Source organism: Bacteroidota bacterium, from assembly GCA_037133915.1.
GTDB lineage: Bacteria > Bacteroidota > Bacteroidia > Bacteroidales > CAIWKO01 > JBAXND01.
In genome coordinates, this window is sequence record JBAXND010000029.1 from 1 (window position 1) to 54,340 (window position 54,340).

At 43.2% G+C, this 54,340-nt stretch carries 51 protein-coding genes; 28 read left to right on the forward strand and 23 right to left on the reverse strand.

Features of this window, described 5'->3' with window-relative positions:
* The coding region (locus tag WCM76_10515) for a hypothetical protein (GenBank protein MEI6766066.1) at positions 1-612 on the reverse strand (612 nt) is incomplete at its 3' end.
* A gap of 35 nt (positions 613-647) precedes the next feature.
* On the reverse strand, positions 648-1,892 hold the full coding sequence (locus WCM76_10520; protein ID MEI6766067.1) for a site-specific integrase: 1,245 nt from the start codon (positions 1,890-1,892) through the stop codon (positions 648-650).
* A gap of 860 nt (positions 1,893-2,752) precedes the next feature.
* On the opposite strand from WCM76_10520, the gene WCM76_10525 reads away from it, so the two are divergent.
* On the forward strand, positions 2,753-3,466 hold the full coding sequence (locus WCM76_10525) for a hypothetical protein (protein ID MEI6766068.1): 714 nt from the start codon (positions 2,753-2,755) through the stop codon (positions 3,464-3,466).
* 216 nt (positions 3,467-3,682) lie between these two features.
* Here the strand turns inward: WCM76_10525 and WCM76_10530 are convergent, their stop codons facing one another.
* The 5 genes from WCM76_10530 to WCM76_10550 form a co-directional block, all read right to left on the reverse strand.
* Positions 3,683-5,308, reverse strand: coding sequence for a choice-of-anchor J domain-containing protein (locus WCM76_10530; protein MEI6766069.1), 1,626 nt, complete (start codon positions 5,306-5,308; stop codon positions 3,683-3,685).
* Positions 5,309-5,666: 358 nt separating this feature from the next.
* Entirely contained in the window at positions 5,667-7,007 is a 1,341-nt protein-coding gene (locus tag WCM76_10535) for a TolC family protein (GenBank protein MEI6766070.1), read from the reverse strand.
* The gene (locus WCM76_10540) at positions 7,004-8,515 is read right to left on the reverse strand and encodes a DHA2 family efflux MFS transporter permease subunit (protein MEI6766071.1); all 1,512 of its coding nucleotides are present in this window, start codon (positions 8,513-8,515) and stop codon (positions 7,004-7,006) included. The genes WCM76_10535 and WCM76_10540 overlap by 4 nt, the downstream gene beginning before the upstream one ends.
* A gap of 110 nt (positions 8,516-8,625) precedes the next feature.
* A complete protein-coding gene (locus WCM76_10545) occupies positions 8,626-9,648 on the reverse strand; it encodes an HlyD family secretion protein (protein ID MEI6766072.1) in 1,023 nt (340 codons plus the stop codon).
* A 32-nt stretch (positions 9,649-9,680) separates the two neighbouring features.
* On the reverse strand, positions 9,681-10,127 hold the full coding sequence (locus tag WCM76_10550; GenBank protein ID MEI6766073.1) for a MarR family transcriptional regulator: 447 nt from the start codon (positions 10,125-10,127) through the stop codon (positions 9,681-9,683).
* A gap of 219 nt (positions 10,128-10,346) precedes the next feature.
* Between WCM76_10550 and WCM76_10555 the strand changes: the two genes are divergently transcribed.
* Both WCM76_10555 and WCM76_10560 read left to right on the forward strand, forming a co-directional pair.
* Positions 10,347-11,846: a glycine-rich protein gene (locus WCM76_10555; protein ID MEI6766074.1), complete on the forward strand. Its 1,500-nt coding sequence runs from the start codon at positions 10,347-10,349 to the stop codon at positions 11,844-11,846.
* Positions 11,847-12,104: 258 nt separating this feature from the next.
* On the forward strand, positions 12,105-12,908 hold the full coding sequence (locus tag WCM76_10560; protein ID MEI6766075.1) for an enoyl-ACP reductase: 804 nt from the start codon (positions 12,105-12,107) through the stop codon (positions 12,906-12,908).
* Positions 12,909-12,962: 54 nt separating this feature from the next.
* On the opposite strand, the gene WCM76_10565 is transcribed toward WCM76_10560, so the two are convergent.
* Genes WCM76_10565 through WCM76_10580 form a run of 4 tightly spaced genes read right to left on the reverse strand, consistent with a single transcriptional unit; the run spans position 12,963 to position 19,178 of the window.
* Entirely contained in the window at positions 12,963-16,118 is a 3,156-nt protein-coding gene (locus WCM76_10565; GenBank protein MEI6766076.1) for an efflux RND transporter permease subunit, read from the reverse strand.
* A 10-nt stretch (positions 16,119-16,128) separates the two neighbouring features.
* Complete coding sequence (locus WCM76_10570) at positions 16,129-17,190, reverse strand: efflux RND transporter periplasmic adaptor subunit (GenBank protein ID MEI6766077.1); 1,062 nt, start codon at positions 17,188-17,190, stop codon at positions 16,129-16,131.
* Between the two features lie 6 nt (positions 17,191-17,196).
* Complete coding sequence (locus WCM76_10575) at positions 17,197-18,537, reverse strand: TolC family protein (protein ID MEI6766078.1); 1,341 nt, start codon at positions 18,535-18,537, stop codon at positions 17,197-17,199.
* 38 nt (positions 18,538-18,575) lie between these two features.
* Entirely contained in the window at positions 18,576-19,178 is a 603-nt protein-coding gene (locus WCM76_10580) for a TetR/AcrR family transcriptional regulator (GenBank protein ID MEI6766079.1), read from the reverse strand.
* A gap of 323 nt (positions 19,179-19,501) precedes the next feature.
* On the opposite strand from WCM76_10580, the gene WCM76_10585 reads away from it, so the two are divergent.
* From WCM76_10585 to WCM76_10630, 10 genes are all read left to right on the forward strand, one after another.
* The gene (locus WCM76_10585) at positions 19,502-20,098 is read left to right on the forward strand and encodes an LEA type 2 family protein (GenBank protein MEI6766080.1); all 597 of its coding nucleotides are present in this window, start codon (positions 19,502-19,504) and stop codon (positions 20,096-20,098) included.
* Positions 20,099-20,252: 154 nt separating this feature from the next.
* Positions 20,253-20,930, forward strand: a complete 678-nt coding sequence (locus tag WCM76_10590) for an isoprenylcysteine carboxylmethyltransferase family protein (GenBank protein MEI6766081.1) — start codon at positions 20,253-20,255, stop codon at positions 20,928-20,930.
* Positions 20,931-20,992: 62 nt separating this feature from the next.
* On the forward strand, positions 20,993-21,499 hold the full coding sequence (locus WCM76_10595) for a VOC family protein (protein ID MEI6766082.1): 507 nt from the start codon (positions 20,993-20,995) through the stop codon (positions 21,497-21,499).
* Between the two features lie 137 nt (positions 21,500-21,636).
* Entirely contained in the window at positions 21,637-22,080 is a 444-nt protein-coding gene (locus WCM76_10600; protein MEI6766083.1) for a VOC family protein, read from the forward strand.
* A 19-nt stretch (positions 22,081-22,099) separates the two neighbouring features.
* Positions 22,100-22,531, forward strand: coding sequence for an SRPBCC domain-containing protein (locus WCM76_10605; protein ID MEI6766084.1), 432 nt, complete (start codon positions 22,100-22,102; stop codon positions 22,529-22,531).
* A gap of 2 nt (positions 22,532-22,533) precedes the next feature.
* Positions 22,534-23,004: a VOC family protein gene (locus WCM76_10610; protein MEI6766085.1), complete on the forward strand. Its 471-nt coding sequence runs from the start codon at positions 22,534-22,536 to the stop codon at positions 23,002-23,004.
* A gap of 2 nt (positions 23,005-23,006) precedes the next feature.
* Positions 23,007-23,507 (forward strand): GyrI-like domain-containing protein, encoded by a 501-nt coding sequence (locus WCM76_10615; GenBank protein MEI6766086.1) that lies wholly within the window; start codon positions 23,007-23,009, stop codon positions 23,505-23,507.
* Positions 23,508-23,579: 72 nt separating this feature from the next.
* Positions 23,580-24,014: an OsmC family protein gene (locus WCM76_10620; protein MEI6766087.1), complete on the forward strand. Its 435-nt coding sequence runs from the start codon at positions 23,580-23,582 to the stop codon at positions 24,012-24,014.
* Complete coding sequence (locus tag WCM76_10625; protein MEI6766088.1) at positions 24,011-25,228, forward strand: tetratricopeptide repeat protein; 1,218 nt, start codon at positions 24,011-24,013, stop codon at positions 25,226-25,228. Before WCM76_10620 ends, WCM76_10625 begins: the two co-directional genes overlap by 4 nt.
* A 5-nt stretch (positions 25,229-25,233) precedes the next feature.
* Positions 25,234-25,776, forward strand: a complete 543-nt coding sequence (locus tag WCM76_10630) for a DUF1697 domain-containing protein (protein ID MEI6766089.1) — start codon at positions 25,234-25,236, stop codon at positions 25,774-25,776.
* Positions 25,777-25,802: 26 nt separating this feature from the next.
* Here the strand turns inward: WCM76_10630 and WCM76_10635 are convergent, their stop codons facing one another.
* From WCM76_10635 to WCM76_10680, 10 genes are all read right to left on the reverse strand, one after another.
* The gene (locus tag WCM76_10635) at positions 25,803-26,375 is read right to left on the reverse strand and encodes a DNA-3-methyladenine glycosylase I (protein ID MEI6766090.1); all 573 of its coding nucleotides are present in this window, start codon (positions 26,373-26,375) and stop codon (positions 25,803-25,805) included.
* A gap of 5 nt (positions 26,376-26,380) precedes the next feature.
* Positions 26,381-27,589 carry a bifunctional 3,4-dihydroxy-2-butanone-4-phosphate synthase/GTP cyclohydrolase II gene (locus tag WCM76_10640; protein ID MEI6766091.1) on the reverse strand — a complete coding sequence of 403 codons (1,209 nt, stop codon included), beginning with the start codon at positions 27,587-27,589 and terminating at the stop codon, positions 26,381-26,383.
* A 49-nt stretch (positions 27,590-27,638) separates the two neighbouring features.
* The gene (locus tag WCM76_10645; GenBank protein MEI6766092.1) at positions 27,639-28,478 is read right to left on the reverse strand and encodes a CPBP family glutamic-type intramembrane protease; all 840 of its coding nucleotides are present in this window, start codon (positions 28,476-28,478) and stop codon (positions 27,639-27,641) included.
* Positions 28,479-28,544: 66 nt separating this feature from the next.
* A complete protein-coding gene (locus WCM76_10650) occupies positions 28,545-29,213 on the reverse strand; it encodes a hypothetical protein (GenBank protein ID MEI6766093.1) in 669 nt (222 codons plus the stop codon).
* Between the two features lie 134 nt (positions 29,214-29,347).
* A complete protein-coding gene (locus WCM76_10655; protein ID MEI6766094.1) occupies positions 29,348-29,941 on the reverse strand; it encodes a hypothetical protein in 594 nt (197 codons plus the stop codon).
* A 61-nt stretch (positions 29,942-30,002) separates the two neighbouring features.
* Positions 30,003-30,587, reverse strand: coding sequence for a hypothetical protein (locus WCM76_10660; GenBank protein MEI6766095.1), 585 nt, complete (start codon positions 30,585-30,587; stop codon positions 30,003-30,005).
* 114 nt (positions 30,588-30,701) lie between these two features.
* A complete protein-coding gene (locus tag WCM76_10665; protein MEI6766096.1) occupies positions 30,702-31,328 on the reverse strand; it encodes a hypothetical protein in 627 nt (208 codons plus the stop codon).
* 125 nt (positions 31,329-31,453) lie between these two features.
* Positions 31,454-32,926 carry a WD40 repeat domain-containing protein gene (locus tag WCM76_10670; GenBank protein MEI6766097.1) on the reverse strand — a complete coding sequence of 491 codons (1,473 nt, stop codon included), beginning with the start codon at positions 32,924-32,926 and terminating at the stop codon, positions 31,454-31,456.
* A gap of 36 nt (positions 32,927-32,962) precedes the next feature.
* Positions 32,963-33,628, reverse strand: coding sequence for a hypothetical protein (locus WCM76_10675; protein ID MEI6766098.1), 666 nt, complete (start codon positions 33,626-33,628; stop codon positions 32,963-32,965).
* A gap of 60 nt (positions 33,629-33,688) precedes the next feature.
* Entirely contained in the window at positions 33,689-34,270 is a 582-nt protein-coding gene (locus WCM76_10680) for an acyl carrier protein phosphodiesterase (protein ID MEI6766099.1), read from the reverse strand.
* Between the two features lie 134 nt (positions 34,271-34,404).
* On the opposite strand from WCM76_10680, the gene WCM76_10685 reads away from it, so the two are divergent.
* From WCM76_10685 to WCM76_10715, 7 genes are all read left to right on the forward strand, one after another.
* Positions 34,405-36,003 carry a thiamine pyrophosphate-dependent enzyme gene (locus WCM76_10685; protein ID MEI6766100.1) on the forward strand — a complete coding sequence of 533 codons (1,599 nt, stop codon included), beginning with the start codon at positions 34,405-34,407 and terminating at the stop codon, positions 36,001-36,003.
* 4 nt (positions 36,004-36,007) lie between these two features.
* The gene (locus WCM76_10690) at positions 36,008-36,592 is read left to right on the forward strand and encodes an indolepyruvate oxidoreductase subunit beta (protein MEI6766101.1); all 585 of its coding nucleotides are present in this window, start codon (positions 36,008-36,010) and stop codon (positions 36,590-36,592) included.
* A gap of 150 nt (positions 36,593-36,742) precedes the next feature.
* Positions 36,743-37,936 (forward strand): isocitrate/isopropylmalate family dehydrogenase, encoded by a 1,194-nt coding sequence (locus WCM76_10695; GenBank protein ID MEI6766102.1) that lies wholly within the window; start codon positions 36,743-36,745, stop codon positions 37,934-37,936.
* A gap of 81 nt (positions 37,937-38,017) precedes the next feature.
* On the forward strand, positions 38,018-38,587 hold the full coding sequence (locus tag WCM76_10700; protein MEI6766103.1) for an HDIG domain-containing metalloprotein: 570 nt from the start codon (positions 38,018-38,020) through the stop codon (positions 38,585-38,587).
* A gap of 36 nt (positions 38,588-38,623) precedes the next feature.
* Entirely contained in the window at positions 38,624-38,983 is a 360-nt protein-coding gene (locus WCM76_10705; GenBank protein MEI6766104.1) for a four helix bundle protein, read from the forward strand.
* Positions 38,984-39,038: 55 nt separating this feature from the next.
* The gene (locus WCM76_10710; GenBank protein ID MEI6766105.1) at positions 39,039-40,844 is read left to right on the forward strand and encodes an aconitase/3-isopropylmalate dehydratase large subunit family protein; all 1,806 of its coding nucleotides are present in this window, start codon (positions 39,039-39,041) and stop codon (positions 40,842-40,844) included.
* 185 nt (positions 40,845-41,029) lie between these two features.
* On the forward strand, positions 41,030-43,528 hold the full coding sequence (locus tag WCM76_10715) for an outer membrane beta-barrel family protein (protein ID MEI6766106.1): 2,499 nt from the start codon (positions 41,030-41,032) through the stop codon (positions 43,526-43,528).
* Here WCM76_10715 and WCM76_10720 read toward each other — a convergent pair.
* Both WCM76_10720 and WCM76_10725 read right to left on the reverse strand, forming a co-directional pair.
* Positions 43,525-44,244, reverse strand: a complete 720-nt coding sequence (locus tag WCM76_10720) for a TerB family tellurite resistance protein (protein ID MEI6766107.1) — start codon at positions 44,242-44,244, stop codon at positions 43,525-43,527. The two genes, WCM76_10715 and WCM76_10720, sit on opposite strands and share 4 nt — an antisense overlap.
* 21 nt (positions 44,245-44,265) lie before the next feature.
* Complete coding sequence (locus WCM76_10725; protein MEI6766108.1) at positions 44,266-45,600, reverse strand: saccharopine dehydrogenase C-terminal domain-containing protein; 1,335 nt, start codon at positions 45,598-45,600, stop codon at positions 44,266-44,268.
* Between the two features lie 246 nt (positions 45,601-45,846).
* On the opposite strand from WCM76_10725, the gene WCM76_10730 reads away from it, so the two are divergent.
* From WCM76_10730 to WCM76_10765, 8 genes are all read left to right on the forward strand, one after another.
* Positions 45,847-46,338: a hypothetical protein gene (locus tag WCM76_10730; GenBank protein MEI6766109.1), complete on the forward strand. Its 492-nt coding sequence runs from the start codon at positions 45,847-45,849 to the stop codon at positions 46,336-46,338.
* Between the two features lie 6 nt (positions 46,339-46,344).
* Positions 46,345-47,532, forward strand: a complete 1,188-nt coding sequence (locus WCM76_10735; GenBank protein ID MEI6766110.1) for an MFS transporter — start codon at positions 46,345-46,347, stop codon at positions 47,530-47,532.
* A gap of 115 nt (positions 47,533-47,647) precedes the next feature.
* Entirely contained in the window at positions 47,648-48,415 is a 768-nt protein-coding gene (locus WCM76_10740) for a patatin-like phospholipase family protein (GenBank protein ID MEI6766111.1), read from the forward strand.
* 159 nt (positions 48,416-48,574) lie between these two features.
* Positions 48,575-50,128, forward strand: coding sequence for a PCMD domain-containing protein (locus WCM76_10745; protein MEI6766112.1), 1,554 nt, complete (start codon positions 48,575-48,577; stop codon positions 50,126-50,128).
* Positions 50,129-50,287: 159 nt separating this feature from the next.
* Positions 50,288-50,515, forward strand: coding sequence for a hypothetical protein (locus WCM76_10750; GenBank protein MEI6766113.1), 228 nt, complete (start codon positions 50,288-50,290; stop codon positions 50,513-50,515).
* Between the two features lie 97 nt (positions 50,516-50,612).
* On the forward strand, positions 50,613-52,535 hold the full coding sequence (gene pepF / locus WCM76_10755; GenBank protein MEI6766114.1) for an oligoendopeptidase F: 1,923 nt from the start codon (positions 50,613-50,615) through the stop codon (positions 52,533-52,535).
* Between the two features lie 199 nt (positions 52,536-52,734).
* Entirely contained in the window at positions 52,735-53,520 is a 786-nt protein-coding gene (locus tag WCM76_10760) for an MBL fold metallo-hydrolase (GenBank protein ID MEI6766115.1), read from the forward strand.
* 81 nt (positions 53,521-53,601) lie between these two features.
* Positions 53,602-54,340: hypothetical protein (locus WCM76_10765; GenBank protein MEI6766116.1), on the forward strand; the 739-nt coding region annotated here is incomplete at its 3' end.

The following is a 54,340-nucleotide window of genomic DNA, read 5'->3' on the forward strand; positions in this document are numbered from 1 at the left end:
TTGGTGGACCAGTTTGCCGCGGAATGAGTGGACTACTATGTGCGGAATATCCAGAACCTCGTTATTTGTCAATATTAATTTCCTTGATTTGTTTGGTAATTGAAAGTCTGTAAGCTGCATGAAGTATGCTTCTAATTCTTCCTTACTTAGTTTACCTGTGATCCTATCGTCAGTCTTATCGCGTTTGTCGAGGAATAGACAGAATTCTTTATAAGCCCTGTGCTTTGCACAAAGGTTTGCCCAATCAACTTCTTTGGAAGTATTTATGTATTCTGGCTCAAAGTCTGATTTTATTTTCGCTTCCAAATGCCTCTTTTGAATTTCCTTTATCTCAATAACAAAATCTGTAAAACTAGGAGTAATCGCCTTTCTAAAAAAGTACTCATCAAAATCATGTATCATTTCTCTTTTAAAATAGTTGATTGCGATTAGGTCTCCAAATTCGCCCTCATAAAGTCCAATCAGTTTTTGGCTCATCAGTTGTTTATAATGGGAGACCAGCCAATCCGCTTTGGCCGTTTTCAGATCCTCGTTGAAATCGTTTTTTATATCATTAAACTCAGCATTGAAAGTATTTTCAAAGACTTTGTTACTTTTATTCGCATCAGCCATGATAATGTAATTTAAGTTCTTGCTTGTTTTTGTTATTAAATCAGGTTTTGATTTGCGGCATCTATCACTGAATTATCAAAGCTATCAAGATAGATGTGCGTTGTCTTTTCACTCGTGTGTCCCATTCCTTCGCTAATAACCGCGACCGGGACACCGCTTCTTTTAAGGACTGTTGCAAAGGTATGACGTGCAACATAAGTAGTCAAATTTATTTCAATTCCGGCATCTTTTGCAATTGTTTTTAAATCCTTATCTGTTTGCCCGATCACTTTATGCACACGGTTTTGAATTCTTATTGAAGTATCATGGAAATCAGATAGAATAGGGAAAATATAATCTCCGCCATTTTGGTAAATGACCTTTTTATAATGATTAAGAATTTCTTGCGCCGGAGATAACAGACCAACATCGTATGATTTGTTTGTTTTTGTACGAATATATTTTAGCCGCCCATTATTGATATCGCTCCATTTCAACTTTGCCATGTCTACGAAATTCATGCCCATAGTATAGTAGCTAAAAAGAAAATAATTTTTGGAATGGAATAATCGTGAGCCCTCGACATAATCAAGGTCAATTATTTTTTTAATTTCTGCTTTTGTTATAGCACGCTTTACCGTTTTTGTACTTAATGAGGATATTTTGTAATCATTGAACGGATAAATACTCTTATCACAATGGCCTTCTGAAATTGCTCTGTTTATAACAGATCGCAATGTTCGCATGTAATAGGAAATTGAAATTTCCTTTGCACCGTTTACTCTGAAAAAATTCTCATACCTCTTAATAAAAGAAACCGTGATATCCGTGAAATACAACATTTCCTTCCGTGTGAATTTTTTCAACATACTCTTTGTTTGTGAGTATACCCCGGCGTTTCCTACTTTATCCGCTTTTTTTTCTTCTTTTACTATCTTGTCTATGAAACTGTATAGGTCAATATTAGTGCTTTTTGATTTGATTCTTCTCGTCACGGTTTCAGCAGAAAAACTCTCTGACTTATCTTCGAATTCCAGCAAGGTCTTTTGAACCTCATTAATTTTACGACCTATATATATATCCAACCTTAATTTATTGGGGTGTGTTTTCTTTGGTCGTTCTGCTGTAAAGTCCCACAGTTGCTTATCACAGGAGTATCCGATTGAGACATATTTAGGTTTGCGATTTTTAATAATGCGCAACATAATCGGACTTTCACCGTTTTTTAGTACCTTCGATGTGTACAACAAAACCTTAATTGATGAATTGGCGCTCATTTTAGTAATTTCTGGTTTAAACATGGTTTAAACATTTGTACAAAAATAGCCTAAATAAGCATAGTAAATACATAATCATAAAATTTTATATTACTGATTTACTAACATTTACTAACAATTACTAAGATACGCTAAGATATAACCAACAGCCTTCTAAGCTGTGGGTCGCGCGTTCGAATCGCGCCGGAATCACAGGGTCGTCTCGCCAGAGGCGAGACCGGAATCACTCTCCCACTCTTGATGAATTTATTGCGCGATGAGAAGTTTATCCGCCGACCGGCGGAAATCGCGCCGGAATCACAGGGTCGTCTCGCCAGAGGCGAGACCGGAATCACAGGGTCGTCTCGCCAGAGGCGAGACCGGAATCACCCCCCCATTTTCCTCACTCACTCCGCACACGGGCTTGTGCAAAGACTGCACGAGCTTGAAAAAACGCTGCACGACCTTCTGCAAAAGACGCACAGGCTTCTGCAAATGACGCACGGGCTTCTGCAAAAGACGCAGGGGCTTCTGCAAATGACGCACGGGCTTCTGTAAATGACGCACGGGCTTCTGCAAATGACACAGGGGCTTCTGTAAATAACGCACGGGCCTGTGTAAAAAACGCAGGGGCTTCTGCAAAAGACGCACAGGCTTGTGCAAAAAAAAACTAACCCCAAGCACCTCTTAACGTGCCTTGACGGGTACTATTTTGGGAAAGCGTATTCCCAAAAATGGAAATAAATGGGGCTTTCATGGCATGCCAGCGCCCTCCTGCAGCTTCTCAAACTGCTTAATAATAAACAATATAAGATAATATTTAAAATTTCAGGGGTGTTTTGTACAAAATTTGAAAGTCTAAGTGCAATTCAGAAAAAATCAAATAAATCAAAAAACATAAAACTATGACAGCAAACACCGCCAAATCGTTCGGAGCACAGCTTCTTAAAGGTCAGAGTCTCGTAACGTATATCAACGGCTTCACCAATTTCAATCCGCCCCGCGTTGAGGAGAGTGTGGGAGAAATGACCACTCTGGTAAACAAAATTTATGCAGCAAACGCCTCGGAGATAGTGAGGCTGGAGAACTACCTGCAGGCGACAGAGGCGCGGGCCGCCGCCTTCCGAAAGAAGGACGGTTCCGTTGAACGGCTGATTCCCGCGATAAGGGGAGCCGTAGAATCTCAATACGGAAAACCCTCCCGTGAACTTTCAACCCTCGACATTATCATCCGCCGGATGAGACCTCTCAGACACACGGCTCCGGTATCTGACCCCGCGAATACCGATGCCTCAAAAACCATCAGCCAGTCGGAACGCTCATACGGTTCCGTTACCCAGTTCTTCAATGATATCATCAATTGCCTGTCGCAGTTCACAGGATACGTTCCCGCGAACGATGCCCTCAAGGTAGCATCACTTCAGGCACATGCACAGCTGCTCGGTACTCTGAATAATAATGTTTCGCTGGCCATACAGCTCCTGCAGACCGAACGGCTGCAACGCATCGCGCTGTATAAAGAACTCGATGAACGGGTGAAACGGATCAAGGCATATGTGAAATCGGAGTATGGTCTTCAATCCAGCGAAGCACAACTCATCGCCCGGCTCAAATACTAATACGTATACCGAAGTGACATGCAACAGCTCAATATGATACAGTAATCAGAACGGAACGTTGCCGTTCTCATGTCATTTCTATGCCCTTGCTCCTGCCCCGACAACAAATCTCACGAAAGTGGAATTATATGGCTGTTGCGGCTTTGTCGGAATATCCTGATAAAAATAATGGCAGTACCTCCTTAACAGATACTGCCATTATTCGTAATGCCTGTATTATTGTTTGATGAAATGCGATGAAATGAATTGTCCGTTCAACATTCCTTTCAGCAGATAAACTCCATTTTCTTCGTTTGAAAGATCAATCATTACCGGATTGGTGATTTCATCCGTACATGAGAAAACGAGTCTTCCGTTAATGTCTGTAATGCGAATATTTGTCAGCGTTTGTCCGTGACCGGGTATCAGATTAAACTGTCCGTTGCCGGGATTAGGATAAACACTGAAGTTTACTCCGGCAACATCATCAATTCCGGTGCATGCATCAACAGTAATATTTTCAATGGCAGTGGCCGAACAAGTTCCATCGGAATAGGTATAGGTAATCGGAAATGTTCCCAGACCCGCGGTTGCCGGGTCGAATATGTTGGTATTAACACCTGTTCCCGAATAAGTTCCTCCTGCCGGCGAGCCACCCGAAAGCATGAAGGGTGCGCCCGTTATGCAGATTGTACTTAACGGAGCCTGAGTAACTACCGGGGCAGTATTAACTGTAATATTTGCATTGGTGGTATAATAGCAGGCATAGGCATCCGTATATTCATAGGTTATTAGTTGCGATCCCACAGCCGGATTGAAGGTGTTGCCTGTGACACCTGTCCCGAAATAATTACCACCGGCGGGTAATCCCTCGGTAAGCGTGATGGGGGAATCATTTGAGCACAGCGCCGGTAAACCGTTTAACGAAGTTGGATTTGGGCCGCAGACAATAGTAAGGCTATATGATTGTGATCCCGTACACCCGCTCATATCACTTACGGTAACCGTGAAATTAAATGTTCCGGTTGCAGTTGGTGTTCCGGTAATGCTTCCGTCTGTAGCCAGAATTAAGCCCGGAGGAAGGGCGCCTGCCGTTATTGTAAACGTCGGGGTGCCCAATGCGCCGGTTTGAGTGATGGCCCCATTATAAGCAACGCCGGCTGCTCCGCCTGTTAACGAACCTCCGCTTGTTAAGGTGAAGGCAGGACACACATAAGGGGTATAAACTACATTATCTAACCCAATAAAATCTGAATTAGAGCCAGAACTACCTCCTGAAGTTACAAAGTAGCGAAATGCCAAACGACCTGAGGTTGGCGCAGATAAGCCGGAAACAGTAACGGTGAATTGCGTCCATGTTGTGGGGTAAACACCCAGCACCAGCGTTGGATTAACACTTAAAAGCAAGGTTGAGAAATCACCGACAGTAAGACCAGTACCAACATCAGTGCTTGCTCCGTTTGCACTCATTCTTATTTCCAGACGATCAGCATAAGAATCCGGACTTGGCTTGCGGGTATAAAAGGTTAATACGTCACCATTCTTCAGGGTCAGGTTTGGTGTAAGCAGCCAGGTACTGATGGTTCCGGTTGTTCCGGTACTGTTATAATTTGCACTGATATAAGCATCGGCAGCGCCGTTATAAGCGTCAAACGGGCCACCACCTGATACGCTCGGGCCTTGTGACCATGTGGTAGTTCCAACAGGAACGCTTGCATTGACCATGGCCCATCCGCCGACAGTCAGATTACTGATTGCGTCAAAATTTTCTGTAAAGCCCTGGGCTTTTACCTGTGTTAAATTGAACATTGCCATAATTATCATGGCCATTACAAGGCTGAGACGTGTTTTCTTAGTTTTCATTTTGCTGTTTGTTTGTGAGAATCATTTTTTTCAATAAACAATGTGATGTTGCTACACTTGAAATTTAAGTTGTGTAAATTGAGCAACAATAATTATGTACAAATATAAAAATTAACAGTCGCGAAAATAATTTAAATTATCGAAGTTCACATCAAATACCTAAATCGCTTAAAACGGGAAATCGGGCATTTGAAATTTTGGTTTTTAGCAATTATAATCAAGAGGTGGGGGTTCACAATGCCTGCGGCACAAATATAAAAAATTACTTCTTACATCCCCCTTATGAGAGGTAAAGGAAGGAGTCATTGTCAGCGAAATGTCAGGAATAACAATTGCAATCGGGTTGCCCGGTGTTTCCTTAGTAAAGCTTATCACCCAGTGCATATTTAAGTTTATAGACGTTCATGATACCGTCTATTCTTGCCTTGAGCAGCAGGAGGCGGCTTTCGGCAACCTGAGTGCTCGCATCGAGCAGGTCGAGGTTGGTAATGGCTCCGGCAGCATAATTAATCTGCGCCAGCGAATACGCCTGCTCTGCCTGTTTAAGCTGCATTTCAAACTGCGATATTTTCCTGTTCGATGCAGCAAGATTATTTTTGTTCTCAATGACCTCACCCGCAATTGCTCTGCCTTGAATCTCTTTGTCAAGCCTGCTTGTAGTTATGGAAGACCCGGCAAGTTTAATATTATTGAGGGTTCTTGATCCGTCGAACAAAGGAATGTTCAGCCCGACGCCGGCAACATAGTTGAACGTCCATTTATTCATGTCGGGGATGTATCCGTTTTTGCCGCCTCCCGAAGCATACAGACTGATGACGGGATAGTATTTTGTACGTTCAATTTTATAATGAAGCTCGGCCAGCGTGATTTTCTCAGAAGCATTCCTCATTTCATTCCTGCGATTGAGCGCAAAGGCCACCATGGAATCGGGATTCACGGTGTATTCCTTAATGTTCAAATCCGGTTTCACGGCGCAGGCAGTATTTTCAGGCAATCCCAGCAGGCTGTTCATCACGGCATGCTGATTGCTGACGGCTATTTCAATATCTGTAAGCTGGCTCTGCACGGCCGAAATTTTCACTTCGGTAGTCAAGATTTCATATTTGGTCGATGAACCGGTTTCATTTTTTTTATTGATGAAATCAAGATGTTCCTGCAGGGTTTTCAACTGTTCGTTCTTAATGGCGACAGCCTGCTGCAGATACACCAGAGTAAAATAATTGGTGATGGCGGCCATCGAAAGTTTTTGCCTTGCCTCATCAAGACTGATGGACACCATGTTCCTGCTCTCCTTCTGAAATGCCACTTCTTTTGAAGTACGCCCGAAATCATAAATACTCTGCTTCAGATTTACGGCAGCCGAATAATTATTTTCGGGATACAATTGAATAGAACCGAACACAGGAATATCTATTGAAGAAACAGGACCAATATGCGAATACGAAGCACTGAGGTCGAGATTCGGCAAAAATCCCGACTGTGCCAGCCTGATGCGCATTCCCGCAGCGTTCAGTGCTTCTTCAGCTTCTTTCACTGCCGGGTGATTTTCCACCACCGCACTGATGTATTTATCAAGCGTTATCGAATCGCCGGTTTGCAGTGGTGAGCCACTTGTGTTTTGCGCCTTTAACGGGCTGATGTGCGCAAAAACAATTGCAGCAAAAATGATCGTCATGACCATGTTAAGCAGATATCTCATGTCTTCAATGGTTTTACGGAATTTTTCTTTTTATCGGCCTTCAGAAAAAATACAGGAATCAGCCCCAGCAGTGTGAGACCGGAGGCAAGCAGGAAATCGTCGTCGACGCCCTGTATAAACGCTTGTTTATTAACAAAGGAAACGATGGCTACCCTGCTTTGTTTGGCGGCATCGGCATTTGAACTTCCGGCAAAGTGCCTGATTTCGTTTTTAAGGTTCTGGTCAACGTTTGAAAATTCAGGCGAACGGCTTTGAACAGATTCATTATACACCTGCGAATGAAAACTCACCCTGGCGGTGAGCAGCGTTGCGAACAAAGCCACACCCAGACTTCCGCCCAACTGCCGGGTAGTATTCAGAAGCCCCGAAGCCTGTGCCATTTTTTCGCGCGGCAGTTTTGCCAGGCCCATTGAATTGAGCGGCGTGAACAGCATTCCCATTCCCAGCCCTCTTAAATACAGCGGCAGCATGATGAAATCATGTTCGGTGAGGTATGATAAAAACGAATTCAGATAAAAGCTGATGGCAAATAATATGATTCCGACCACCACCGGAATTTTACCATTGATGCGGTCGGCCATTCTTCCTGAAACAGGTGACAGTATTCCCTGAATTATACCCACCGGCAGGAAAACAGAACCCGCCTGCAGGGCCGTATATCCAAGCGAATTCTGCAGGTATAAGGGCAGCAAAAAAGTACTTCCGAACATTCCCATCCCGAAAATAAGAATGATGAGCACACAGAGTCCGAAATTTCTGTTCTGCAGCAGCCGCAGGTCGATGAGAGGTTCTTTCACAGTGAGCTCTGCCGTAATAAAGACGGCAAGCGCGATGAGAGCGATGGCAAAACAAAGCAGAATGTAGGGTGCCGACCATCCTTGTGAATTGGTGGCGGCATTGCCTTTTGAAAGGGCAAAAAGGGTAAGCGGCAGAAAAATAACTATGGAGATGAATCCGGCAACATCAAACCTGCGTGCTTTTTTATTGACGTATTCCCGCTGTATCAGAACAGTTGCAATCAGCCCAAGCACGCCTATCGGTAAATTCACGTTGAAGATCCACTGCCAGCTGAAATTATCGACAAGGTATCCGCCGATCATCGGACCGAATGATACGGAAGCCGCTGCCGCGATAGCCCAGAAACCAAGCGCCATACCTCTTTGTTTCGGCGGAAATTCACGGGAAATAATTGCCATTCCCAGGGGCTGAATAGCACCTCCACCCAATCCCTGAATGATTCTCGAAATAATCAGCATATTTTCGTTGACCGATATTCCGCAGAGGAAAGAGCCAAACGTAAACACAAACAAGCCTATGAAGTACATTCGTTTATATCCGAACCTGTCGGCCAGCCAGGCCGATGTCGGAAGCATCACAGCGAGGGCAAGCATATAACCGGTGATGACCCACTCAATGCTGTCGAGCCCGACACCGAATGAAGACATAATCTTCGGAATGCCCACATTGACAATGGTTGCATCGAGCACAGCCATGAAAGTACCAAGCATGATATTGGCAAGCACCCACCATTTGTAATTGATATTCTGTGGATGGTATGATGAGTTCCGGGTTCTGATTCTCCTTCGAATCCTGTGCAGTGGGGTAACCTTCGCCATGATTAATCCTTAATGATATGAACCACTGCCGACATACCTGCCATGAAGTTAAATGATTTGGGATCGATTCCGTTTTCGGTTCCTTCGATAGAAATTTTTATGGGAATACGCTGCGTAACTTTGGTGAAATTTCCTGATGCATTAGAAGGAGGAATCAATGAGAACTGCGAAGCGGTATTTGACCCGATGGAGATAATCTTTCCGGTGAACATTACACCGTGAAACGCGTCAATACTGAATCTTGTTTTCTGATCAAGATGTACCTCTCCGATATTGGTTTCTTCGAGATACACATTGACCCAGAATTTCTTGTTGTTTACAACCGTCAGAACGGCCTGCCCTGTCTGAACCACTTCGCCCGGAAGCAGCCAGCGCTTTGCAACAACCCCGTCGATGCTTGCGTAAATTCTGGTATTCTTAAGATTTGTTTCAATGACTCTGATTTGGGCATCGGCACTCGCAACCGTTGCATTTACAATTGCAATCTGCGATTTTGAAACGTCGACCTGTGATTTCGAAAATTCAAGCTGAGCTTTGGCGCCTTCCCATACTTTCTTGATATGATCATACTGTTCTTTGGAGATGACGTCACTCTGGAATTGAATTTTAGCCCGGTCATAATCTTCCTGAGCTTTGGCAACATTTATTTCCTGTACTTTGATGCTCTGCTGATCAAGATTATATCTGGCTTCAGCCTGAGCAATACCGGCGCGTGCCTGCTCTTTCGCCGCAATGGCCTGGCATTTTTGCGATAACAGATCATTGCTGTCGAGCACAACGAGCAATTCGCCCTGCTTCACCGAATCGCCTTCATCGACAAAAACATTCAGAATGCGCCCTGTTATCTTTGGGCTTACCGCAATGTAATCTGCATCCACCAGTGCGTCGTCAGTTGAAATATATCTGGCATAGTCGCGGTACCAAAGTATGCCGGCCACTATTACAGCGGCACAAATCAGCGCCAGAGGAATATAAATTAATATTTTTTTGCGCTTGCCTTTTCCTGATTCCGTTGTATTTTCCATTTCTCTACTGTTTATCATTAACTACAATTGTTTCAACCGATATTTTCTAAAACCGTCAGGGTATTTTTGATTGTTGTAAGAGCATCTGCAAAATTTTTCTGTTCCTTTTCCGGCAGTAAGCTCAGCTTGTCAGCAACCTGTGTATGATATTTCTTTCGCGAAGTGTCCAGAAAGCCCGAACCCTTTTTTGTCAGCTTAATCATAACAATCCTTCTGTCGGTTTTATCGGAGATTCTCTCAGCAAGTTTCTGCACGATAAGCTTATCAACAAGAACGGTAACATTCGGTTTGGGAATACCGAGCTTATTGCTGATTTCGGTCATCGACAATGTTGGCTGATCACGCAATTGCTGTAAAATGAAATATGCCAGAGGCGTAATCTTAGAATTAAATTGCACGGGCTTTCCGAAAACTTTAAAGAACATATGTTTCAACGAGAAGAGATTCTCAGAAACATCCCGTAGCTGAACGCTTTTCATAAAGTTACTTTTTGATAATTGTTACAAAACTATAACTATTATTTGTCATAACAATACATTGACTCAAAGAAATTCTAACGCCGGTGAATTATTCAATGATAATGAGCATTTTCGTCCTGCCATTCTGCGCCGTCCGTCCATATTAGAGATTTTATTGTATTTTTGACTGTGCACAGGCTGTACGCTGTGTTCGTCGTTTGAATCATTTAATAAACCATCATGAAACATTTTGCAGGTTGTTTGTCAGGAATTGTATTCGTAGCTGTCATGCTGCTTTGTGGCAGTTCTGTGCTGAATGCACAGGGTGTTGCGGTAAATACATCGGGAAGCCAGGCCGACCCGTCGTCCATGCTTGATGTAAACAGCAATACCAAGGGAGTGCTTATAAGCCGTATGACAACCGCCGAGCGAAATGCCATCACAGCTCCTGCCGAAGGCCTCACCATCTTTAATACCGACACTAAATGTTTTAATTTTTTCCGTAACAACGGATGGTATGAATGGTGCGGAAACTGTATTGCACCGGCGGCTCCCCTTGCCGGGAATAACGGTCCCCTCTGCGCAGGATCTACCTTAAACCTTACGGCGAGCACGGTTCCTTTTGCCACCTATTCATGGTCAGGTCCGAACGGATTTACGTCTACCCTGCAGAACCCATCTATCAGCAATGTAACGTCTGCAAATTCGGGAAGCTATTCGGTAGTATCCGTGGTGAATTGCAACAGTGTACCTGCCACAACCAACGCTGTAATCACAGGTCCTGTCAGCTCGGCATTTACCTGGAACCCGCCTTATCCCGGCACGGGAAATGCTGCTGTTTTTACGCCTGCCCTTTCGGGAGCATCCTACAGCTGGACATTCCAGAACGGGAATCCGGCAAGCAGCACGGTACAAAACCCGTCGGTGACATGGAGCAGCGGAGGCACATTTGATGTTACGCTCACCGTAACGCAGAACGGTTGCGTGTCGGGCACCACTACACATCAAATTACCGTAACGAACTGCTCACCGGGCAGTACCGGCTTTAGTTATACAGGCTCCGTACAAACCTGGACCGTTCCCACCTGTGTGTCGTCCATCACAGTCACAGCTAACGGAGCACAGGGAGGCGGCCCCATCGGAGGAAACGGCGGGCAGGCTATAGCAACCATACCCGTAACCGGCGGAGCAACATTATATATCTATGTGGGCGGACAGCCCACCACACGTCCGGGAGCCGGAAGCGGAGGTTTTAACGGCGGAGGAGCCGTGAATGCATTACCCTGTGGAGGAGGAACCAATGACGGCTGGGGCGGTGGCGGCGCTTCCGACGTACGTACTTCAACCAGTTTAACTGACCGCATCATTGTTGCTGCCGGGGGCGGCGGATCGGGATACAGTGGCAGAGTGGGCGGCACGGGAGGAGGTCTAACGGGAGGTCCCGGAGTCGCTCCTTATGGAACGGCACCTACAGGCGGCACCCAGACAGGCGGCGGACTTGCCGGTGTTTATAACGGTGTCTACGCCGGAGCCGGAGCCCTTGGTACGGGTGGCGATGCAGCACCCACCTCATCGATGTGTATCGGAGGCGGTGGCGGTGGCGGCTACTACGGAGGCGGTGGCGGATATACCTCCAGTGGTGCCGGCGGTTCGAGCTGGGTATCATACCCCGGAAGTACCAATGCTTCAACCAACGCAGGAACCAATACCGGTAACGGAAGCGTAACCATAAGCTGGTAAACATCTGACATAAATCATCATTCTGCAACCTTATATTAGGGTAATTTTGCAAAGGTTTATCCGTGCAAATAAACACGTGGCACCTGCCACCATTCTTTACTATGCAGAAATTCATCTACATTCTGCGCTCAACACATCTGCTGCATTTGCCGGGAACAGATTGAACAGCTTTTGACATTATTGCAATTCAGGTTTTAAGAAAGAGCGATGGTTCCGGTCAAGCCGGAAGTAACAAGGTATGAATCAAAAAACAGTATTATGCTATTAAAAGGTAAAAAAGGAATTATTTTCGGGGCGCTCAACGACCTTTCCATTGCTTGGAAAATTGCCGAGAAAGCACACGAAGCAGGTGCAGAATTCACCCTGTCGAATACGCCTGCCGCAATAAAATTAGGGACGCTTAATCAGCTTGCCGAAAAATGTAATACTATAGTAATTCCTGCCGATGCAACCAGCGTTGCCGACATCGAGATGGTTTATAAAAAGACGATGGACCATTTTGGCGGAAAGATAGATTTTGTGCTGCACTCAATAGGCATGTCGATGAATGTGCGCAAAGGTCGTCCGTATGAAGATATTGATTATAATTTCTTCATGAAAACAATTGATATCTCTGCTATTTCTTTTCATAAAATCATACAAAGCGCCTATAAGCTGGATGCCATCAATGAATGGGGCTCTATCGTTGCCTTATCCTATATTGCATCGCAGCGCACGCTTCATAATTATAACGATATGGCTGATGCAAAAGCGTTGCTGGAATCCATTGCCCGCAGCTTCGGATACATTTACGGAAGGCATCGCAACGTAAGAATCAACACGGTTTCTCAGTCGCCTACCATTACCACCGCCGGTGCGGGTGTCAAGGGAATTGACGGTTTGCTCGATTACACCGAGCGCATGTCGCCGCTTGGCAATGCCGACGCCGAAGACTGTGCAAATTACTGCATCACCTTATTCTCAGACCTCACCAAAAAAGTGACGATGCAGAATATTTTCCACGACGGCGGATTCTCCAGCATGGGTATGAGCGAGCGCGCTATGAAGCGTTACATGGATTAAAAAAAGCCGCAGCGCATTGAGAAACCTCTTCGATAAATATGGTGGTGGCACGCGTTACAAACGCGCGCCAGCCTGTGATTCTTCGCTAATAGTTTTCAGTTCTTCACTATTAACTATTGACTTTTTCCTGCTGAATCGTGCAATCATCTTATCAAATAAGGTATAGATGACGGGCACCACCAGAAGTGTGAGGAGCAGTGAACTTATGAGTCCGCCGATGAGTGCAATGGCAATGCCGTTTTTCCATTCAGAACCGGCACCTGAAGCAAGCGCTATCGGCATCATACCGAAAATCATAGAGAAAGTTGTCATGAGAATAGGACGCAGACGTACGCGGCCTGCCTGAATCAGTGCGTCTTTCACAGCCATTCCTTCGGCCCTCATCTGGTTGGTGAAGTCCACAATAAGAATCGCATTCTTACCTACAAGTCCAACCAACATGATGATACCGAGTATCGAGAAAATGGTGAGTGATTGTTTGGCAAGTGCCAGTGCAAACAAGGCACCGACGATGGCAAGCGGTATCGAAAACAATACCACGAACGGATACACATAAGAGTCGTAGAGTGCAACCATAATCAGATACACGAACAGTATGGATGCCAGAAAAGCGAGCAGCATGCTGTCAAAAGCTTCTGCCTGATATTTCAGGTCGCCCTCTTTTATCAGTGCGACATTCGACGGAAGTTTCACCTGTTTATCGAGTCGCTTGATGATGTCTTCCCCAACCGAACCAACCGGTCGTCCGACCACCTGCGAGCTGACCGTAACCGATGAAACACGGTTGTATCGCTGCAGCACAGTCGTTCCTGTAGATGGTTTGAGCACAGCGAACTGATTGAGGCGAATAATCTGCCCCATAGGATTCATGAAGCCGAGGTTCGCGATGTCGTTGATGTTTTGTTTGTCGAACTGATCAAGGGTGATGTTGATATCATACTCATTCGTTCCCTGACGGAATTTAGAATCGGTATTTCCCGTAAAGGCATTCTGCATCGTTACCCCAACAATGGCCATACTCAGTCCGTACTGCGCCATTTTATCGCGGTCAATCTGCACGCTGATTTCAGGATTTCCATCTTCAACGGTCAGCTTCACTTCAGCTGTACCGGGCACTTTCTTCACTTCTTCCATCACCTGATTCGCATACCGCATCAGTGTATCCAGATCGTTTCCGGCAAGTACCAGTTGAATAGGATCCATATCCGATGTTCCCAGCAGCGATACAATGGTTGAACGCACTTTCACACCTGTGAGTTTATTCGACAGTTCTTCTTTAAGCTGCCATGCAAACTGGTCGGCCGTAATGTTGCGCTTTTCTTTCTCCACCATTTTGACATAAATCTCCGACTTATAGGCATTGCCTGCACCCGCGTCAAATCCGGATGTAATACCAACGGTAGAGAACACGCTGCTTACCTCAGGTTTCTTCATGATGAGATGTTCGGCATCGAGGGTGCTGCGGTTGGTTTGTTCTATGGTGGCATCTTTAGAGCGTTCAAGCTGAATGATTACCTCGCCCCGGTCGCCCAGACTGATGAACTCCGAGCCGATGAAACCCATGGCAGGAAGCAGCAGTGAGGAAAACAGCAGTACCGTAGCGCCGATGAGGATAACGGCTTTGTGCCGCAGCGACCATCCAAGCAAGCGGCCATAACCATTGGTGAGACTTTTCATGCCGCCTTCAAACCAGGAAGTAAGCCTTTCGAGCAGGGAGCCTTTACGGTACTTTTCAATTTTCGCAAAGCGTGATGCAAGCAAGGGTGTGAGCGTGAATGAAACGAACAGACTCAACAATGTAGAAATAACAACCACAAGTGTGAACTGACGCAGCATTCCCGATATCATACTTGTAATCACAGCTATGGGCAGAAACACCACCACATCGACCATTGTAATCGAAAGGGCTGTGTAGTTTATTTCGTTTCGCCCGTCAATGGCAGCCTGCCGTCGCTTCTTACCCATTTCAAGGTGCCGGTAAATATTCTCCAGCACAACAATACTGTCGTCAACAAGAATCCCGATAACGAGCGACATGGCTACCATAGAAATAATGTTCAGAGAGAAATTCAGCAGGCTCATGCCGATGAATGTGGAGATGAGCGATGCAGGAATTGCCACCATTACTATGAAGGAATTGCGCAGACTGTGCAGGAACACGAGCATAACTGCAGCAACGAGAATAATAGCAAGCAGCAAATCTTTCTGTACAGCATTGGCAGATGTCAGCGTAAAGTCTGAAGTATCATTTGCAATGAGCACTTTAAGATTGATATCCTTATAGGTTTCTTCAATCTTTTTTATTTGTTCACGCACTTTTTGACTTACCTTGACCTCATTGCCGTCGGGCTGTTTGTAAAGATTGATGCCCAGCGAATTTACGCCGTTGATACGGTATATATTTTTGACATCTTTCTTGGTATCGGTAACATCGGCAATATCGCGGAGTTTCACCGGACTGCCGGTGCGGTCGTTGGTAATTACAAGGTTTTTCAGCTTTTCGATATCGGAATATTTTCCGGCAAGGCGAATGATTACCTGTTTGTCTTCATCTTTAATTTTCCCTGTCGGGAAATCGAGATTGGAAGCCTGCACCGCGCTGGTGACCTGAAGAATTGACAATCCGTGCGCTTCCAGTTTTTCGTCATTCACGCTGATGCGGATTTCGCGTTCTTCGCCACCTATGAGTTCTACCTGAGATACACCTTCGAGTGTTGACAGGGTAGGACGGATTTTCTGCTTCACAATATCATACAAATCAGTAGACGAACCATCGGCCGTGATACCCATGCGCATAATGGGCATGTCGTCCATAGAAAAATTAAAGATCATCGGCTTGCGCACATCTTTCGGTAATGCTTCGCTGATATTATTCAGTTTGAGCTGACAGTTCTGAAGCGCCTTGGTCATATCGGCAGAACTATTAAATATAATGACCGAAACGGAAACGCCTTCGTATGATGTTGACTGTATATTATCAATCTGTTCCAGCGAAGAAACGGCATCTTCAATATTCTTGGTAACGGCATCTTCCACTTCAGAAGGCGAAGCACCCGGATAGGCCGTAACCGTGACAAGCACGGGCTGCGAGAACTTGGGCAGCAGCTCATAATTCAGGGAGCGATAGCTGATCACACCCAGAAAAGTGAGGACGGCAAAAATCACAACAATAAGTGACGGACGTTTTATGGCTAATTCTGTAATGTTCATAATGCAACAATTATTTGGAATTCGTAATTCTTACGGATGTATTATCATTCAGGTTGATTTGACCGGCTATCACAACTTTTTCGCCGGCTTTCAGCCCGTCAAGCACCTCAATATTCGCCTCCGATACGGAGCCAACACGAATAGAACGTTTCAATGATTTGTCGTTTTCAATTACAAACACCGATGCCTCCTTGATGCTTCCCACCAGCGCGGTGCGCGGAATCAGCAAAGCCGTATGCGAGCCTTCGCATTTAAAAAACGCGGTACCAAACATGCCTGATTTTATGAACTGCTTCATATTGTTCCGTACTTCAACCTCAACCGGGTAACGACGGGCATCATCGGCTTTCATGCCAATGACTTTAATTTTTCCGTCGTAGGCCGTTCCGCCAAAAATCTCAGCACTGATGCTTACGGTCTGGTTCTTTTGAATTTTCATAACATCTGTTTCGGCAACGTTGGCCATAAATTTCAGCGTGCTGATGTCTATCATCTCTGCAACGGGAGTTCCGGGCATCATCATACCGCCTTTTTCCACGAACTTTTTTGTAATATAGCCACTGAAAGGAGCACGCATCACGGCATACTCAAGCTGCTTGTTCACTGTAACCAGATTTGTCTGAGCATTGATATATGCGAGGCGCATTTCTTCGACCTGCTGCTGGGTAACGGCATTGCTCTTAATCATGTCTTCGAACTTCTTGAGGTCGTTCTTACATTTATCGAAATTTGCTTCCGCAAGCGCTTTCTGGGCATTGAGCAATTCTACATCGCATGATGCAAGAACAGCGCCCTCTTTCATGAAGTCTCCGTTCTCAAAATTCACATTTACAATTTTCCCCTGTGCCTGAGAAATGATGGTAATTTCATGAGCGGGCGAAAAGGTTCCGGTAACGGAAAAACTATTATCGAGGTTTGCTTCTTTCACTTCGGCCACCACCACAGGCACACTCACCTTAATTTCGCGTGGTTTGGCGTCGGCATCGATTTGCTTTTTATTCAGATATAATTTGGCGACGAGACCTGCGGCCACTATCACAATGATAACAATGATTATTATTCTTTTACGCATGACAGATTATTTTATGATGTTCAACAAATTTCCACTGGCTTTATATAGTTCAATTTCGGCAAGCCGCACCTGCACGATGGCTTGCGTGTATCCGCTCTGAGCGGCTATCAGCGACGATTCGGCACTGAGAAGGTCGGTGAGCGGCGTAATGCCCTGACGGTATTGATCTGATACCACCTTGTATACTTCAGCGGCGAGATCAACATTTGCTTTCTGGCTTTCGGCCGAAGCTTTATAACCCTGCAATTTATGTGTCGCATTCTGCACATCGATGCCAATCAGCTTTTTTGACTCGTCGCGCGTAAGGCTGAGTTCGCGCATCTGTACCTTTGTTTGCTTAAGCTGATAATACTTCTGCATACCACTGAATATAGGAACATTCAGCGAAAGCCCTATAACGGAGGTTCCGAGCCAGCCCTTTTTATCATTGAATAATTTATTAAAATCATTCTGCTGATTGTTGTAGCTGAAATCGCCGAATGCCGCAAGACTTGGCAGGCAATGCGCCCGTGTGAGGCTCATCTGCAACGACAGCATATCCTTTTGCTTATCGAGCATGCGCAGGCTGATATGATTTTCCAGATCAAGGCCGGGTGCGGTAAACGGGCGCTCGTTAAAAATTGATTCGGTAAGTTTCAGTGAGTCTTCAGGGTTCAGCCCTGCAAAATATTTGAGCATACTGAGTTGTTGACTGAACATGATTTCCAGATTATCAATTTCTGACTGCAGGTTGGTGCGGTTCACATTCAGGCGGTCGTAATCCGTTTTTTTAATAAAACCTTTATCGAAATGCACCTTTGTGATGACGGCAAGACTATCGAGCTTGCCAAGATTTTCGTCCATATAATTCACCTGCATCTTAGTGAGCAGCGCAAGATAATAAAGCTGTGAAACATCAGAAACAACAGCCTGTCTGTTCTTTTCCATATCAAGCTGACTGGCTTCCAGCATACGTTTGCCTATCTGCAATGACACCAGAAAACTCTGATTGTAGATAAGCTGTGATACCTGAACACCGCCCGACATATTATAATTGGTTCCAAACTGCACCGGTATCAGCGTTCCGGGCTGACCGAAGAATTCGCCTGGAATAAGCTGAGTCGGCAGTTTCAGAAAATCCTGAAATGAGCCGCTTGCGCTGATTTGCGGAACGCCCATCCCAATAGACTGATTGCGCTGGTATTTGAGACGCTGCTGCTCAAGTTCAGAAATTTTCACGCGCTGATCGTTGTCGAGCGCCATGGTAATACACTGCTTCAGGTCAAGCTGAACGACCTTCTGCGCCATGGATGTATGCGGCCCAAGCAGCAGTATCATCATCCATACACTTAAAAATCTTCTCATCATCAAAACTCCTTTCAAATAATTTTAATCAACCATTTTCTTCATTTCGCGGCCAGATCGCATATGAACTCCAGCGAATTTCGTATTGAGCTCAGCACATCACCGTTCTTGCCTTTCAGATATTCGCCCATGGCAATGCCATCAAACAAATGCATGAATGTTGCGGCAAGCAGCAAGCTATCGACGGATACGCGTATATCTTTGTTACACTTTGCCTCATTTATAAAACGGACATACAGTGCCATTTCTTTATTCTTGTGGATGCCTGCCATTTTACGCTTAAAACCCGGATAGTACTTCATGGCATCCATGATGAAGCCGAAAAAATTCAGTTCGTCCACATCCTCAGGAACAGCTTCTTTAAGCTGTGTCATACGTTCAATGCTGATTTGAACAACCTCCATAATGTTCTCAACCAAGGGCAGGGTAGCATTATACGAACGCTCATACATATCATCAAAACTGTCGAGGTACATATCCACCACCTTCACAAACAGATCTTGCTTGCTCTCAAAATTGTGATAGAACGCCCCTTTGGTGAGGCCAAGCTCCTTGACAAGTTGCTCAAGCGTAACTTCCCTGTATGGGCGTTTCAGGAACTCCATAAAGGCGAGGGTCAGCAATTTTTCTTTTGTTTCAGCCATAATGTTTAAACATACCGATGGGTATGCAAAAGTAGCACTATTTCCATTTTCGCAAAATTTTCTTTAAAATATTTTTTTCGACAACTTATGTTAGTTCAAAGACCATATCATCTGTATTCCATTATTTATAAGCATTTTAAAATATCAATTACAAAATATTTCTACTGACTCCGGCAATATTAATATTTGCTCAAATCATCAACATACCATAGGGTATGCTTTTATGGAAAATTTCCAAATTGTGACTATAAATTTGCTATTTCAGTTGCTTGCACGATATTTGCAAAACAGCGGGCATTAATCAACATTAAATCTCAAGAGTCATGAATATCAGACCGACAAAATCAAACATCCTCTTTCTGATTACATTCATTATTTTTCTCGCATCATGCAGGCAAATCAAGGAGTTGAAAACATTTTTAAAGTGTGAATTCAAATTAGATACGGTGAAAGACCTTGACCTTGCCGGTGTTGATGTGCAGAGAATAGCAAACTATACCGACCTTGGATGGGCCGATGCCGCCAAACTGCTCGCATCAGTTGCCGGTGGTTCACTACCGCTCAACCTCACTCTGAATGTTAACATTAAAAATCCGAACGCCGAAAAAGCCGCTCTGAACAAACTTGAATGGATTATGCAGATAGACGATATCGACATGGTGAGCGGAACTACGGTGCAGCGTGTGGAAGTTGCACCTGGATCTGTGTCAACACTTCCGGTTAAGATAAGCTGCGACCTAAAAGATGTGCTAAGCACCCAATCGGCAAAAAGCCTGATTAACTTCGGACTTAACCTTGCCGGATCGGGGAATGAACCTACACGATTCACTTTAAAAGCAAAACCAACTATCATGGTCGGAAATTCAGCCATCTCCTATCCCGGATGGATTAAGATAAAGACAGAATATACTTCGCAGTGAAGTCGTGAGTCGCAAGTCGTGAGTCGAGAGTCAAAAAAAGATAATAGACAATAGGCGTTGGATAAAAGACAATAGTAAAAATGCCACGGTCGCTGAGTTTCGGTCGTTGAGTCCGCCCACTGGCAGATGAGTTATAAGTTAAACGTTTAAGCAAATGAAAAACCTTGCGATAAAAAGCTTCCTCGGAATGCTCAATCTGTTTGTGATTATGAGTGCCTGCATCTTCTGGCCCGCAGGTACTTTTCACTTTCTTCAGGGATGGCTTTATCTCTCCGTTTTTTTTGGTGGAGTAACCGTCATTACAGTTTATATTTTCATTAATGATAAAAGGCTTCTGCAAAGCAGACTGAAAGTAGGTACGACAGCCGAAAAGCGAACAGCCCAAAAAATCATTCAGGGTTTTGCCTCCATTGGTTTCATCGGAATGTACATCGTTGCCGGCTTTGACCACCGCTATCAATGGTCATCTTTGCCAGAAGCTGTGTGGATTGCTTCTGACATTATGCTGATAGTTACCATGGCGCTGTTGTTCATTGTCTTCAGAAAGAATACTTTTTTAAGCGCAACCATAGAAGTGCAACAGAATCAAAGCGTGATTACCGACGGACCGTATGCACTCGTCAGGCATCCGATGTACTCCGCAGCCCTGCTGCTTTTCATTTTTACACCACTGGCACTCGGATCCCTGTATGGGATTATCGCAGTGCCCTTCATGATTCTGGTACTGGCAATGAGATGTATTGACGAAGAAAAAGCACTGAGTCAGGAGCTGGATAAATACAGCGATTATTGCAAAACAGTCAGGTACCGGCTGATACCCTGCGTATGGTAACTGAGTAGTCATAAAAACCTTAAACAACATGTTATTGTTGTGCCTTCGGAAAATCTAAAAAGATGAGAAAAATACTTATAATTGCAGGATTCGCGCTTTCATTTATGCTTGGATATTTATATCATGGCCACATCATCAGACAGTGCGACGGCAGAACGGACTGTCATCAATCATATAAAATGCCCTCATCTGTCAAAGTGACCGGTATAGGCGGCATCTTTTTCAAATGCAAAGATTCCGGGAAAGTCAGAGACTGGTATAAAAAACATCTGGGTTTCGACACCGACGCATACGGCGCACGTTTTGAATGGCCGCTTGCAGCCGACACAGCAAAAAAAGGCGGCATACAATGGAGTCCGTTTTCTGAAACGACCGACTATTTCAGCCCATCAAACAAAGAATTCATGATTAATTACACGGTTGAAAATCTTATCGGAATGGTTGCACAACTCAAAAAAGACGGCGTAACGATACTGGATACAATCGAAACTTATGACTACGGAAAGTTTGTGCACATTATGGACATAGAAGGAAATAAAATTGAACTGTATGAACCAACATACAATTAGAATCAATTTTCAAAATATCTTGTACCGTAAATCATCTTCCTGATTTATTATATTGCACGTATAAATCAGTTTCATACACTTGCAAAACCATCATCCGCACCTTTAACTTTGCCATCTAATCATTAATATAAAAAAATATGGCAAGCGTGAGTGTCTATCTGAACTTTCCCCGTAATACCGAGGCAGTATTCAATTTCTATAAATCAATATTTGGCGGCGAATTCAGCGGTGGCGGGATAGCACGTTTTGGCGAAATGCCTCCTATGCCAAATCGACCGCCACTGGCCGATTCCGATAAGAATCTTATCATGCATATCGAACTGCCCATACTCAATGGCTTTAAGTTGATGGGAACCGATGCTCCCGAATCTTTGGGATTCAATGTTGTCAACGGGAATAATGTTCATATCTGCCTCGACCCCGATACCCGTGCAGAGACAAAACGCCTGTTCGACGCATTATCTGAAGGTGGTAAAATTTCGATGGATTTGCAAGTGACATTCTGGGAGGCTTATTACGGAAGCTGCACAGATAAGTTTGGTGTAAACTGGATGTTCAACTGTTCCGAGAAGGTCAGCTGACGAAATACATACATATCTTATGGACGCTTCAGAAAAAATAAAAATTTCTGTTGAGGCAACAGTAAATGCACCTGTAGGAATGGTGTGGAAGCGCTGGACCACACCTGAAGATATTATAATATGGCACAACGCCTCCGACGACTGGCATACGCTGGCTGCAGTGAACGACATCCGCGAAGGCGGCAGATTCAGTTTCAGAATGGAGGCAATTGATGGCAGTGCGGGCTTTGATTTTTGCGGCACTTATTCAACGGTCATTCCTAATAAAAAATTAGTCTATACGCTGGATGATGGACGAAATGTATCAATCGACTTCACTTCTTACGGCAATAAAACTCATATCTTTGAAGTTTTTGAAGCAGAAACCGAAAATACAATAGATTTGCAAAGAGGAGGCTGGCAGGCCATCCTGGATAAATTAAAAAAGCATACGGAACTTAATAAAGAATAATCATGAAAGGCCAAATAGTACCCTGCCTTTGGTTCGATAATCAGGCCGAAGAAGCAGCGAACTTCTATGTTTCTGTTTTCAAAAACGGGGAGATTATTTCAATAAGCAGGTATCCAAAAGAAGGTTTTGAGGTACACGGGCAACCTGAAGGAAAGGTATTGACGGTAGTTTTCAGAATTAACGGACAAACGTATACAGCACTTAACGGTGGTCCGATATTCAGATTTACGGAGGCCGTATCTTTTCAAATATTCTGTGATACACAGGAAGAAATTGACCATTACTGGAACAGGCTTACCGAAGGTGGAGAAGAAAGTCAGTGCGGCTGGCTCAAGGATAAATACGGACTTTCATGGCAGATTGTACCTTCCGTTTTGCCACAGCTGTTGCTTGATCCGGCAAAAGCAGGCAGGGTAACGCAAGCCTTCCTCCAAATGAAAAAGTTTGAGATTGATGTTTTACTGAATGCCTGAAAATGAATGACAAAAAACTTATTCCTGAAATTGTACAATTATCAGCCAAAACACTTGTCGGAAAGCGCCTGAAAATGAGCTTTTCCGAAAACAGAACGGTGGACCTATGGAGAAGTTTTATGCCCCGGCTCAAGGAGATTAACAAGCGTGTTTCACGCGATTTATTTTCTATGCAGTTGTTCGGCGAGCTGCCCGACTTCAGTAAGTTCAATCCCGATCTGATGTTCGAAAAATGGGCTGCCGCCGAAGTTTCAGAACTTGAAAACACTCCCGACGGGATGGAGGTTTTTTATCTGGAAAGCGGATTGTACGCTGTTTTTGCATATAAAGGTGCCGTTAGCGAAGCTGCAGTATTTTTTCAATATATCTTTGGCACATGGCTGCCGGGTTCTGAATACGCGCTTGACAACAGACCGCATTTTGAATTACTGGGCGAAAAATACAACAATAACAGCGCTGACTCCGAAGAAAATATATTTATCCCCATAAAGAAAAGAGAATAACCTTTCACTGCCGGCCTTCATTTCAATTGGCATCCGTATATTTGTGATTGAAAATTCATAATGATCAAAGCCATGCCGGATAAAGCAAAAGAACTGAATACTACCGTTGAGCTGATAAATAATAAACTGCATTTTAACGGTACTGCAGGAAATAATACCCCTGTTTCAATTGACTATTTTCCTCCTTTGGGTGATGACCTGGGCTACACTTCTCTCGAATTGCTGCTATTGAGTTTATCATCATGCGTTGGGTCGGCGGTAATTACTTTTCTGAGAAAAATGAATAAAGAAATTACCGGTTTTAAAATTATTTCAAAAGGAATCCGAAAAGAAGAACACCCTACAGGGTTTAAAAGTATCACACTAAATATTCTGATTACTGCACCCGATACGTCGAGCGATGATATGGACAAGGTGATACAGCTCACTGAAGATAAGTATTGCCCGGTGTGGTCAATGCTGAAAGGAAATGTTGAATTATTTATTAATTATCAAATAGTATTTTGAAAACATTCATCACTTGCCTGCTGACAGTATTTACATTCAGCGCCATATCACAGAACCACGATTTTGAGAATCTTCTTAAAAATGGCAAATCAGAATTTTATAAAGAATTTGATAAGCAGGATTATGCCGCAGCAGTTGCAAATCTTGAAAAAGCAGTACTGCTGGAACCCGATAGTGCAGAGGCACATTACTTTTTGGGGTATGCTTACAGTCGGTTGAATTCGAAGGACGGTAAAGGAATAGTCAACATGAATAGGGCACTGACATTGAAATGCAGCAATGAATTTGAAACAGTAAATAGGCTGCAACCTCACTATACCGGCGAAACGCTGGCACTTGATCCCTGGTCGAAAATTACTGCTGAATGGGGCTCTCTTGCAATGTGCTACATAAACAACAACAAAGCGGATTCAGCGCTGTGGGCATTCAGCGAGGGCAAAAAACGCGGTGGCTTCAGTACATTCTTCCTGTCTGTGAACAAAGCAGTACTTGACCGCTGCAGCAAAAACTCAATACTGATTTCGTCGGGCGATAACTTCACCATCCCGCTCTGGTATCTGCAATTTGTAGAAAACTATCGCACCGACGTTGCCGTTATTGACATTAGTCTTTTAAATACCGACTGGTATCCGCGCTTATTGGCAGATAAAGGCATTGCCACTTTCGATTTGTCGGCTGCAGTTCTTGATACCATTGATTATTGCCAGTGGGAAGATTCAAAAGTTACCATCGGGAAATTCGCGTGGAAAATAGCGCCAAGTTATTATGAACACTATTTATTACGCGGCGACAGGATATTTCTGAGTCTGCTCCGAAAAAATAATTTTCAGCGTGATGTATTTTTCACCACCGCATTCAACGAAGATGCAAGGCTCAGCCTCAAAGAGCACCTTCAATCGAAGATACTCGTTGATAAACTAATTACGAAAAAACAAAAACCGGTTAAATACGCGCAATACAAAGCTGATATCAGCAAAGTACTTGAATTAGGCGCAAAAACAAACCTGAACTGTGATCAGGAAATAAATTTCATGGACTTAATCCGGTATAATATCATTGCCCACGCCTCCGAGTATCTGATTAACAAAAAAAATAAGCAGGCGCAAGAATTAATTGATTTGATGGATGCATCCATCGATGAACGCAAAATTCCTTATCAGGATATTGAAGTCGGAGAATACGTAGAGCAGATGCGCGCGAAATTAAAAAAATGAATTTTATGAAAACCTACATCGCCATTTTGCGCGGCATAAACGTAAGTGGCAGAAACATCATAAAAATGGATGCTCTGCGTATAATGATGATAAATGAAGGGTTCAGTAATGTGACCACTTACATCCAAAGCGGTAATATTATTTTTCAATATAAAAAAACAGCTGAAGAAAAAATCGCCCACATTATTTCCGGCCTAATTTTGCAGCACTTCAGCCTTAGCGTTCCGGCTCTTGTTATTAAAAAAGATGCCTTAATCCACATTGTAGAGAATCATCCATTTCTGAATAAATGCAAGGATGACCTTTCAAAAATTCATGTAACACTAATGTCCGATAATCCAGGGACTTTAGCTGATAACCTTCCTCACGATACTTATCTGCCCGATGAATTTTGTATTGAAGGAAAAACTGTGTATCTCTACTGCCCGAATGGCTATGGTAACACAAAACTGAACAATACATTTTTCGAGAACAAGCTCAAAACTACGGCAACCACAAGAAATATGAAAACTATGCAGGAGCTTGTGAATCTAAGCTGTAACCTCTGAGTTATAAGTATACCCCAAAAAACATTTTACCTATTACCTGTTACCTGCTTATGCCTCGGGCAGCTCACAAGGTGGTCGTTGATCATGCCGGCGGCCTGCATAAAGGCGTAGCAAATAGTCGTGCCTGCAAAGCGGAATCCGAGTTTCTTCAGTTCCGCACTCATAGCATCCGATTCGGGCGAATGCGTTGGAATTTCAGAAAGCGACTTCCATTTGTTCACTACGGTTTTTTGCTTGGTGAATTTCCAGATAAATGCATCGAAGCTGCCGTAGGTTTTCTTTAATTCCAGAAAAACTTTTGCATTGTCAATGGTGGCGATTATCTTCGCTTTATTGCGAATAATGCCTTCATCAAGCAACAATGCTGCTACTTTTTTATCATTGAAGCGTGCAATTTTTTCGGCATTGAATCCTGCAAAAGCTTTGCGAAAATTTTCTCTTTTGCGAAGTACAATCTGCCAGCTCAGCCCTGCCTGAAAGGTATCGAGCACAATAAATTCAAACAGTTTGTCATCATCATGCACCGGAACGCCCCACTCTGTATCGTGGTATTCGTTCATCTGGGCATCGTCTTTAGTCCACGGACAGCGATTTATCATTGATATCAGAAATCAAGTTTATGGCCCATTTTCTGTTGCTTTGTCTTCAGGTACTTTTCGTTGTATTGGTTGGGCGGAATTATCAGGGAAACATTTTCAACAATCTCGATGCCGTAGCCACTCAAACCGGCTTTCTTCTTAGGATTGTTGGTAATAAGCCGTATGCGGGTTGCATTCAGGTCGCTGAGCATTTGTGCGCCTATACCATAATCACGTTCGTCGGCTTTAAATCCAAGTTCGAGGTTTGCTTCCACGGTATCGCGGCCCATTTCCTGCAGATGGTAGGTTTTCAGTTTATTTGAAAGCCCTATTCCGCGGCCTTCCTGAAACATATAAAGCACAACACCTTTTCCTTCTTTTTCTATCATTTCCATAGAACGGTGGAGTTGTGCACCGCAATCGCAGCGGCATGAACCGAAAATATCGCCTGTAACGCACGATGAATGAACTCTTACAAGAATGGGTTCATCTTTTTTCCATTCGCCTTTCGAAAGCGCCAGATGTACCTGACCATTGGTTATCTGCAGGTAAGATGTCATTTTAAAAATACCCCATTCCGTAGGCATTTCCACGGTTTCTTCCTTTACAATCAGGCTCTCGTTTTTTACCCGATAGGCAATCAGATCTTTTATGGAGATAATCTTGAAATCAAACTTTTCTGCAATAACAAACAGGTCGGGAAGGCGCGCCATGGTACCGTCTTCATTCATTATTTCAACGAGTGCTCCGGCAGGGCTCAGGCCGGCAAGACGTGCAAGGTCAATGGTGGCTTCGGTATGTCCGGCGCGACGCAAAACGCCGCCATTCATAGCTTTTAGCGGAAAAATATGTCCGGGTCTGCCGAGTTCTTCGGGACGCGTTTTCGGGTTTGCAAGCGCTCTGATGGTTTTAGAACGGTCGCTTGCCGAAATACCCGTAGTGCAGCCTTGCCCAAGCAAGTCAACCGAAACGGTGAATTGTGTTTCGTGCGATGAGGTGTTTTTAACCACCATCATTTCCAATCCCAGTTCTTCGCAACGCTCCTCTGAAAGCGGTGTGCATATCAGCCCACGGCCGTACATCGCCATAAAGTTGACAATCTCAGGAGTAATATTTTCAGCAGCGGCTACAAAATCGCCTTCGTTCTCGCGGTCTTCGTCGTCAACCACGATGATAAGTTTCCCTTTACGGATATCGTCGATGGCTTCTTCAATGGTGTTCAGTTTTTCTGTCATAATCGGGCATGATAATCGGCGCAAAATTAGTCTTTTTTCCGCATTCGGCTCAATGCCCCCAATAACCTTTTTGCCAGAGCGCAGAAAGATCCATGGCAATGGCCACGCTGTAGTGTATAATAACACCCATCCAGATTGTCCTGCTTTTCAGGCTGAGCGTGCCCAAAATAATGCCGGCAACAATGGCGGCAATGGCTTCCGGCAGCGGCTTTCCGAAATGTATCATGCAATAGGGAATCGTCATCATAAACACACTGTAATAGCCAAAACGCTGCTTGAGACCATGCACCATAAACCCCCTGAAAAAGAATTCAAGGCAAAAGAACTGGAACAGGTAAAGCAGCTCCCACATCCAGAAATTTGGCCATAAGGGTTCATTGGTGGCAAGACGGTAAAACGGATATCGGTACTGAAATCCATCAGTGCGTGAGAAATACAGTACCAAGGGTATCATCACCATAAACATCAGCAGGTAAAGCTTATAATCTTTGAACAGGCTGCCTTTGGTAAGTCCGTAATTCCGCAGTTTTTCCTTAAAAACAAATTTTATAACCAAAACCGGCAGTAACAGGTAGAACACCATGATTACCATTACCCAATAGGCAAGGCTGTACAATTGATGGTTCGGGTGACTCTCGGTGAGATAACGCAAATTTTCTGCCGCAGCATTCAACGACAAGCTTTTCAGAAGCCCGGTGATGTAAGCAGGGTCTTTGCCAATATACTCGATAAAAACCAGCGACAGCGCAACGGTAACAGCTGTAATGAGTACTTTATAATCAAACTTTTTTCCTTTCGCGGAGAGTGTATAGGTTCTTGAATCTTCAGTGGTCGTAATCCAGGTTTCAGTAAATATTCTATTGAAGAGTCCGGAGAGGTATCTTATCATAGCAACGAATTATGGTAAAAAAAATCCCCCGGAAATCCGGAGGATTAATAAGATGGCACTTAAGAATTATCGAGGGCTGAGTGTAAGTTCCAGCGTATGTGTAATTTTTAATGTGTTGATGGTTTCTTCAGTTTCAACTTTAAGGATGATTTCATTATTTTTCAATTCGTAAATCTCATAAATTTCCTGGTCGTTATCGCCTATTCCGGTAATGGTGTATGATGCGCTGCCATCGGGGTTATATACATAGGATTGCATTTGCAGTCCCAGAAGTTCTTTGTATTTGAATCCGCTATTTTTCCCACCCCCGGTAAAATACCACAGTCCTTTTTCTTCAGCGGTGAATTTCTCCATGGTGGTATCGTTTGTAAAGTTTTCAAGAATGTCATAGGTGCCTTTTTTCTCAAATGTATAGGCAACACTTCCTGTCCAGGTTTGTTTGGTGATATAATCAAATGTTGAATCATGCGGTGTAGGATTGGTCACATGAATAATGGAGTCGTGCACTGTGGTTACTTCTTGCTTTTTATTTCCGTCGTAAGTGGTTTCAATCGTAATTTTACCATACGCAACATTGTCGGTAAGTTTAGAAATTTTCCAGTCGCCGGCTACGCGTGCCTTACGGGAGTATATAGAAAAGAAGGGATCGCCATCACCTTTTTTACACGATTGCATAAACGGGGCGATGGTAAGCACTGCCAAAATAAGAATTACAAGAGGTTTTAAACTTTTCATGTGATATAACATTTCGTTAGCAATGCAAATATAGCAACAATTGCAATTAAACAAAATTTTCTTGGTTTAAAATAGATATTTGATAAAAAAAAATCCCGACGGGTGGCCGGGATTTTCAAAAATTGTATTCCTTATTATTTTAAGGTCAGAGTGTATTCGTAATCAATGGTTGTGGTTGAGCCACCGGTTGCACTTAAACTACGTTTCCAGATCATTTCTTTGCCTTTCAGCTCGTCCAGATAATACTCATCGGGATTATCGCCTGTATAAGTCTGAATCGTAGTTGTGGTACCTGAAGTGTAAGTGTATTTTGTGCATTGGAAAGCAACGCGCTCTTTGTTCTTAGCCTGAAGATTTTTATTGGCATCAAGGAAATACCAAAATCCTTCGTAAGAATAAGATGTTGTGGCTCCGGCAACAGTACGGGTCTCTTTAGATGTATATTTACCATCTTTAAGGATAGAATACTCAAAAGTATATGTACCTGTTGTGGTTGTACCTCCTGAGGTAACGCTGTATGAGCTGCCATCATAAGTCATTGTTGCAACAGATCCGCCGGAGGTTTGGGTTAATTTACCTTTGGTAACATTCCATTCGCCAACCAGACGTGATTTTCTTGATTTAAACGATATACCGGGGTCATTATCGCCCTTTTTGCATGACTGAAAAGCAGGCATGGCACATGCTGCGATTAACAGCACCAACACAAATTTTGAAATATTTTTCATGATTCTTAAGTTTTGCAATGAATAAATAAGTTTGATTTACCTTAATCTTCAATATTACTGATTATTTGGGCTGAAGTGTGTATGTAACACTTTCAGTATCAGTGCTGGATCCGGTGTAACTGTAATCGCGGATTAAAATGATTTCTTTGCTCTTGAGTTCGTCTATATTATACACGGTGGGCCACCATCCTGTATAGGTGCTCACAGTTGTGGTGCTGCCTGAAATGTTGGTCGATTTGTTGCACTGGAAAGCAACGCATTGTTTATTTTTAATGGTATTAGCTGAGTTGGCGCCCAAAAATGACCATGTGCCTTCCTGCTCATCAATTTCGGTAGTACCGGCAATGGTAAGAGTTTGTTTCCATGTGTAGGTGCCGTCTTTTTTGATAGAAATTTCAGTGGTAATAACACCGGTAACGGTTGTTCCACCGCTGGTTTCTGAATAAGTGCTGTTATCAATGTTAATGTTAGTAATGGTTCCGGCGTTATTCTGGACTTCCACACCTTTAAAAATTTTCCATTCGCCAACCAGACGTGCCGAACGTGATTTAAATGAAATCGCAGGATCATTCGGTCCTTTTTTACATGACTGAAACACCGGTAATGCCAGTGCTCCGACTAGAACAACTAATAAAAACTTTTTCATGGTTTGAACGTTTTTTGGTTTATAATTTTTCTGTTTACAAATGTATAATAAAATATGTTAAGCATTCCGGTTTAGATAATAAAATTAACAAATCAATTGTATCTAAATGATTTATCAAAGATTTTTCTGCAGCTTTATTTCGGTTGTTATTTTCACGATATCATCTCCGCCTCCGGTGGTGTTGGTAATTTGATATTCGGAAATCAGGTGTACCTCTTTGGACGAAAGACCAACAATTTTAAACACATTGGTACCTAAGTCGCCACTGCCTTTATAGGTAATGGTTGAGATACTGTTATTACTTGTAGAGGTTTCGGTCATGTCTTTCTTCTGCAAGCTCAGCAATTCCTTTGATTTTGTTTCGCCATCACTGTTTTTACCCGAAAAATACCAGTTTCCCTGCTCCGAATAATTGTAGGTGGAAGTATCGGTGGTCGTTTGCTGTTCCCACTTGTAAGTACCATTGGTCGAAAAAGTGATTACCATAGAACCGGCACTGATGTATTGGTCATTTGACGAAATTTTCCTGAACGATGAGCCATCATAGGTGTAAGAAACTATCGTTGCATTGTGTTGCTCAACCCTTTTGTAAAATGAGAATTTCCATGCCTGACACAAACGGGTTTTTCTGGAATAAAATGAGAACCATGGATCCTCTTCACCTTTTTTGCAGGAATTAAGCAGCGGAGCTACGATGGCAACGACCAGAGCGATAATGAGGAGTTTTTTTACTGACTTCATAGGGAAATTAATTTGATGCAATTTAGCAAATTTTTCACAAATATATATAATCAATGAAAATAACGAAAAAAAGTTTCGCATTTTTCAATATCATCTTCACGTTGAAACCGGATAATGCATATCCGTTATTTTTTCTGCTTCCCGTTCTTATCGATGAACTCTTTCAATTCCTTATCATTTTCTGGAAGCACCTGCACTCCAATAGGGTAAAGCGTATTGGAAAGCGGATGCACTACCGCCATATTAAGCAATTCAAATTTCTTATTGACGGGGTTTGTTTTTTTAATGCCGCTTACTACAGCTTTCTGCCAACTTGTTTTAAATGTCTTCGCATCGGCAATAGGCATGCTGAGTTCATACTTCATACTGTCGATAGTAACCATGTATAATTGCTTATCGGCATCGTACTTGCTGAGAGCATCCAAACGGATCGTTATATATGAAAACACCGGCTTGTGCTGTTCGTCAAAAATTACTTTGTTCTGAATGGTCATTAACTCGGCTTCTTTTACGCACTCGCGTCTTGCATCTGCTTTCTTTTTATCATAATCTGCCAGGCGCTGAATATATTGCTCGGTAGTTTCAAACTCATCTTTGGGGACTATCATGCTGCTGTAGTCGGCCATTTTATCAATAATGCACTGCACATATTTGAGGTCGGTTACATCCCATATCCTGATGCTCATATCCTCCGATGCGCTTGCCATCCGTTCGCCATTAGGGCTAAATTCGAGTTTTGTGAGCGCTTTCGTATGACCTTCATAAGTTTTTATTGTCTTTTCGGTCTGTAATTCCATCACGCGGATTTTTCCGTCGAGGCATCCGCCGGCAATGTATTTACCATCGGGTGTTAAAGCGGCACACGTTATGCCCATTGCCATGTTCATGTTGGCGATGAATTCTCCCGTATTGCCATCGCATACCCGAACCATACCATCGTCGGAAGCGCTTACAATAGTATTTCCGTCAGGACCAAACGAAACAGAATTTACATTTGTGAGATGTCCTTTCAACACCTTGATGCATTTCCCAGTAGCAACATCCCAAAGGCGGACAGTTCTGTCCCAGCTCGCGCTAACCAGCCTTTTTCCGTCGGGGCTGAAACAAATTTCATTGACCGCATTCTGGTGTCCGGTAAAACTGCGAACAAAGTTTTTCTCTGCATCAAACAGTCTGATTGTGTCGAAGGCGGCGACAGCCAGCAATTTGTAATCGGGGCTGTACGCTATTGCGGTAACTTTTTCAGTAACAGCATTATGAATAACAGCCGTTTCGCTGCCGGTGGCAACATCCCACAATTTTATGTTTGGCTCCCAGCTGCCGCTGGTGAGCGTATTATTGTCGGCACTGAATGCAAGAGCAGTAACCATGCTTTTATGCGCTTCAAAACTCCGAAGCATTTGCCCGTTTGAAACATCCCATGTTTTGATGTACCTGTCCCAACTGCCACTGGCAAGTATTTTACTGTTAGGACTGAAGGTAAGTGATGATACCAGGCTTGTATCACCTTTAAGAATGTGAAGGCAGTCCTGCGCCCGGGAAGTTCCGGCAAAAACTGCACAAATAATAAAAATAAGGGCAGGTAAAAATCTTCTCATATCGTGGATTTTATAAAATTATTTTTAATACGGTTGTTACTTTCCTTCTGCGGTTTCAACTATTTTAACACCGGCCGGAATTTTAAATTTCTCGGCAGCAATAGCTGCATTTTCATCTATTCTGGTGACCTCCATGCTGACACTTATTCCTCCAATAGAAGCCTCTGTTTTAAGTGGAATACCTTTCCAGATAAAATAAGTACCGGTCATTTTTGAATCAGCCACTTCCATTGTAAACTTTTCACATGTGCGACCGGCCACTTCACCTGTCCCGGCTTTTTTAATATTGAATTTTTTGATTACCTCATCCGTAAGCTGCTGGAAATTCACATTGTCAGGACCGCTTTTCTCCAGCTTCGTTTTTGTCCCTGTTTTTGTTTTCATATCAATAGTGTACATGTAATCACCATCCTGTAAAGCGATGGTTTGCGATTTCATGCCCATTACTTCTACAGTAATTTCGGTCATCTGCTTTGCGCCATAATCATCAAAATACATGACCAAATCCTGCTCCATTCCCATGGTTTTTGATTTCATGAAAATTATGGCCGATTTAAGACCGTATCTGCCTTTTACCTCAGAATTATTTTTTGCAATGCCTGTGGAATCAGCATCTTTAGAATCTTTTGTTTTATCAGCTCCACCGGAGCAACCCGACAATATTAAGCCGGCAAAAAGAATCATAAAAAAAATATTTTTCATAGGGTATACGGTTTAGATGATTGGCCGATTATAAAATTTCGATTCAAATATAGGGATATTCTATAATAACTCTATTGACTTTTCCACCTTCTTTATTAATTCCGGAAAAAAACATTCAAATTCATTTTTAAAAAGCGGATAATGTTCTTCCAGATCGTCAACACAATGTTCCATTCCCGAATAAAACGCGGTTCGTTTAGACAGTCCGGTAAAAAACCGTCTGAGATTGGAAGTATCCGAATAGGCTACCAGCCAGTTGAAAGCTATCATATATGGCAACATACGTTTTAACCGCGGCGGTAGTATGGCGAAATTTTTAATCAACAATTCATAAGTGGTTGCTGCGAATTCTTCAAGCGGACGATTGGAATATACAGGCCATGATTTCGCGAGAAAATGATCATAATACATATCCACAATCACTCCGGCATACTTATGATATTTAGGATGAAGTCGCTGCTTGCTCAATGTTACAACAGGATGTCCATCAGTAAAATGGTCTATGATACGGTGCAGTTTAATGCCTTTGCGAATTTCTTCGTCATAATGAGCAGTATGTCCTTTGGCAGCATCAGCCAGAAAATTTCCGATGAGGATGTTTTTATTTTTTCCCGAAAGGAATGCATGTGCCAGATAGTTCATAATAACTGTAAATTAACAAGCCACGAAGGAACAAAATTAATGTGAAGTTAAAAAATCGCGGTAGTCATGTTGTTTATAAAATTTGTTTTAGTTTTGTGCAAGTTCAAATTTGATAAAATATATAAAACGATATTATGCAGACTGTATTGTTATTAGGAGATGAGGCTATTGCGCAGGGAGCACTGGATGCCGGCATTTCCGGATGCTATGCCTACCCCGGAACGCCATCTACAGAGATTACAGAATATATTGATCATTCTAAAACTGCCCGCGCCAATGGTGTGAAGGCATGTTGGGGTGCAAATGAAAAAACAGCGATGGAAAGTGCGCTCGGCATGTCGTATGCCGGCAAAAGATCACTGGTATGCATGAAGCATGTTGGGCTGAATGTAGCTGCCGACCCCTTCATAAACTCAGCCATAACAGGCGTTAACGGAGGTATGATTGTAGTGGCTGCCGACGATCCTTCCATGCATTCATCACAGAATGAGCAGGACTCGCGCTTTTACGCAAAATTTGCATTTATTCCCTGTCTTGAACCGCTCAACCAGCAGGAAGCATACGACATGGTGATTTACGGTTTCGAAATGTCGGAAAAGTACAAAGTTCCCGTGATGCTGCGTATCACAACCCGTCTGGCACACTCAAGAGCCGGCGTTGTGCTGAAACCCGGCCGCGCGCAGAACGAACTGAAATTGCCCGAAGACCTGAAACAATTCATTTTGCTTCCGGCAATTGCACGCAAACGTTATAAAATGCTGCTTGGAATGCAGGATTCTTTTGAAATGGAATCAGAAAAATCAGCATTCAATAATTATTATGAAGGTCATGATAAAAGCCTCGGCATTATTTGCAGCGGCATTGCCTATAATTATCTTGTTGAGAATTATCAGGGAAAGGTTCCCTATCCCGTTCTAAAGGTATGCCAGTACCCGCTTCCGCGAAAAAAAGTTGAGCAGATATTTGCCGATTGTGCAGAGATACTTGTGATGGAAGAAGGGTATCCTTTAATTGAAGAACAACTGAAAGGATTTCTTGCCGGTGCATATAAAATAAAAGGCCGTCTGGATGGTACATTGCCACGTGATGGCGAACTCAACCCCAATATCGTTGCCGCTGCACTTGGATTTCCGGAAGAAAAATACAACGAAGTTCCGGCAATCGTGGTTGGAAGACCACCTTCGCTTTGTGCCGGCTGCCCGCATATAGACTCCTATCTTTCCATGAATGAAGCGCTCGCGGCTTATGGCAAAGGACGTGTTTTTGCTGATATTGGCTGTTATACTCTTGGTGCACTTCCACCTTTTGACGCCATAAATTCTTGTGTTGACATGGGCGCTTCCATTACCATGGCCAAAGGTGCCGCCGATGCAGGATTGGTTCCCGCAGTTGCAGTTATCGGTGATTCGACATTTACTCACAGCGGCATTACCGGACTGCTGGATTGTGTTATCGATAAATCACCCGTTACGATTTTTATTCTTGATAACCAGATTACAGCCATGACAGGCGGACAGAAATCGGCTGCCAACGGAAGAATAGAAAGCATTTGCAAAGGAATTGGCGTAGAACCCGAACACATCCGCGTGATTAAACCATTGAGAAAAAATCATGAGGAGAATACCGCAATTGTTAAAGAAGAACTTGCATACAATGGCGTTTCTGTGATTATTGCTCTCAGGGAATGCATAGTTGAGCTTAACAAGAAAATGAGAGAAAAATTTAAAAAGTAAGACGATGAAAAAAGATATCATATTAGCCGGTGTCGGCGGACAGGGAATCGTATCTATTGCAGCAGTTATAGGATTGGCAGCGGTTGACCTGAAACTGTCAACCAAGCAGTCGGAAGTACATGGCATGAGTCAGCGAGGCGGCGACGTTTCAAGTAATTTAAGGGTTTCGGACACTGAAATTTTCTCAGATCTTATCCCGAAAGGAAAAGCCGACCTTATTATCTCCGTTGAACCAATGGAAGCCCTGAGACACCTGCACATGCTGGCACCCGACGGATGGCTTATTTCCAATACCGAACCGTTTAAAAACATTCCGAACTATCCCGATAAGGATGCATTACTGGCAGAAATAGGCAAACTCAAACAACATGTACTCATCGATGCCGATAAAATGGCCAAAGACCAGGGGGCTTCAAAAGCAGCAAACATGATTATTTTAGGCGCCTCCTCCCCCTTCCTCGAAATTGAGTTTTCCAAACTTGAAGATGCCATCCGCAAACTGTTCGGTAAAAAAGGCGATGACGTTGTAAATTCAAATATCAACGCACTGCGCAGCGGACGGGATTTTGTGAAGGATTTAATTAAATGATTCTAAATATAATCTATATGAAAGCCGGCTTCTTAGTCGGCTTTTTTTTGCCAAATAATATTTATTTTTCATCCCTGTAAGGGATATGGTTTTATTCGTATTTTTGAACCGCATAATAAACAGTTGCTAACTAAATAATACAATAATTTTATGGCAAAAAGAACCATCGTTGCAATGCCCGGCGACGGCATCGGAAAACCGGTACTTGATGAATGTATTCGCGTACTTGACGCTGCAGGATTTGATGCAGATTATGTTCAGGGAGATATAGGTTGGGAATTCTGGTGTAAAGAAGGCGATCCGCTGCCTCAGCGCACACTCGACCTGCTCGAGAAACACCAAATCGGACTGTTCGGAGCTATTACTTCAAAACCTAAAGATAAAGCTGCCGCCGAACTGATTCCCGAACTTCAGGGAAAAGGCATCAGCTACTACAGCCCGATTGTTAGCATGCGCCAAAAATTCACACTCGACATTTGCATGCGCCCGATTAAAACGTTTAAAAATAATCCGCTCAACTTCATCAGACGCGGAGCAAACAATACCATCGAAGAACCCATCGTGGATGTTATGATTTTCCGTCAGAATACGGAATGTCTTTACGGAGGTGTGGAATGGACCAACCCATCGGATCAGGTGTATGACGCGCTGATGACGCATCCCAAATTCAAAGAGAATTTTTCATGGTGCCCGAGACCCGAATTAGCTGTTTCAACCCGTATCTTCACAAAAAAATACACTGCTCGCATTGTTAAAGCCGCTTTTGAATATGCCAAAGAAAGAGGTTTTGATACGGTTACCGTGTGCGAAAAGCCCAACGTGGTTAGAGAAACATCAGGTATGATGCTGAAACTTGCCCAGGAAATGTCGAAAAACGAATATCCCGGCATCCGCGTTGAAGATGTAAACATTGATGCGATGATGATGTGGCTCACCAAAAACCCCGAAAAATATCATGTTATTGTTGCCGGTAATATGTTCGGCGATATTGTAAGCGATGGCTTTGCCGGACTGGCAGGCGGTCTCGGATTTGCATGCAGTGCCAACATCGGCGAAAAAGTAGCGGTATTCGAACCCACACATGGTTCTGCTCCGAAATACGCCGATTATCCTGTTTCTATCGTAAATCCTATTGCCATGGTTTCATCGGCAGTAATGATGCTTGAGCATATCGGTGAAATGGAAATTGCTGACCGCATTCGTAACGCTGTTGCGCAGGTAATCCTTGAAGGAAAAGTGATGGCATATGACATGCTGAAAATGGGCGGTAATCCTGATGTGGTGAACAAAGGCGCTGCATCTACCCGTCAAATGGCTGATGCCATTATTGCAAAACTGAAATAACAATTAAACAGTTAAAACCGGGAGCCATTTATACAGCATTCAAACAATGCCGCATGGATGGCTTCTTTAATAAATATCAATATGGCTGAAATCATCAAAGCAGAATTCGTTGAGAAAGCAAAAAAACTGTGGCCCGAGCTGGAATGGATAAAAGACGCCCCGCTTCGCGAAACCACTACCAATACCTGGGCACTGGCGCTTCAAAAAAGCGTCCTCACACCCGAAGATTTAAGCACTATTCCGTTTACACTGCTTGCCGGTCCCGACATGAAAGTCAGTTTTATGGATCATAAGCGTGCGGTCGTTCACATCGCTCTTGACTGCGGCAATCAGATGAATAAATTTTTCAGGAACGACCTTCCGGTTGACATGGATGTGCTGATAGCAGGCGCTATTCTGGCAGATGTCGGCAAACTGCTCGAATACGAAATGAAAGACGGAAAATCCGTACAGGGAAAATATGGCAAATATCTGCGCCATCCTTTCAGCGGTGTTTCTCTGGCCGAGCAGTGCGGAGTGCCGGCAGCTGTTTGCCACATTATTGCCACGCACGCCGGCGAAGGCGACATGGTAAAACGCACCACCGAAGCATTTGTAGTTCATCATGCGGATTTTATGACATTTGAGCCGTTTAAAGACAGGCTTAAATAATTAATAATTAGTAATTAACAATTTATAATTACTAAAATGAAGAAGAATCTGATTGAGGAAAAGTCATATTTATTTGCATTGCGTATTATAAAACTCTTTCATTTTATCCGCGATATCAAGCATGACCGTATTCTGGCGTCTCAGGTACTTAGAAGTGGAACATCTGTCGGCGCTAATATACAGGAAGCATTAGGTGGAGCATCCAAAAAAGATTTCACATGCAAAATGAATATTGCGTACAAAGAAATTCGAGAAACCGATTATTGGCTAAGGTTATTACATGATTCAGGGTATATAGACGAAAAATCATTTTTCTCCATTAAAAAAGATTGTGAGGAAATCAGCAAATTGCTGTTTACTATCATCCGAACATCACGTTCAAAAATCAACGCCTAATATGACAGCAGTTTTAAGACAATTATTAATTAATAATTACTAATTATTCATTTTTATGAATTTAATTGAAAAAATTCTTGCACAACACAGCAACAATGAAGTAGTGCATCCCGACGACATCATCGATGTATTTATTGATATCCGCGCTGCACGCGATTTTGGTGGTGCCAATGTGGTTAAAAACCTGATTGACGCAGGCTACACCGTTGCTGATGCAACAAAAACAATTTTCACCTTCGATTGCAACCCCACCGGCTCCGATCAGAAATACGCCGCCAACCAGCATTATTGCAGGCAGTACGCGCGTGAAAATGATATTGCGGTGTATGATATCGATTCAGGCGTTGGCACACACCTCGCCATTGACAGCGGTTTCGTGTGGCCCGGCAGTACTTTCGTATCAACAGATTCACACGCAAACATTATGGGAGCGCTTGGCTCTTTCGGACAGGGAATGGGCGATCAGGACATAGCGGCAGCCTGGGCAAAAGGCGCCGTATGGTTCAAAGTTCCGCACTCTGTGAAATTAAATCTGGTTGGTAAAAGACCGGCAGGTATAAGTGCCAAGGATATTGTTCTCAATCTCCTGTCTATTTTTGGTGCAAATAAATTACTCGGCTATTCCGTTGAAATTTGCGGTGAAGAAGCCGACAAACTTACATTGGACGAGCGCATCACTATTTCATCTATGGCCACTGAAATGGGCGCCATAATATTATTCTTCACGCCATCGCAAGATATCATGGATTATTGTGAAGCCAAAACCGGAAGAAAACTTATTCCTGTTTTCGCAGATAAGGATGCCGCCTATCTTGAAGTTCACGACATTGACATCAGTAAATTTGTGCCTATGGTTGCGAAACCGGGACACCCTCATGATGATACTTCTGTTGCATCCGTAAAAGGCACTAAAATAGATTCAGCATTTATTGGCAGTTGCACCAACGGCAGAATGGAAGACCTGCGTAAAGCCGCATCCGTGCTGAAAGGTCGCAAAGTAGCGCCCGGTGTTGTATTGAAAATTGTACCTTCCACAGACAAAATATGGAACATCGCGCTGGACGAAGGTTTGGTGAAAATATTCAAAGATGCCGGCGCCATGCTTTCAAACGCAGGATGTGCGGGATGTGCCGCCGGACAGGTCGGACAGAACGGTCCCGACGAAGTAACCATCAGTACCGGAAACCGCAATTTCTCTGGCAAGCAGGGTAAAGGTTTTGTATATCTTGCATCGCCCGAAGTGGTTGCCGCCTCAGCCGTTGCAGGCTATATCACTACCCCTGACGAACTGCCCGAAACAGCAGCCGTTTTTGAGAAAAAAGGTATTATGAAAGCAACAAGTGGAAAAGCAAAAGCCACAAACACAGAACGCCCTGTTGTTGCCGAAGGCCGTGTATGGCTCATCCCTATCGACGATATCGATACAGATATGATTTACCATAACCGCTATCTGACCATTACTGATATCAAAGAAATGGGACAATATTCGTTTGACAATTTAAAAGGATATGAAGACTTCGCCAAGAAGGCACTGCCTGGCGATATCGTAATTACATCGAAAAACTTTGGAGCCGGAAGTTCCAGACAACAGGCCGTAGATTGCTTTATTTCACTGGGCATTACGTGCATTCTGGCCGAATCATTCGGCGCCATTTATGAACGCAATGCCATTAATGCCGCTTTGCCAATCCTGACATACAAACCCGAAATAATTCAGGAAATAGGGCTGCAAAGCGGGAATCGCGTAAAAATTGATTTCCTTGGCGGAACAATTACAAATCTTAGCAATAATAAATCTGCATCAATAAATAAATTTTATGATGCACAGTATCAGATTTACAAGAACGGCGGATTGCTTTAAAACCTCTGATTGAAATGGGCAATTATGCATAAGGGATTTCACGCATGATTGTCCATTATATTTATATTAATTAACTTCATTTTCTATACACCAATAACTCATATCTTAATAATTAATTTTATTTATATCTTGTTTTGATTATTTTTATTAATTTCACGCCCATTTTTCAAAATTAGCGGGTCGATTTGTTTACAAAAACAGTTTCGCTGACTAACAATAAAACGGTATTGAATTCAAGCTACTGGTATATGCGTACATTTTTAATTGTGATACTTTTCGCAGGTTTCTCAATTGGGAAGGCTCATGCTCAAAATGACACAAAGTATACATTTAAAGGTGTATTGCGCGACAGCATAAAAGGCATTCCGCTTGCATATGCAAATCTCGGGCTGCTTAAAACTGCCGACAGTACTTTTGTGCAAGGAACAACCACCGACCTTGACGGGAGTTTCTCAATTCCGAAAGTATCTGCTGGAAAATACCTGCTTAAAATTTCCTACATCGGCTATGCTCCCGGGCTTATAATTATTTCAGCCGACGGCACACAATCCGTGATTGATCTCGGTGTAATTATGGCACAGCAAAAAACAAGTGAACTGGGTGGTGTGGAAGTAAGTGCCACCAAACCCATTTATCAATACGCGGCCGATAAAAAAGTATACAACGTTAGTCAGGATTTGAGCGTGCAGAATGGCGTTGCAACCGATGCGCTGCAAAATGCGCCCGGGGTTTGGGTTGACATGGAAGGGAATATTACACTGAGAGGGGTTTCCAATGTTTCTATATGGATTAACGATAAACCTTCGAAACTCGATCCGTCTGCATTAAAAGAATACCTGAAGCAATTGCCGGCGAATGCGCTCGACCGCATCGAAGTAATTACCAATCCCGGAGCAAAATATTCTGCCAGCGGGACAGGCGGTATTATTAATGTTGTAACACGTCAGAAAATTTCAAAAAACTGGTTTCTTAGTGTTGGCACCACTTACAATACACTCCCGTCTTACACTCCGTGGCTTTCCTTTGTATGGTCAGACCAAAAATTTAAAGTAAACGTGTACGCCAGCTATTCTAAGTCAAGCTGGGATTATACTTCAAATTCGGAAAGCACCGTTACCAATGGCATTGACAGCTTATATTCAGACAAATCACAGGGCTGGTACAAGTCGCATAATTCATGGGCTTACGGCTATTTAGATTTGGGCTATGAATTCACCACCAAAGATGAACTTGATTTATGGTTTGGCGGTAGTGAGTCGTGGAATAATTCAGCATGGGAAGACCATAATACAAGACATAATTATCAGATCGGGCAATCCTTTAATATGGATACGCGTTCAGACGATAAGGGCGATGGCTATTCCGCCTACGGCGGATTAACATACACACATAAATTCAACGAGCATGGTCATAAACTCAGCATGGATGCCTATGGCTGGCAGTATGAATCGAGCGCCTCAACAAATTATGCCAAGATTTTCTCTATTGACGCTTTCCGGGATAAGCTGCGACTTACCGATAATCTGACCGGTGCAAAATCAGGTATTTTATACATGGCCTACACCTACCCGATTAATGACAGCACTTCATTTGAAGCAGGTTTAAACGGTAGCGTTGATGGCGGGCTTTCGCAATCGCCTACAGATACCAGCAGTTATCCGATGCATGGATATACCTACGCATCCTACCTCAGCAATAACAACACTACCGGCGGGAGAAATCTTGATGCCTATGCCTCTTTCGGGAGCAAATTATGGGGCATTGATTATAAAATAGGTGTGCGTGGTGAATATCGCTTCAACCATATGAATTCAATTGCCGCGTCAAGCAATTTCAATCGTGAATTTTTTAATGTTTATCCTTCAGTATTCTTGTCGTATACAACAAAAAGCTATCACAATATAACGGCCAGTTACAGTCGCAGGGTGGTATATCCCAATTACCAGCTTGATCCGTTTATTCAGTATTACGATGAAGACGGGACTTCAGGCGGGAATCCGAATTTGCGGCCATCATACGCCAATTCGTTTGAACTGGGATATTCAAAATATTTCAAATCAGGCGGAAGCTTCGGATTGTCGGTTTATCATCGATACACCGGGAAAGACATCAATACCCTGACCAATGTTGTATACGATACATACCTCAACCGCTATACTTTATATTCCACTTTTGTAAACGTGGGACAAAACGCTTTTACAGGTGCTGAACTAACGCTGTATCTGCAACCCGCAAAATTTCTGAATCTGACCCTTAGCGGAAACGCTTTTTACAATAAAATAGCGGCAGATTTCGGAACCTATAAAATCAAACGTGAAGAAATGTCGTGGGATGGAAAATTCTCGGCAACCTTCTATTTTTTGAAAACATGCCAGTTCCAGTTAGTGAGCAATTACCGTTCACGCAACCTCACATTACAGGGCAGTTCAGATCCGCTGTATTTTGTAAATGGCGCTATTCGCACCGATTTTTTCAAACGGAAATTAAGTGTAAGCCTTGGGATGCAGGATATATTTAACTGGCAGAAGCAAGTCACAGTGACCAATTTGCCTGGCTACTCGGGAACAAGCTCCATAAAAAATATTTCGCGTTTTACCACGCTGGGTGTTACACTTCGTTTCGGAAAAATTGAAATGGAAAATCAGGTAGAGACCGGAAAAGCGACAGGCCCAAAGTCAAACTAATTCATTCCGCGCTGTTTCTTAATTTCTTCGTAAGCAGCATTCAAGTGCTGAAATTTTTCCTGTGCGGCTTTTTGAACTTCAGGACCAAGATTTGCAACCTTATCGGGATGGTATTTTACAGCCATTCTGCGGTATGCTTTTTTCAGTTCTTCATCGCTGGCATCGGCAGAAAGCTCAAGTATTTTGTAAGCATTGTCAACGTCTTTTACAAACATAGAGCGTATAGAAACAAAATCCGGCTGACGAATTCCGAGCAGATTTGCAATATTGGTAATAACGTCCACTTCACTCGGATGAACATGCCCGTCGGCTGATGATATTCCGAAAAGAAAATGCAGCAATTGCAGACGTGCCGGGTATTCCATGTAATCGCGGATTTGACGGCAAACATCAGCAACAGGAATATCCTGCTTTAGAATATCACGCAGCATAACCATATATTGCTGTGTTTCTGACGGGCCAAACTGATGCATGAAAAATGACCTCACGTAGTCAAGTTCCGATTTCACCACTTTACCGTCGGCTTTCATAACAGCGGCTGCCAGAACCAACAGGCTCGCAATAAAATCGCCCTGCATCGTTTGTGGACGCATCACGGCAGTAGATACATGAATGTTATCAATCACCGAACCAACCACAAATCCAAAAATAGCGCCTATCGGTCCGCCAAAAGCCCAACCGAGTCCACCACCAATCCATTTACCAAACTTCACCATAAAAAATCTTCAATAAAAATGTTATCCCAGATTTGCCGAAAGCGGCAGTCCGTATTCTTCCACCATGCGAATATTCAACGTTTCCAGCTGGTCAAGCACGGGCTTGTAGATGCCCGGTAATACCGGGATGTGAACACCCTTCTCAAGAATTTTCCCTTCCAGTATCATTTCTACACCAATGGCAGCAGGCAGCGCTACAGTGCGTGCAATGGCAGTATCGGCGCCGGGTACACCAAAATCAAGCATGCGTGATTTGATTACTTCCTGAGTACCGTCGGGATAGCTTGCTCTGAAAATATGCATCATGGCAACCATGTCGCGTTCTTCTTTCGGAAGCATCATTTTCTCAAGCATAAGGTCGGAGGTAATCTCGAATGGACTGTCGGTAGTACGTTTCATCGGTTCATGGCTGAATAATCCGAGCCATTCCATCGCGTCAAGCGCATGCGCGGTAACGGGAATATCAAGAAATGCGGCTGCTTCTGTACGAATATTATCTCCTTTTGAACCAATCATCATGGCAACAAAACCTGCGTACGATTTTCCTGAAAAATCAAATTTTTCGGGTGTTATCAATTGCATAGCCTTCATGGCATCCAGTGTTTCACACCAGCCTTTGTAACGGAATGTTCCGCGGTAAACGGTTTGTGCTTCGGGAATGCCGTAAATATCGCGGTAGGCAATAGAGTCACGGTTTGGATAGATATCAAGTGAACCTAAGTCAGGAAACTCAAGCGACATCGGATTTTTGAATAAATCTTTGGTAGGAAGACAAACCGTTTCGCCATGCCTTAGAAACTGCGCATCATTGTTTCCGGCCAGTACCACCCCTTTGGGACTCCATGAAAACTTATACCTGAACGGATTTCCGGCAGCTTCGGGTGCCGGCAGAGCACCACACAATGAATAAAATTCTTCAACCTTTCCGCCTTTTGCATGCACATGATCGATAATGCGCATGGCAGACATGTGGTCAATACCGGGATCGAGTCCCATTTCATTGATAAAGATAAGACCGGCAGCACGCACTTCGCTGTCGAGAGCCTTCATTTCAGGCTTTACATACGAAGTGGTAACCATATTTTTTTTGTTTTTCAAACATGCATTTGCAACTTTTAAATGATAAACATAAGGCAGCAGGCTCACCGCAATATCATGTTCCCGGACGAGTTTATCAAGAGTTGCTTCGTCATCAACAAGCCAGTGCATAGCTTTTCCGTTTGGGAAACCGGCAACCATTTTTTGAGCTTCCTCAACATTCATCGCTGCAACAGTGACGTTATATTTTTTTTGAAGCAGGTATTTAATGATGGGATTGGCAACCATTCCTGCACCGAGTATCAATACATTTTTCATAAAATGAACAATTAATAATGAGTAATTAAAAAAAAGAACTACCGTTTAACCGGTCTGTCAATAATTCAAATAGCACTAATTCCTGTTTGTTCAGACTTTAAAAAACATGCGCAAAATTACTGTAAATCTTTATCCGAAAATATTAGTTGTACACTTTTAATAACAGCTTGAATTTCTTAACAAATCTTAAAAGGCTTCTTAAAGGAATAATAATTGTAATTTTGGCACGAACCAAAACTTTATGCCATGAGAAACAGGCGGATATTTTTACTGAAATCAGCAACAGCAGTGCTGATAATTATGATGCTCTTCAATGCTCGCGCCTACTCACAAGTATTTACGGGTGGCAATGTAAGTGCTAATTACACAAATGGCATTTACATCGACCTTGCACCCATTATCGGTTATCAGATACAGAGTTTTAAAGTCGGACTTTCGCCCATTGGCTCCTACTCTACCGTAAACGGAACAAGTGGCATATACTCCTTTGGTGGTCGGGTTTTTACGGAATATACCGTTTGGAAAGGCATTTTTTTACATGCCGAATTTGAAGGACAAAATGTCCCGGTAGGCAGTTCGCGTTCGTGGATATTTTCTGCACCTATCGGCGCAGGATACGAATACCCGATTATGAAAGGCGTGATGCTGCAAGGCTCCGTATTGTGGGATTTCATGCAGCAAAAAAACAATCCCAAAGAAAACCCGATTATTCGCGGCGGTCTTGTGTATAGCCTGTAATCCAAAGTGAAGCAGCGCATTATAACCCGTCCCATTCTCATTCTTTCACTGGTAAGTCTGTTTACGGACGTAGCCAGCGAAATGCTGTATCCGGTGATGCCCTTGTTCTTAAAAAGCATTGGTTTTACGGTGCTGATGATTGGAATACTTGAGGGACTGGCCGAAGCAACTGCCGGGCTGAGTAAGGGTTATTTCGGGCAGCTGTCGGACCATAAAGGAAAACGCCTGCCGTTTGTCCGGTTTGGCTATGCCTTGAGCGCATTGTCGAAACCCATGATGGGGCTATTCACCCAGGTGTGGTGGATTTTTATGTCACGCACTGCCGACCGCCTCGGCAAAGGAATTCGAACCGGTGCCCGCGATGCCTATCTGTCAGATTGTACAACACCGGAACATAAAGGAAAAGTTTTCGGATTTCACCGGGCGCTGGATACGCTGGGCGCTTTCATAGGACCGGTACTTGCATTGATATATCTTTATTTTTTTCCGGGACATTACAAGATGTTGTTCTTCATCGCGTTTTTTCCGGGTATTGTAAGCATTCTGCTCACCTTTATTATTAAGGAACAAAAGAAAGATGCTGCAGTAAAAGCAAAAAGTCCGGGCTTTTTCTCTTTCATCGGCTATTTGCGTCACAGCTCAAAAGAATACAAGCGGCTGTTTGCAGGATTGCTTGCATTTACCCTCTTCAACAGCTCCGACCTTTTCCTGATATTAATGATGAAACATGCAGGATTAGAAGACTCCATGCTGATTGGAGTTTACATTTTCTATAATCTGGTGTATGCCGTTTTCGCCTATCCTGTTGGAGTATTGGGCGACCGCATAGGCTTGAAAAAAACATTTATTGTAGGTCTTTCGCTGTTTGTTATCGTATATGCCGGAATGGCGGTATCCACATCCGTGACTGTATTTTTTATATTGTTTTTCATCTATGGTATTTACGCAGCCTGCAGCGAAAGCATCGCTAAAGCATGGATATCCAACATCTGCAAAAAAGAGGAAACAGCCACGGCTATCGGAGCCTTCACAGCTTTCAACAGTCTGTTTGCTTTATTATCGAGTGCGCTTGCAGGCGTTGTATGGTTAGTCATCAGCGCTCAGGCAACGTTTTTAATGACCGCCGGTGCCGTAGTTTTCATCATTGTTTACTTCGCAGTATTCGTTCCATACGCCAAAGTTCAAAAAGCGTAAATACTCGTTAATTGGCGTTACATTTGTATTCTAATTGTCTTCTCCACATATTCCGGTAATTGTATTTTCTGTATTTTTATTCCGAAAATAATAATGATTTGACAAAGGTTTAATAATGACTGTTGCTAAGAAAAAATACAAATGCGGGCTGGTGTTGAGCGGTGGTGCTGTTCGCGGATTTGCACATGCCGGAGCGTTAAAAGCCTTGAATGAAGAAGGAATATTTCCGGATGTGATATCGGGTGTGAGCGCGGGAACAATTGTCGGGTCGCTTTACGCGGATGGATACACTCCTGAACAGATTTACAAATTATTTGTAGATAAACGCTTGTACAAATTTCTGGAATTCATACTTCCGAACAAAGGTTTGGTGAAAATGACCGGCTTGTATAAAACCATGATGGACAGCCTGAAAGCAAAGTATTTTGAAGATTTGAAAATTCCATTATACGTCACTGTTACCGACCTGAACAATGCCAAAACGGTTTACTTTTCAAAAGGCGAACTCACTAAAATGATTATTGCATCATGCACCATTCCTATTTTATTTACACCGATGGTCATCGATGATGTAACGTATATTGACGGCGGCGTTTTGAATAATTTTCCCACCGAACCCATTGAGCATGATTGTGAAATGATGGTTGGAATAAACATCAACCCGATACGCTTTCAGAAAGAATTTTCAGGAATGACGCAGGTTGCCGACCGGGCGGTGCACATGATGATTGACCAGCTGATTACACCTAAAAAAGCGAAATGCAACATTTACATCGAACCCGACGGCCTTGAAAAGCATGCATTGCTCGACATTGCCAAGGGCAGGGAAATGTACACGCTGGGCTATAAAGCTGCAAAAAAAGCCATCAAAGAGCAGCGATAATTTTATTTGCATATCTGCCAGACAGTTATTCTTCATTAAAACCGTATAATCCTTGATAAATGAGGATAATACGCAGTTTTACGTTGTGTTTTTCACGAAAGTATTTGTCAATTTCGCGTAAAAAACTACTTTTGCAGGCTTAATTAATTAAATGTAACAATGAGAAAATTATTATCTATACTCGCAGGCATTTGCCTGATGGTGGTTGCAGGAAATGTTTCTGCACAGACAACAATTCCTAACGGTGGATTTGAGAACTGGGTTACTTCTCCGGCAACGGAACCCGTACAATGGAATTCAAACAAAACCGGAGGCGGATATGCAACCTTGCCGGGTGCAACCTGTAACGATGACGCAAGCATCTTTTTATTTGGCGCTCACAGCGTACGCATCGAAACAATCAGTTATTGGGGAACGGCTGTCAATGGTTCGTGCACTACCGGAAAAGTTGAAGCACCTACAATGACCAAAGCAGAAGGCTATGTTCATACCATTGCCGGCGATCCTGATTTCAGTTCGGCATTTACCGGTCGTCCCGACAGTATCATTGGTTACTACAGATATACCTCCGCAAGCGGCGATTATGGCAAAGTGGGCGTTAAACTTCATGTGGGCAATTGCTACGACCCCGAAGCGCCTGTTGGCGGCAATCATCCTGATGCCACAGCAAATGTTATTGCACGCGCCGTGTTTTTCACACCGACTTCAAGCGTTTCATCATGGACACGTTTTTCAGTTCCGTTTACCTATGTTGACGGCCGTACACCCGAATATATTCTCATCGCCATGACATCAAGCGGCAATCAGGCCGGTGGCTCAAGTGGCAGCAAAATGTGGATTGACGGACTTGCCGTTGTATACAATCCTAAACTGAATACGGGAATTGTTGCCAATACCAACTATTTTGTTTCGGCCACTCAGGGAGCAGCCATCACGGTTCCCTTTACACTCACAGGCCCGATGGATGCCGGAAATATTGTTACCGCGGAACTTTCAGATGCAAGCGGCTCCTTCGCCAGCCCCATCGTTTTAGGAACGTTGAACACCACTGTTTCTGACACTATTTTTGGAACCATCCCCGCTGGAACACCGGCAGGAACGGCTTATCGCGTAAGAGTGACATCATCGAATGCACCCTTGACAGCCACTGATAACGGAACTGATCTTACCATTAATCTGGTTACAAACTCCGTTTCACCAGATTCAACACAGCATCTGGACATCTGGCAGAATGGAAGTCAGATAACTGTAAGCGAAACACCGGCCGCAACCTCACGCGAATGGAAATACGGTACTGCAACAGGCGGACCTTACACATCATTTGTTCCTGCCGAGACCAATTCGTCTTATATACCTTACTTCTATCCTGCAAATTCTTATTATTTAGTATGCGAAAGCCTCATTGCCGGATTAACTGTAATGTCTCCTGAAGTTCAGATTATCGTTACCGATCCGCTTACCGGAATTGAAAACAATACGAATAATAATACATCTATTTATTGGTCATCAGAAAATCTTGTAATTGATTTGCACAATTCGGGATTCAACCAACCTTTGGTTCAGCTATACGACCTTTCGGGACGCATCATTGCAGAACAAAAACTTGATAACTCAACAGTAAATACTATCAGTGTGAATGTTCCGGCAGGTATTTATATGTTCAGAATCTTCGACAATAGCGGCATCATCACCGGAAAAGTTCTGAAGAAATAAATACACATTAAGATAAAAAAGAAAACGTCAGCAAGTAATTGCCGGCGTTTTTTTATTCCCATAAACTCCCTTATGTTGATTGAAATGCACAGCTTGTTGAATATATTTTTTCCACAGCAGATTTCAGCGGATATTTGTATACAACAAAACATTTCAGCAATGAAAGCAACGAAAACAAACTATCCGATAATCCTTATGATGCCCTTTGGCGTTGCATTGTCAGCAATTGCAATTATGCTTGAACGAATGGCTGATAACAATGACACCATGGATTTTATTATTGGCATGCTGTTCGGACTATCAGTGGTTGCAAATATTGTTTACATTATTTTAGCATCACGAAATATAGCTGCAAAAGCTCGCTCCGGGCGAGAGGAAAATTCATAAGAACGCCATTTATCGGGATAACCCAAATAGAAAAAAAAATGTTCATACCTTCGCAACAGAAAATCGCATTTAGTATATAACCCAAAAACAAACAATCATGGCTAAATCAAAGCTGTTTTTACTCGTTTGCATTGTTTCGGCATCTGCGCCATTGATGGTGCAGTCGCAAAACAACGACGGCGGTATTCCTGATTATTCAATGAAGGACCGTAAAGATGTTCCGATTGAATACACCTGGAAAATAGAAGATATATACCCCAACAAAGAAGCCTTTATTGCCGAGAAACAAGTAGTGACAGCCAATATCGCTGCTATTGAAGAAAAGTCAAAAGGATGGACATCTTCGGCCAAGAATATGCTTGCGTTCCTCGATTTTATGACGCAGGTAAACCTGAAGAGTTCGAAACTATATGCTTATGCCAGCCATCAGGCCGATATGGATATGGGCAATCAGGAACTCCAGAAGATGCAGGGCGAAATACAGATGATGTTCGTACAAATGGGATCGAAACTTTCATTTTTTAATGATGATGTGCTAACGCTGGGTCAGGCAAAATTCAGCGAATACCTGAAACAGGAACCCGGTTTGCAGCCTTATGCATTTTCTATTCATTGCATATTATACATGAAAGACCACGTGTTGCCGGGCGATCAGCAGCGCATTACCAGTCTTACCGGGCTTTTCGGAGGTACCGGACGAGATGCATCAACCATACTCAACGACCTTGAATTACCGCCCGCCGAAGTTACACTCAGCGACGGCAAAAAATACACACTGAACTATGCGAATTACATGGCTTTGCGCGCGTCCAAAAATCCGGATGACCGCACGCTGGTGATGAAAACATTCTGGGAAAACCAGAAGAAATTCGAGAACACTCAAGCCACCTTACTTGATGGTGAAATTAAAAAACATTACTTCAATGCTCAGGTATATAAATACGATGACTGCTTAACAGCAAGGTTATTTGGCGACAGCATACCAACAGCTGTTTATTATAATCTAATTAAACAGGTTCATGAAAATCTGGCGCCCCTGCATCGCTTTCTTAAACTGAAACAGGAATTGCTGAAACTTCCGAAGTTCCGCTATGAAGATGTTTACGCGAGTGCGGTTCCATCGGTAAGTAAAACATATTCGTATGAAGAAGCAAAAAAAATTATTGCCGACGCCATGAAACCTATGGGCGCAAAATACGGCGAACTTCTGAATGAAGCCTATACCAAGCGATGGATAGATGTTTACCCGAACAAAGGCAAAGAAAGTGGTGCGTATTCTGCCGGTCTTTATGGTGTACATCCTTACATAAAACTCAATTATAACGGCAATTACAATGCCTTGTCAACGATGGCTCACGAGCTCGGGCATTCCATGCATTCGTGGTTTTCAAATAATAAACAGCATTCGAATAATGCCGAATACGCAACATTCTTGGCAGAGATTGCATCAACATTTAATGAAAACATGCTGATGCGCCAAATGCTGAAGACCGAGCAGGACGACCTCTTCAAACTGTTTATTCTTGACAATTATCTTGACGGCGTGCGCGGTACCATTTATCGTCAGACACTATTTGCCGAGTTCGAGCTTGCCATTCATAAAAAAGTAGAATCAGGTCAGAAACTTACTGCAGATTTTATGGACGAAACGTATCTGAAACTCACCAAGGAGTATTACGGTGCCGATGCCGGAGTTACACAGGTTGATGATTATATCCAATGCGAATGGTCGAGAATACCGCATTTCTACATGAACTATTACGTGTTCCAATATAGTACCGGTCTCATCGCTTCTCTTGCATTGAGTGATATGGTTCTCAACGGCGGAGAAAAAGAACGCGATCGTTACATAGAAATGCTGAGTGCAGGTGGAAGCGACTTCCCTATCGCCATTCTTAAAAAAGCAGGTGTTGATATGACTCAGCCCGAGCCATACAAAGCAGCGTTTAAGCAATTTGACCTGATGGTTACTGAGATGGAACAGATTGTGGCACGACTCAAGAAAGCCGGAAAGCTCTGATTTCATTGTACTCTATAGAAAATTTGAAGCCCCATTGCTTATCAGAGCAATGGGGCTTTTCAATAAAATGTATAAATTGCACGTTATAATTAATTTGAAAAACATGCCGGCACCTGCAAGAAAATTCGTCATTACCATTTTCTGTTTATTTATATTAACGTTTGTTAACGCACAAAATCAAGATAGCATTCCGTTATCAATGCGACAACTCACCAACACCATATACCTGTTTGAGGTTAATGGCGTAAACCTGGTCGTGCTGCAAGGGGCTGAAGGGAACCTGCTGGTGGATGCGGGGTATGCAGCTGCGGCGCCATTACTCAGGAAGAAGATGAGTGAGAACGGCATAGGGCCCATAAAATACCTGGTAAATACACACTGGCATTTTGATCACACGAGCGGAAATATTCAGTTTGCGAAAGAGAGCGGTATTATTGCAAGCATGGCTACACTTAATTTATTAAGTACAGATCAGCTTCTTTTTGGCGAAACACATAAAGCACTTGCTGTATGGGCAAGACCGTCAATTATTGTGAAAGACACCCTGACGATTATTACTGGTGACGAGGTTGTGAAAATTATTTCAATGCCCGGCGGTCATACCGGTGGCGATGTACTGGTATGGTTTACGCGTGCCGGGATTCTACATATCGGTGACATTATTTTCTCGGATATGTTCCCTTTCATTGATACGGATCATGGCGGGAATATTTTTAAAGATGCAGATAATATTGCCTCAATAATAAAATCATTTCCCACTGAAACCCGCTTTATTCCGGGACACGGAAGAGAACTGAACATGGAAGATCTCAAATCGTATGAATCAATGATACGCGCTACCGGGGAATTGGTGAGAAAAGAGTTGGGTAAAAAACGAAGTGTTGCAGAGCTGCAGAAGGCAAAAATACTGGAAGCATGGAAGCAGTGGAGCGTTGCTTTTACGAGCGATGACTGGATTGAAATGATCGCAAAAAGTGTAAAGTAAACGGTAGCTCTACTTTATGGTTTGCCTACTATCATGCAAAATGCGTAATTTTGCATCCTAACTATTGAAAATACTATTGTTATGAGATTTCTCAGGTTCATTGCGTTGCCATTTATTCTGGCACTATTCAGTTTTACGGTACACGCCACGCTGACGACACCATCGATTGTATCTCCATCCATCGGTGCTACAAACCAGACCCCTGATGTGATGATTGACTGGAGCTCGGTTACCGGTGCGACTATTTATCAGTATAAGATTAGTACAAACCCTGCACTCACGGGAGCAATAATAGTTTCGGCAGGAACCAATAGTTATATGTATTTGTCGAATCTCCGCTTTGGAACCACCTATTACTGGCAATGCCGCGCCGTAAAAAACACAGCGCCCCTGGATTCATCGGCATGGTCAACAATTTGGTATTTTACAACGACCGATCAGCTTACCCAGGTTAGCCCGAGCAACGGCTCTACCAATCAAACACCTGATGTAATGCTTGACTGGAGCTCCCTTTCGGGAATCACGTATTACGATTACGAATATGACACGGTCTCAACATTCAATTCGCCATTGCATGTTTATGGTTCGGCCACAAGCAGCTATTCGTATTTTTATACCGCAAATCTGAGATTCGGAACAAAATATTACTGGCGCGCAAGAGCCCGTCATTCGGTTGATACAACGCAATGGACACCGATATGGTATTTTACAACGACCGATCAGATAACTCAGGTTAGCCCGAGCAACGGCGCTACCAATCAAACACCTGATGTAATGCTTGACTGGAGCTCCCTTTCGGGAATCACGTATTACGATTACG

What these genes read in the sequence shown, in the direction of transcription:
- WCM76_10745 (MEI6766112.1), top strand. Translation starts at nt 48,575, where the DNA reads ATGAGAAAATTATTATCTATACTCGCAGGCATTTGCCTGATGGTGGTT.
- WCM76_10600 (MEI6766083.1), top strand. Translation starts at nt 21,637, where the DNA reads ATGGCAAGCGTGAGTGTCTATCTGAACTTTCCCCGTAATACCGAGGCA.
- WCM76_10720 (MEI6766107.1), bottom strand. Translation starts at nt 44,244, where the DNA reads ATGGTGAAGTTTGGTAAATGGATTGGTGGTGGACTCGGTTGGGCTTTT.
- WCM76_10550 (MEI6766073.1), bottom strand. Translation starts at nt 10,127, where the DNA reads ATGAAAAGCGTTCAGCTACGGGATGTTTCTGAGAATCTCTTCTCGTTG.
- WCM76_10525 (MEI6766068.1), top strand. Translation starts at nt 2,753, where the DNA reads ATGACAGCAAACACCGCCAAATCGTTCGGAGCACAGCTTCTTAAAGGT.
- WCM76_10555 (MEI6766074.1), top strand. Translation starts at nt 10,347, where the DNA reads ATGAAACATTTTGCAGGTTGTTTGTCAGGAATTGTATTCGTAGCTGTC.
- WCM76_10565 (MEI6766076.1), bottom strand. Translation starts at nt 16,118, where the DNA reads ATGAACATTACAGAATTAGCCATAAAACGTCCGTCACTTATTGTTGTG.
- WCM76_10580 (MEI6766079.1), bottom strand. Translation starts at nt 19,178, where the DNA reads ATGGCTGAAACAAAAGAAAAATTGCTGACCCTCGCCTTTATGGAGTTC.
- WCM76_10650 (MEI6766093.1), bottom strand. Translation starts at nt 29,213, where the DNA reads ATGAAAAGTTTAAAACCTCTTGTAATTCTTATTTTGGCAGTGCTTACC.
- WCM76_10575 (MEI6766078.1), bottom strand. Translation starts at nt 18,537, where the DNA reads ATGATGAGAAGATTTTTAAGTGTATGGATGATGATACTGCTGCTTGGG.
- WCM76_10630 (MEI6766089.1), top strand. Translation starts at nt 25,234, where the DNA reads ATGAAAACCTACATCGCCATTTTGCGCGGCATAAACGTAAGTGGCAGA.
- pepF (MEI6766114.1), top strand. Translation starts at nt 50,613, where the DNA reads ATGGCTAAATCAAAGCTGTTTTTACTCGTTTGCATTGTTTCGGCATCT.
- WCM76_10595 (MEI6766082.1), top strand. Translation starts at nt 20,993, where the DNA reads ATGAGAAAAATACTTATAATTGCAGGATTCGCGCTTTCATTTATGCTT.
- WCM76_10645 (MEI6766092.1), bottom strand. Translation starts at nt 28,478, where the DNA reads ATGATAAGATACCTCTCCGGACTCTTCAATAGAATATTTACTGAAACC.
- WCM76_10750 (MEI6766113.1), top strand. Translation starts at nt 50,288, where the DNA reads ATGAAAGCAACGAAAACAAACTATCCGATAATCCTTATGATGCCCTTT.
- WCM76_10585 (MEI6766080.1), top strand. Translation starts at nt 19,502, where the DNA reads ATGAATATCAGACCGACAAAATCAAACATCCTCTTTCTGATTACATTC.
- WCM76_10615 (MEI6766086.1), top strand. Translation starts at nt 23,007, where the DNA reads ATGAATGACAAAAAACTTATTCCTGAAATTGTACAATTATCAGCCAAA.
- WCM76_10535 (MEI6766070.1), bottom strand. Translation starts at nt 7,007, where the DNA reads ATGAGATATCTGCTTAACATGGTCATGACGATCATTTTTGCTGCAATT.
- WCM76_10520 (MEI6766067.1), bottom strand. Translation starts at nt 1,892, where the DNA reads ATGTTTAAACCAGAAATTACTAAAATGAGCGCCAATTCATCAATTAAG.
- WCM76_10540 (MEI6766071.1), bottom strand. Translation starts at nt 8,515, where the DNA reads ATGCTTGGTACTTTCATGGCTGTGCTCGATGCAACCATTGTCAATGTG.
- WCM76_10760 (MEI6766115.1), top strand. Translation starts at nt 52,735, where the DNA reads ATGCGACAACTCACCAACACCATATACCTGTTTGAGGTTAATGGCGTA.
- WCM76_10640 (MEI6766091.1), bottom strand. Translation starts at nt 27,589, where the DNA reads ATGACAGAAAAACTGAACACCATTGAAGAAGCCATCGACGATATCCGT.
- WCM76_10695 (MEI6766102.1), top strand. Translation starts at nt 36,743, where the DNA reads ATGGCAAAAAGAACCATCGTTGCAATGCCCGGCGACGGCATCGGAAAA.
- WCM76_10610 (MEI6766085.1), top strand. Translation starts at nt 22,534, where the DNA reads ATGAAAGGCCAAATAGTACCCTGCCTTTGGTTCGATAATCAGGCCGAA.
- WCM76_10560 (MEI6766075.1), top strand. Translation starts at nt 12,105, where the DNA reads ATGCTATTAAAAGGTAAAAAAGGAATTATTTTCGGGGCGCTCAACGAC.
- WCM76_10660 (MEI6766095.1), bottom strand. Translation starts at nt 30,587, where the DNA reads ATGAAAAAGTTTTTATTAGTTGTTCTAGTCGGAGCACTGGCATTACCG.
- WCM76_10530 (MEI6766069.1), bottom strand. Translation starts at nt 5,308, where the DNA reads ATGAAAACTAAGAAAACACGTCTCAGCCTTGTAATGGCCATGATAATT.
- WCM76_10690 (MEI6766101.1), top strand. Translation starts at nt 36,008, where the DNA reads ATGAAAAAAGATATCATATTAGCCGGTGTCGGCGGACAGGGAATCGTA.
- WCM76_10710 (MEI6766105.1), top strand. Translation starts at nt 39,039, where the DNA reads ATGAATTTAATTGAAAAAATTCTTGCACAACACAGCAACAATGAAGTA.
- WCM76_10730 (MEI6766109.1), top strand. Translation starts at nt 45,847, where the DNA reads ATGAGAAACAGGCGGATATTTTTACTGAAATCAGCAACAGCAGTGCTG.
- WCM76_10605 (MEI6766084.1), top strand. Translation starts at nt 22,100, where the DNA reads ATGGACGCTTCAGAAAAAATAAAAATTTCTGTTGAGGCAACAGTAAAT.
- WCM76_10705 (MEI6766104.1), top strand. Translation starts at nt 38,624, where the DNA reads ATGAAGAAGAATCTGATTGAGGAAAAGTCATATTTATTTGCATTGCGT.
- WCM76_10665 (MEI6766096.1), bottom strand. Translation starts at nt 31,328, where the DNA reads ATGAAGTCAGTAAAAAAACTCCTCATTATCGCTCTGGTCGTTGCCATC.
- WCM76_10675 (MEI6766098.1), bottom strand. Translation starts at nt 33,628, where the DNA reads ATGAAAAATATTTTTTTTATGATTCTTTTTGCCGGCTTAATATTGTCG.
- WCM76_10740 (MEI6766111.1), top strand. Translation starts at nt 47,648, where the DNA reads ATGACTGTTGCTAAGAAAAAATACAAATGCGGGCTGGTGTTGAGCGGT.
- WCM76_10655 (MEI6766094.1), bottom strand. Translation starts at nt 29,941, where the DNA reads ATGAAAAATATTTCAAAATTTGTGTTGGTGCTGTTAATCGCAGCATGT.
- WCM76_10700 (MEI6766103.1), top strand. Translation starts at nt 38,018, where the DNA reads ATGGCTGAAATCATCAAAGCAGAATTCGTTGAGAAAGCAAAAAAACTG.
- WCM76_10590 (MEI6766081.1), top strand. Translation starts at nt 20,253, where the DNA reads ATGAAAAACCTTGCGATAAAAAGCTTCCTCGGAATGCTCAATCTGTTT.
- WCM76_10545 (MEI6766072.1), bottom strand. Translation starts at nt 9,648, where the DNA reads ATGGAAAATACAACGGAATCAGGAAAAGGCAAGCGCAAAAAAATATTA.
- WCM76_10570 (MEI6766077.1), bottom strand. Translation starts at nt 17,190, where the DNA reads ATGCGTAAAAGAATAATAATCATTGTTATCATTGTGATAGTGGCCGCA.
- WCM76_10680 (MEI6766099.1), bottom strand. Translation starts at nt 34,270, where the DNA reads ATGAACTATCTGGCACATGCATTCCTTTCGGGAAAAAATAAAAACATC.
- WCM76_10620 (MEI6766087.1), top strand. Translation starts at nt 23,580, where the DNA reads ATGCCGGATAAAGCAAAAGAACTGAATACTACCGTTGAGCTGATAAAT.
- WCM76_10685 (MEI6766100.1), top strand. Translation starts at nt 34,405, where the DNA reads ATGCAGACTGTATTGTTATTAGGAGATGAGGCTATTGCGCAGGGAGCA.
- WCM76_10670 (MEI6766097.1), bottom strand. Translation starts at nt 32,926, where the DNA reads ATGAGAAGATTTTTACCTGCCCTTATTTTTATTATTTGTGCAGTTTTT.
- WCM76_10635 (MEI6766090.1), bottom strand. Translation starts at nt 26,375, where the DNA reads ATGATAAATCGCTGTCCGTGGACTAAAGACGATGCCCAGATGAACGAA.
- WCM76_10725 (MEI6766108.1), bottom strand. Translation starts at nt 45,600, where the DNA reads ATGAAAAATGTATTGATACTCGGTGCAGGAATGGTTGCCAATCCCATC.